Raw genomic sequence first — 56,020 nt, 5'->3', positions numbered from 1 at the left:
TCAGCTACTGGGTACCCGAAGCCGCTGCCCTGGGCCGCTGGAGCCACCTGCTGCACGAAATCACCGGCTACCTGACGTATAAGCTGCTGGGGTACTGCTAAAGAGGTAGTGGTGCAATCGGTCCATTGGAAAAAGCAACAGCCCCGGTGCCGACCTGCACCGGGGCTGTTGCTTTTTCCAATGGATGGAGTAGCGGGTTACTCGACTTTCTTTTTCGCGACCGGGGCTTCACCGGCAATCCAGACGCTTTTCTGGTTGACAAATTCGCGGATGCCAAGGTGGGACAGCTCCCGCCCGTAGCCTGACTTCTTCACGCCCCCGAACGGCATTTCCGGCGACGACTTGACCATGGCATTCACAAACACCGCCCCGGCCTCGACGCGGCGGGCCAGCTCCTCGCCCCGCCGGACATCCCTGGTCCAGATCGAGGCACCCAGGCCAAAGCGGGAGTCATTAGCGAGGCGGATAGCGTCGTCGGCATCCCGGGCCTCCAGTATCAGGGCGACGGGGCCGAACAGCTCTTCTTCGTAAGCGCGCTGCCCCCGCTTTACGTTCGACAGAATCATCGGCCGGAACAGGGCGGTGCCGGGCGTCAGCTGTCCGCCGTGCAGCTCGACCCGGGCTCCGGCCGCTACCGAATCGTCCACCTGCTGGGTGAGCTCATCGGCCAGGTCGGGGCGGGCCAGGGGGCCGAACTGGGTGGCTTCGTCGAGCGGGTCGCCGGTGCGCAGCTCCAGCAGGTGCGCTTTCAGCTGCCGGATAAACTCCCGCAGCACGGGCTTCTCCACGATAAACCGCTTGGCGGCAATGCAGCTCTGCCCGGAGTTGACCATCCGGGCCTGGGCGGCGGTTTTGGCGGCCAGGGGCAGGTCGGCGTCGGCCAGCACCACGAAGGCGTCGGACCCGCCCAGCTCCAGTACCGTCTTTTTGATGTGGGCCCCGGCCGTAGCGGCTACTTTTGAGCCGGCTTCCTCGCTGCCGGTCAGCGTCACGGCCAGCACCCGGTCGTCCTGCACCAGCTTCTCCACCAGGTCGGAGCCGATGAGCAGGGTGCGGAAGGTGGCGGGCGGGAAGCCCGCGTCGTGAAAGATCTTTTCCAGGGCCAGGGCACACTGCGGCACGTTGGAGGCATGCTTGAGCAAACCCACATTGCCGGCCATCAGCGCCGGGGCCGCAAACCGTACCACCTGCCAGAACGGGAAGTTCCAGGGCATCACGGCCAGCACCACGCCCAGGGGCTCGTGGGAGATAAAGGAGCGCCGGGCTTCCGTTTTAATAACCTCGTCCCGGAGAAATTCCTCGGCGTGGTCGGCGTAGTAGTCGCAGGTCAGGGCGCACTTCTGCACTTCGGCCCGGCCGTCGGTAACCGGCTTGCCCATCTCCAGGGCCATCAGCCGGGCCAGCTCGTCCTGCCGCTCGCGCAGCAGACCGGCGGCGCGGTGCATCAGCCGGGCGCGCCCGGCAAAGGCCGTTGCCGGCCAGGTCGTGGCTGCCTTTGCCGCCTGCGCCAGGATCCGCTCGGTTTTCGTCCAGGAGAACGGGGCGAAGCGCCGCAGCACCTTGCCCGAATAGGGATTGTATGATTCAATTGCCATTAGCCGAAGAAAAGAGAAGTCTGCGGGGAATACGGGTGCCAACGGGGAAAGATAAGCCCGGCCGCCCGGAGCGCGAGCCGGACCTGGGGCGGGAGCAGGAGATGGGTAAGCTAAACCTTGCGACAAGTTGGGTGTTTGAACCCCGGCCTGTCAGAAGCTGGCTATTTCGTGTAATTTCGCCCATCCCATCTGACCATTCCGTGGTCAGTCACTTTATTTGTGACCCGTGTCGGTAACTACTTCCGAATCCTCTGCGCCCGAACTCGAGGAACAGCTTGTGCAACGGCTGCGCGCCCGCGACGAGTCGGCCATGACGCTGTTTTACGACAAATACTCGACCGCGCTGTACGGCGTAATCCTGCGCATCGTCAAGAAAGAAGAAATTGCTGAGGATGTCCTGCAGGAAAGCCTGGTCAAGATCTGGCACTCGTTTGCCTCTTATGATGCCACCAAAGGCCGTTTATTTACCTGGGTCCTGAACATATCCCGGAATCTTGCAATCGATAAAATCCGGTCTCGACAGTACCGCGTAAGTAGTCATACCCAAACGCTGGAAGACAGCTCGGCCATGCGCCAGGCCGCTTCCTCCTCCTTCCGCCCCGAGCATATCGGGCTCGAGGAAATTACCCGCAAACTCAACCCTGAGCAAAAGCAGATTATCGACCTGCTGTATTTCGGAGGCTTCACCCAGAGTGAGGCAGCCGAAGAGCTTAATCTACCCCTTGGAACCGTGAAAACCCGGGCCCGCACCGCACTGAAAGTTTTAGCCAAATTGATTCGATAGATCGTGAACATTCAAGAATACATCGAATCCGGTATCCTGGAGCAGTATGCTCTGGGTGAGCTCACCGAAGCGCAGCGCGCCGAGGTGGAGCACCACGCGGCTCAATATCCCGAAATCCAGCAGGAGCTGGACACCATTCTCGAGGCCCTAGCCCTGTACGCATCAGCCCACACCCAAACGCCTCCTTCCGGCATGCGGGAGCGGGTGCTGGCCGGCTGGCAGCAGGCCATTCATCAGCAAAATGCCAACCCGGCCCCGGCCGAAGCGCCGGCCACCCCGGTGGTGCGCCAGCTGGTGCCCGAGCCGGCCCCGGCGCGCGTGAGCTGGCTGATGGCGGCCTCGGTTGCCTTGCTGCTGCTGAGCGCGGCCGGCAACTTCTACCTGTATTCCAAATGGCGGTCGACGGAAACCGACCTGCTGGCCATGCAAAGCGAGCAGGGACGTATGGCCTCGACCATGCAGGCCGTGGAAAAGCGCCTCGATACCCGCACCCAGGAGTTGGCCGTGCTGCGCAGTGAGCAGTTCCGGGAAGTAAACCTGGCCGGGATGCCCATTGCCCCGACTGCCAAGGCCCGGGTGCTCTACAACCCCGCTACCAAGGCCGTGTACGTGGACGTGCGCAACCTGCCGGCGGCGCCCGAGGGCAAGCAGTACCAGCTCTGGGCCCTCGATGGCGGCAAGCCCGTAGACGCCGGCATGCTGGCCCAGGCCACGGCGGTAGGCGACAGCCTGCAGCACATGAAGGATGTTGCCAGCGCCCAGGCGTTTGCCATGACCGTAGAGCCGATGGGCGGCAGCGAGAATCCGACAATGGAAACGCTGACCGTGATGGGCAAGATGTAGGCGGCCCGTGCGCGCTCCGGTGCGTACCTTTACGCCTCACGTTTCTTTCTCCCAGTGCACGGTTCGATATTCATTCTTCTCAAGCGGTTTGTTCAAACCCATTACGACTACAGTACCTGGATCAAGCTCATTGAGCTGTCGGGGCTGAGCAGCGCTGATTTTGACATCAATACGGTTTACCCCGACGAGCACATCTACCAGCTGGTGGGGCAGGCTGCAGAAATGACCGGTATTCCCGCGGAAGTCCTGCAGGAAAAGTTCGGCGAATTTCTGGTGCCTGACCTGATGCTGGTGTACAGCAAGTACGTGCAGCCGGAGTGGCGGACCCTGGAAATGATTGAGAACACCGAGCATACCATGCACGGGCAGGTGCGGCGCAACCACGCCGAGGCTTCGCCCCCGGTACTGCACGTGACGCGGGTTTCCGAGAATGAGCTACTGGTCGACTATATCTCGAAGCGGCGCATGGGCGCGCTGGCCGTCGGCATTACGCGCGGGCTGGCCAACTACTTTGATGAGGGCGACCGAATCAAAGTGACGCCTACTACGAGCGAAAACGGGGAGAAAGTCCAGATTCGCGTAGAGCGGCTGCCCCGGCAAGCCAAACAATAAACCACAGGGCCGGTTCTTGAGCCGTTCTTTCAGGCAAGCTTATTCCCCCGTTCGTGGGCCCCGGTGCCCGCTATTTCTTTTCCACAATGGACAACGCGACGTACTACAATCCGGCCGACCTGGCCAAGTTCGGCAACATCACCGCCTGGCAGCAGGAAATGGGCAGCAAGTTTTTCGCCTACTACGCTGAGGTATTCAAGGAAGGCGCGCTGAGTGAGCGGGAAAAGGCCCTGATTGCGCTGGCCGTGGCCCACGCCGTGCAGTGCCCGTACTGCATCGACGCCTACACCACCGACTCCCTGCAGAAAGGTGCCGACGAGGCACAGATGATGGAAGCCGTCCACGTGGCGGCGGCCATCAAGGGCGGCTCGGCCCTGGTTCACGGCGTGCAGATGATGAACAAAGCCAAGGAGCTGACGATGTGACCTTTTAATGGGCTAATGGGGTTGACTGTGCCGGGGAGCTGATTTTTCAATTCTACTCCTCAAAGTAGGACGGCAGAATCTGCGTCAGCACATTCCCCATCCGCACGTCAGCACCTTATCAACGCAGCAGCACCTCAGAAAAATGAAGTCTCTCCACGCCCAGCACCACGCCCTGGCCGATGCCGGCTACCAGCTGACGGTGCTTAGCCAGGCCGAGGCGGAGGGAGCCCGGCTGCCGTCGTTTGCCAGCCAGCTCAGGGAGTCGGGCCTGCTGCCCCTGCAGCCTACGGGCCTGAGCGTGATGCAGATCAACGTGGGCAAGATGTGCAACCAGACCTGCCGGCACTGCCACGTCGATGCCGGGCCGGACCGCACCGAGATTATGACCCGGGAAACGATGCAGCTCTGCCTCGATGCCCTGGCTGCCACCGATATCGAGGTGGTGGACCTGACCGGGGGCGCCCCGGAAATGAACCCTGATTTCCGCTGGCTGGTCGAGCAGATTTCGGCTTTGGGCCGGCAGACCATCGTGCGCTGCAACCTGACCATCATTGTAGCCAACCCCAAGTACCACGACCTGCCCGAGTTCTTTGCCCGGCACCGGGTGCGGGTGGTATCGTCCCTGCCGCACTTCTCGGCTACCCGCACCGATGCGCAGCGGGGCGAAGGCGTGTTTGCCCGCTCGATCCGGGCTTTGCGGATGCTGAACGAAGTCGGTTACGGCGTCGAAAACTCGGGCCTGACCCTGGATCTGGTCTACAACCCTTCGGGGGCGTTTCTGCCGGGTAGTCAGGCCGGGCTGGAGCGCGACTTCAAGCAGCGCCTGGCCCGGGAGCAGGGCGTGGCGTTCAACTCCCTGCTGGCCATTACCAACCTGCCCATCAGCCGGTTTCTGGATTACCTGCTTGAAACCGGCAACTACGCCGGCTACATGGACAAGCTGGTGGCCGCCTACAACCCCGCTGCGGCGGCCAACGTGATGTGCCGCACCACGCTGTCCATTGGCTGGGACGGCCTCCTCTACGACTGCGACTTCAACCAGATGCTGGAGCTGCCCGTGCATGCCACCGCTCCCCAGCATATCCGGGACTTTAACCTGGAGGCGCTGCTGGGCCGCAGCATTGTCATCAACCAGCACTGCTTCGGCTGCACGGCCGGGGCCGGGTCCAGCTGCGGAGGAGCCACCGTTTGAGTTTTTTCGGCTTGAATACGTCTTTGCTCAAGCGCACGGCCCTTTTGCTCAGTCTCCTTGGCTGGGGGTTGGCCCTGCCGGCCTGCAGCCAGGACAAGAGCGCGCATCCGGGCCGGGACCCGGCCTACGACCAGATGCTGCGGGTACTGTACCGCGAAACCGTGCCGCTGATGCAGCCCGCTGAGCTGGCCGCCCGGCTGCAGCGTGCCCCCCAGTCCGTTCTGCTGCTCGATGCCCGTACGCCGGCTGAGTACAAGGTTAGCCACCTGGCCGGGGCCCGGCTCGTGGACTTCGACCATTTCGAGCAGGCGGACTTCAGCGGCCTGCCCCGCGACCGGACCGTGGTGGTGTACTGCTCGGTGGGCTACCGGAGCGAGCGGGTGGGAGAGCGGCTGCAGACGCTCGGTTTTGCCACGGTCCGGAACCTCTACGGCGGTATTTTTCAGTGGGTCAACGAAGGACGGCCGGTGTTCAACGCCAAGGGCGCTACCACGAACATTCATCCCTACTCGGCCCTGTGGAGCTCCTGGCTGAGCCGCGGTAAGCCCGTGTACGAGTGATGGAGCAACTGCTGATATTTGCCCGCCACCCCGAGCCCGGGCGCGTCAAGACCCGGCTGGCAGCAGGTGTCGGGGATGAAAAGGCGCTGGAAGTGTACCGGCTCCTGCTGGACCGGACCCAGCTTGCCGTCACGAACTGTCGCGCCCAGGCTACCGTCTGGCTGGCCGCCCCGGCGCAGCTCCCGGCTGCTCCTGACACCCCGCTCTGGCCCGGCTTCGAGCATCGGCAGCAGGTCGCCGGTGACCTGGGGGAGAAGATGCGGGCCGCGTTTCAGGCCGCCTTCGACCAGAGTGCCACTGCTGTGGTGATTATCGGCACCGACTGCCCGCAGCTGACCGATGGTCATTTACGCGAGGCCTTCGGGGCATTGCTGACGCATGATGTGGTGCTGGGACCGGCTGCCGACGGGGGCTACTACCTGCTGGGCATGCGCCGGATGCAGCCCGCTTTCTTCGCCGGCAAGCGTTGGAGCACCGAATCCGTGCTGGCCGACACCCTGGCTGATGCGCAGCGGCTGCAGCTGAAAGTAAAGCTGCTGCCCGAGCTGCTCGACATCGATACGGCTGCCGATCTGGCGGCCTGGGAGCAGGCTGAAAAAGCTGCGCAACGGCAACGCCCCGGCACGGATGCCGTACGCTAGCCTCATTTCACTGTTCTGTTTTTCCGCTATGCGCCGTTGTCGAATCCTGGTTTTGCTGAGCGCGATGGGGTGGTTGGGCGCCTCCTGCTCGTCGGAGCCGGATCAAGCCGGGAGGACGGCTGCCAACGCCCCGGAAGCTGCATTGCCCCAGCTGGCCCGGCACTTCGACCAGCAGTGGGCCATGCAGAAGCTCTGGGAGGATGGCCTGGCAGAAGTGGCGGTTTATGATGCCGAGCGGGTGATTTACAACAAGCCCCGGCGCTTCGAGTACGTTCAGATTACCGTCAAAGAGGAATTCAACCAGCGCTTCAACGTCAAGACCGACGACTACCAGCGCACCGACCTGTTTCCGGTGATGAAAGTCAACCAGTTCTGCCGGATCGAAACCGACCAGTACCCGTACCACTTCCTGACCAGCCTGTTTTTCCGGCGCGACGAGCCCATCACCCTCTACAAGCTGACGACTTCCTCCCAGGAGTGGTGCGGCAACACGTTCAAGGCCATTACCGACGACGCCCTGCAGTACACGCAGTCGTACAACTCGTACTGGGACGGGCAGGGCAGCGGGGAGCGGGCCCTGCGCCGCAACGTGCTGTTTGAGGACGCGCTGCCCTACACGCTGCGTAGCCTGCGCTTCGACCAGCTGCCGCGCTTCGAGGTAGCCGTGTGCGAGCTGCAGCAAACCAGCAAAGCCCTGCCGCCGGCGTACTACGAGGCCAGCGTTGCCGTGACGGCAGCTGCCGCGGCCGAGGCTGCCGAGCCGGCCTGGCGCGTGGTCGTGCAGCTCGATCAGCAGAAGCGGAACGTGTACTGGTTTGCCCGCGCGTATCCGAACGTGCTGCTGCGCCAAACCACCTGGGACGGCCGGAGCCTCGTGCTCAAATCCCAGCGCCGCTACGCTTACTGGACGCACTAAGTTGAAGCTGTTGGCTTTTAGCTGACGGCTATTGGCTTTGGTACTGGTGAACTTCTTCGTCAGGTCTTGTCCGGGTCAGGTCGTAAGCCAGCACGGTCAGCAGGATGAGGTATTCCGCGGCGACGAGCAGCAGGTTTTCGGCGTAGACGCTGCTTTGGTAGGCCGAGTAGGAAAGCACTACCAGTGCGGACCAGATCAGGGCGAAACGGTAGCGGGTGAATACGCTCAGCGCTACCAGGGGCGTGAGGTACCACGGGTGCACCACCGTGGCCAGCAGGTAGTAGCCGGTGAGCAGCAGCAGCAGGGTAGGGGGCAGCCGGTGAAGCTCCGTCGTCCGTTCGCGCCAGCTGATCAGCAGTACCAGCGCCACCACGGCCAGCGCCAGCCCGGTTCCGATAACGGCAATCTGGTTGTAGCCGGTGTACCACTGCCCCCAGGCCCGCAGCAGATAGTACAGGCTGGCGTTGAACTCAAACGAGTGAAAGTAAAGGTTGAGGCTCCGGCCAACATTTGCCAGCATATCAGCGGATATAAACGGCGCAAACAGTACAGCCAGCGTGGCGGCGACGACCAGCCCGTACTGCACTAACCACCGCCAGCCGAGCCGGCGCACCAACAGGGGCAGCAGCAGCAAAGGCAGCAGCTTGGTTCCCACCGCCAAACCCAGTGCCACCGCCGAGCCCATCCGCCTTCCGCGCAGCAGCAGCCAGAAGGTAGCCAGCACCAGGCAGATCAGCAGGGCCTCGAAGTGCAGGTTGCCGGTGAGCTCTACAATCACCAGCGGGTTAAGCAGGTAAATCAGCGCCCGCTGCGCCGGCAGCCGCCACGCGCCCAGCAGCGCCAGCAGCAGCCAGGCCGTAAGGGCTTCGGCCCCCAGCAGCACCAGGCGCATCAGGACCACGGCAGCCTGCTCCTTATCCGGAAACCACCACCCCGCCAGCCCGAACACCGCCTGGCAGACCGGCGGATACACCGAGTAGTAGTGGGGCGAGTTGAGGCGGGCGTAAAGGGGCTCCAGCGCTAAGGAACCGTTTGCTGCGTCTTTCTCAGCCATGAGCTCATCAGGTCGGGAGAGGTAAGGGTTCTGCCCGGCGGCCAGCAGGATGCCGTCCCAGCGGAAGCGGTGGTAGTCGTCGGAAAGGGCGGGCAGCGCCGGCAGCCAGAGCAGGCGCAGCAGCAGGGCCGCTGCCAGCCCGGCCCGCAGGCTTAGGCCCAGGCGCAGCAAACCGGCGTAGGCGACGAAGGCGATTCCGAACAGCGCCAGCACCCAGCCAAAGCTTTGGCGCGGCACTGCGTAGGCCAGCCCCCAGTAGGCCGCCGCGCTCATCCCAAAGGCCAGCAGCCGGGGCAGCAGAAGCGGGCGGAGCTTTGGCACGGGCTAGTTGTTGTGGCGAACCGAATAGTAGAAGACCAGCCCGAAGCCCACGCTCAGCAGCAGATGGAAAGGCAGCAGTCCGTAGTCGCGCAGGTAAAAGCCTGCCCCGATGCCCGCCACAAAATACAGGCACAGCACGCCCTCCGCCACGGTGAGGCCGTCGAGGCCGCCGGTGCGGTAGCGGCGGCGCCAGAACGCGGGCCCGCTCACCAGTCCCTGCTTGGGCGTCCGGATGAAAGCCGAGGGGCGCCGGGCCAGCCCGGCCAGCACGGCCCGGCTGTTGTGCAAGGAAAGCCCCATCGACATGGCCAGGAACAGCAGGAACCGGGGCACAAACCGCCGGGCCGGCGCGGCGGGGTCGGCCTGCTGCCACGACAGGTAAAAGAACATGGTCAGCGGCAGAAAGCTCAGCGGAAACACCGCAGCCGCCTGAAACACTGGCTTCAGGTGGGGCGAGAACTCACGGACCAGCAGCAGGGGCACGCTCAGCACGGCCATCAGCAGCACGGCCACGAACACGGTGCTGTTGAGCAGGTGAAAGCCGGCGTGCAACTTGGTCGAGGTTTTCAGGCCGGAGCGCAGCACGGTTCCCAGGTGCTTGCGGGCCGTTTCGGCTGCCCCTTTGGTCCACCGGAACTGCTGGGACTTCAGCGCATCCATTGCTGCGGGCAGCTCGGCCGGCGCTACCACGTGGGGCAGGTACTGAAAAAGCCAGCCTTTCAGCTGGGCCCGGTAGCTCAGATCAAGGTCTTCGGTCAGCGTGTCGGAGTGCCAGCCGCCGGCATCCTCGATGCAGCTGCGCCGCCATACCCCACCGGTGCCGTTGAAGTTGATGAAGTGCCCCCCGGCGTGGCGGCCCACCTGCTCAACCAGGAAATGGGCATTCAGGCCAAAGCTCTGCAGGCGCGTCAGCAGGGAAAAATTCTCGTTGAGGTGGCCCCAGCGGGTCTGCACTACGCCCACCCCGGGAGCGGCGAAGTAGGGCACGGTGCAAAGCAGAAAGTCGGGAGCGGGTACAAAGTCGGCGTCGAAGATGGCAATAAACTCCCCAGCGGTGCGCTCCAGCCCGTAGGCCAGGGCCCCGGCTTTGTAGCCTTCCCGGGTAGGGCGGCGCACCAGCTCGATGTTGACGCCCCGGTCCCGGTGCCAGGCAATCCGGGCCTCGGACAAAGCCAGGGTTTCGTCGGTGGAGTCGTCGAGCACCTGAATGTGCAGGCGGCCGGCCGGGTAGGTGAGGGCCGCCGCCGCGTCGATGATGCGCTCCACCACGAACAGCTCGTTGAAGATGGGCAGCTGCACCGTGACCCTCGGCCAGGTGGCCGGATCGGGCGGAGCGGGCAGGGCCGGCTGCCGGTAGGCGTGGCGGCTGAGGCGGGTAAGCTGCAGCTGCGTCAGGCTGAAGCCCAGAATGAACACCAGGCACAGCCCGTAGAGCACCAGCAGCACGATTTCAAGTCCGAGCATCAGCAGGCAGCGTAGGAAAAGCCGGCCGCCTGCTCCCGGTAAGAGCCGCCGCGGCCCGCCGGTAGGTTATTTGCCCGCATACTTGAAGATCGTCCAGAGAATCTTATACCCGGCGCCGAGGGTGCCTTTCACCGTGCCCGATACCTTCGACACCCCAATGCGGCGGCGGTAGCGCACCGGCACCTCTACGCTGCGCAGCTTGAGCCGGGCGGCCTTGAGCTGCATCTCCACCGTCCACCCGTAGGTCTGGTCTTGCATGCCAATCTGTTGCAGGGCTTCGGTGCGGATAGCCCGGAACGGACCCAGGTCGGTGAACCGGGCGCCGTAGAGCATGCGCAGCAGCGACGTGGCCAGCCAGTTGCCGAACACCTGCTGGGGCAGCATCGAGCCGGCTTCGCGTTGCCCCAGGGCCCGGGACCCGATGACCATATCCGCCTCGCCCCGCAGGATGGGCGCTACCAGGTCGGGCATTTCTTCGGGGTAGTCGGAGTAGTCACCGTCGAGAAATACGATGATATGGGCCTGCTCGGATTGGGGGCGGGCAAAGCAGTGCGCTATGCCCCGCAGGCAGGCGTGGCCGTAGCCGGGCCGGAGCTCACGCAGCACCGTCGCCCCGCCCCGCCGGGCCACTTCCCCGGTGTGGTCCGAGGAGTTGTTGTCGACGACGATTACCTCCCGGACCAGACTGAACGGAATTTCGGCCAGTACGCGCCCAATGGACTGTTCCTCATTGTAGGCGGGGATGATAACATCGATAAGCGGGCGGGCGGGCAAAGGAGCAGGGGGCACGGCAGGGAAAAACACGAAACAGGAAACAAAGATGCTGGTTTTTAGCCGGGCCCGCCGATTTGCCGTTTTTACGTACTACACTGCGGCCCCGGGCCTTCACAAAACTTTTCCTCCTATGCTCAAAGCAGGCGACATAGCTCCCGTATTCACCCTCAAGACGACCACCGGCGCCACCTTCAATCTGGCCGAGCAGCGCGGCAAGCGCAGCATCGTGCTGTATTTCTACCCGAAAGACAACACCAGCGGCTGCACGGCCGAGGCCTGCTCGTTTCGCGACGAGTATGAAGACTTTCAGGACCTGGGCGCCGAAGTAGTGGGCGTGAGCCCCGACAGCGAGGAGTCGCACCAGAAGTTCAGCCAAAAGCATCGCCTGCCGTTTCCGCTGTTGGCCGACGTAGGCGGCAAGGTGGCCAAGCTTTACGAGGTACCCCGGGCCCTGCTGGGCTTTATTCCCGGGCGCGTCACCTTCGTTATCGACCAGCAAGGGGTGATTCAATACGTATTCAACTCCCTGAGCAAAGCCACCGACCACGTCGCCAATACCAAAAAGGTGCTCACCGAGCTGGCCGCTAAGAAAGGGTAGCCTTGGCTTGCATCGAACTCCTGACGCAGATGGCCGCTGACGAAGCTCTTCCCCGGCCTGCGGGAAGCTAGGCGGAAGAATTCGGCGCTGCCTATCTTCGCGGCCTTACTTTGTCGTTTGATGGGAGCTTTACTGACTGATATGCTGCAGCGCACCCAGCGCAGCCGCCGGATTGTGGCCGTGCAGGCCGGGGAAACGATGTTTCTGGGGTACGTACTCAGCCACAACCCCGAACTGCTGCTGCTGCGGACCGTGACCCGCCAGGGGCTGCTGACGGCGGTGCGCACCATCAGCATGGGCAGCGTGACCCAGGTTCACTTCGACGACCGGTACGTGCGGCTCATCGAGTTCAAGGAGCACAACCCCGAAACCGTATATGCTCGTCCGGCCGCTCCCGAAGGCCTGGATCAGGCGTACCTGAGTGTGCCGGCCCTGCTGCAGCGGGCCCAGGAAACGCGCCAGCTGGTGGAGCTGGAAACCCTGGCCGATACCACCTTCTACTGCTATATCGCCCGGCTGACCGAGGACGAACTGCTGCTGGAAGTACACACGCAGTTTGGGGAGCCCGATGGGCACACGGTGCTGGGCCTGGACGAAGTGCGCAACGTGGTGTGGAGCAGCGAGGATACCCGCACGGTCGAGATGCTGCTGAAACAACCGGGAGCATTGGGTGAGCGCGCCGGGCAGTAATCAGCACCGGTAAATGGCTTCGGCAACGAGGAGTAGCGCGGCAAAATCAGTCAGCGCGCTAACGAAATGCTGCCCCGGAATTTCGGATTTGCGTAAGCAGACCCTAATCTACCTGCTGACTATGCTACTCCGTACCCTGCTGCCTTTCCTGCTGCTGTGCCAGCTGCCGTACGCCAGCCCGGCCCAGGCACCGGCTGCCCTCAACGCTACCCTCGACGGCTACGAGTACCCGTTCCTGGTAAAGTACCTGCCGCTCCGGCTCGAAGGGCAGGCGTTGCGCATGGCCTACATGGACGTACCCGCTACAACCAAAGCCAACGGCCGGACCATGGTGCTGCTCCACGGCAAAAACTTTTTCGGTGCCTACTGGCGCGAAACGATAAAGGCGCTGACGGCCGCCGGGTTCCGGGTGGTGGTGCCCGACCAGATCGGGTTTGGCAAGTCCGACAAGCCCGACATTCACTATTCGTTTCACCAGCTGGCCCGCAACACCCGGCAGCTCCTGGACACACTGGGCGTCAAAAAGGCCATTGTGGTGGGCCATAGCATGGGTGGGATGCTGGCTACCCGCTTTGCGCTGCTGTACCCCGAGGCTACCGAAAAGCTGGTGCTCGAAAATCCAATTGGCCTGGAGGACTACCGGGTGGGCGTCCCGAACCAGACGGTGGACCAGGCCGAGGCCGGGGAGCGGAAAAGCACCGAGGAAAGCATCCGGAAGTACCACGCCACCTACTACCCCAAAGCCTATCCGAAGGCCCACGACGAGTGGCTGCTGCCCCTGGCGGCCCAGACCCGCCACCCCGATTTTTCTAAGGTTGCCCGTGCCAATGCCCTCACGTTCGACATGATCTACCAGCAGCCGGTCAGTTACGAGTACCACCTTATTTCAGTGCCCACGCTGCTCATAATCGGCCAGGAAGACCGCACCATCGTGGGCAAAGGACTGATTAAAGACCCCAAGGTGCTGGCCAGGATGGGACAGTACCCGGCCCTGGGTAAGCACACCGCCGCCCGGATCAAAAACGGCAAGCTGGTCGAGCTGTCCGGCGTAGGGCACATTCCCCACCTGGAAGCCGCCCCGAAGTTTCTGGCCGCGCTGCTGGCATTCGTGAAATAGCACCGGGGAGCCCAGGCTTTGCGCTGTTGTGGCCGGAGCAGCTGGTCAGATGCTGCCGGCAGGCGCGCGTACCCAGGCGCCCGACCAGCCGGTCGGGCGCCTTTTTGTTGCGGCCTGAACGTGTAGAGCCGACCTTACTGCCCAAATCAGCCCGTTGACAGGTTGTTGATGGTCGTTGACACTCATTGTGCAAACCAGGGCAGCTAGGTTGCTTAGGTTTGACCAGAAACCTATATTGTCTTACGGATGATAGAATTCGCCGCAAGCACTTATTCTATGAAACACGCCTACCTCTGCCTCGCAATTTCGCTGCTGGCCGGCACAGCCTCCCTGGCCCAGACCGGGGGCGTGCGCATTGGCTCAGCCGGCTCTCCGGACCCTAAAGCCGCCCTCGACATTGACGCTGCGGGCAAAGGCCTGCTGATTCCGCGCATGGACTCGGCCAGTCGCGTCAGCATCGACACTCCGCCCGATGGGCTGATGGTGTTTCAGACCAACGGCCGCAAAGGCTTCTGGTACGCCATGAGCGGCAGCTGGCTGTTTATCCCGGACAAAGCACGTTCCGGCGACAACCTGGGCAACCACACCGCCACGCAGAACTTCGACCTCAACAACAAACGCCTGAACGCGGTGGCCACCGCTGCGCTGGGCGACTCCGTAGCGCAGGTGGAAGTCCGCTCATTAGTGCCCAGTAAAAGCGCGGCCATCATCACCCGCAGCCTCTACGGCCGCAACTACACCCGCACCATGCTCTCGGGCTACGGTGCGGGTCCGGCCAACGAGGACATCGACTATGCCGTGTGGGGCAATGCCTACCGTTCCGACGGCTGGGCAGGCATCTTTACGGCCGGTCGGCCCGGTGCGCCCCTGCGCTGGGTCGGTTTGGCCGGCCACCCTGGCTACGTCAATGCCAAAGCAGCCATCCGTATCGTCGATGGTACGCAGGGCGCCGGCAAGGTGCTGACTTCTGACGCGGTGGGCCACGGCAAGTGGATGCCGATAACGACGGCCGGCGGCAACTTTAACCTGGGGCCTTACAAGCTGGTGGGCAATGGCGGCAGCCAGGGCCTTTCCATCAGCACGGGGGGTGATGTGGTACTGGGCGGTATGGCAACTCCGTCGATGATGCTGCACTCCAATGGTAACAATAGCGTGAATGGAGCCACGCTGCGCTTCCGGGAAAACGACCTCAGCTACGGCTGGAACCTGCGCCACAACACCGGCGGCAACGAAGGTGGTACCTCCGCCGACCGCCTGATTCTGGATCGGCTGAATGGTGGGGGAGCAGTGGCTGTAATGACATGGGACCAGGCGTCGGGCAACGTGGGCGTGGGCACTACTTCGCCGGGGTACAAGCTCGACGTCAACGGCATCATCCGCGGCAGTAACGTTTCGGCGTCGGATTCCCGGTTTAAAAAAGAGGTGCGCCCGCTCAGCGGCGCCCTGGCCTCCGTGCGGGCGCTACGGGGCGTACGCTACCAGTGGAACGAGCTGGGCGTACAGCACGGCGGCACGGCCGGGGCCGGGCAGGTGGGCGTGCTGGCCCAGGAAATCGAGAAAATCTACCCCGAGCTGGTCAGCACCGATGCCCACGGCTACAAGGCCGTCAACTATGCTCAGCTCACGCCCGTGCTGCTCGAAACCATCAAGGAGCTCGATGCCCAGCTCGCCGCCCAGACCCGGCGCGCCGACGAGGCCCGGGCCGCCCAGCAGGCCGACCATGCCGACCTGCAAATGCTGAAAGCCCAGCTGGCAAAGCTGCAGGAAGCCGTAGCCCCCGCCGCCGCAGCCCGGCGCTAGCTTAAGATGCGGAGCGAGTCGGCGTGGATGAGGGGCGAGGCCTGGTAGCGGCCTTCGCGCGGGCCGTTTTCAAGGTTGAGCACTCCCCGGGGACAGGCGTTGGAGCACATGCCGCACCCCACGCAGGAAGCCCGGATGATCGGCTCCCCGCGCTGGGCGTACTGCTTTACGTCGATACCCATCTCGCACACGTTCGAGCAGTTGCCGCAGCTGATGCATTGGCCGCCATTGGTGGTGATGCGGAACCGGGAGAAGTGCTTCTGCAGCAAACCCAGATACGCCGCCATCGGGCAGCCGAACCGGCACCACACCCGGTTGCCCAGAATAGGGTAGAAGCCTACACCGACTACCCCCGAAAACACGGCCCCGATCAGAAAGCCGTAGGTTTTGTACAAGCCACCCGCAACTGAGCCCAGCAGGGCGTTCTGCAGGAGCCGGTCGGCCCACATGAGCAAGGTGACGAGGATAATAAAGCCCAGGATCGGATAGATCAGGGCCACTTCCAAGCGCCAGGCCCGCCGGCTTTTGTCGGATAGCTGCCGGTAGGCGTCGCCGGCGGTTTCGGCCAGGCCCCCGCACCCGCAAACCCAGGAGCAGTACCACCGCTTGCCGTAGAAGTACGTCAGCACCGGCGTAGCCAGAAACGCCATCAGGGCGCCCCAGAACACCATGAATACGCCCAGGGCCTGCCCGTCCTTGATGAGGTAATCAACCGTGCCAGGGAACAGGTAGTCGTACTTAAGGGGCCAGAAGTACGTGAAGTAAAACTCGGGCTTTTGAAAGAACAGCAGGATGCCGGGCAGAATAAAGGCAAACCCCAGCTGAAAGAACATTACGGAGCCGGTCCGGACCAGCTGATACCGCGAGTTACGGTATTTCCACAACGCCCGCCCACCCATTACCAGCACGGCCAGCGTGTAGAAGGTACCGTACAGAAACCACTGGTCGGCGGGCCGGGCCCGCAAGGCCAGGCTGAACGGGTCGAGGGTACGAACCAGGTTCTCCAGGTAGTGCGGATACCAGTACAACACCACGTAAAAGCCGGTGAGCACAATGCCCACTACCCAGGCCACGGCGCCGCGGCTGGTGCTGCTGCGCAGCCAGAGGTTGTTTTGCTGAACGCCTTCCTCGCCCCGCCCGAACTTGTACCACGACCAGCCCAGCGTACCGCCGCAGACCAGGGCCAGCCCAGCGTAGAAGCTCAGCCGGGCCTGCTCGACATCAGCCGTGAAGGCCGCCACCAGCAGGGCCAGCAGGCCGAGTCCCACGGCCGTCAGGAGCGTGCGTTCGGTGCCGTTGGTTGCCGGCAGAGGTGAGTGGCCGAGGGCCAGGGAAGAATCAGCAGAAGACATGGGGCAGAGTCAGAAGGGAGAGGAGCGGGCCGGTTCGGCTTAGTGATGGTGATGATGGTCGCTGCCGGGCTTGCCAAACAGGTTCAGCAAGGAACCCACGATGTAGAGGGCCACCCAGCACACGTACAGCCAGCGGAAGCCGGGCAACGGCGGGCGGTCCAGCAGTTCCAGAATCAGGTGAGCGGCCCCGCTCATGATCAGGCCGGTGAGGGCAATAAACTGAAACGAGTTGAGGGCACCGGGCCGGTATAGCTTGGAGAAGTCCACGGGAAGTAGGGTTGAGGGTAGGCGAAAATGAGAGCCCGCCTAAAGGTGATGGCTATAAATTAAGTATTTTGGAAATCAGGCATTTGCCCTGTCTGAGCTGAACGGCTTGTTGAGGAAAGGCGCGGTTGAAGTGGGCAACTATTTCCGGCTCATGCTGCCGGTAAAACTCGGGGTCGAAATTGGCGGCGCCAAGGTGAGCCACCACAGTCTGCACCGGCGCCTGTTCGCGGAGCCAGGCTTCGCACACGTCGTGGCGCAGGCGCAAGCCCAAAGCGTTGAATCCCGTTACGGCAAAGCTTCGTGCCGGGTCGAAGTTGATGCGCAACGCCCGCTGCCCATTGGCGGGTTCCCAGTAAAACGACTCGCTTCCGGCCGCTGGCCTGGCCGGCACCTGCCCGTAGGTCTGGTACTCGAGGTTGAAGAACTTGGCGGAGTTAAACCAGATGCCGCGGCGGTACGGAGTGGGCTGCCCGGCCAGGGTGTGCCCTACGGTTTCGCCCTGCATCCGGCCGGTGTACCAGAGCTGCTCGATGGGCACTTCGCCGGCCCCGGCCTGCCGGTGCTGGGCGCAGTCGCCGGCGGCGTACACCCCGGGCACACTGGTTTCCAGTTGTTCGTTGACCAGGATGCCCCGGTCGGTTTCCACGGCCGTGTGCTGCACCAGGCTCAGGTTGGGCGCTACGCCCGTGGCAATGCCCAGCCACTGGGCGGGCAGCTCCTCGTCGGCCGTGGTACGCACGGCCCGTACCCGCCCGTCGGCGTCGGCCAGTACCTCGGCCAGTTCGGTCTGGTAGCGCACCGTGATGCCGTTGGCCGTAAGCTGCTGATCCACCAGGCGGGCTTCCTCGGGTGGCAGCACGCTGCCCCAGTACCGGGCCTCGCGCACCAGCATCGTCACATGAATGCCCCGGGTGTGCAGCATCTCGGCCAGCTCCACGCCAATTAACCCCCCGCCTACTACCACTGCCTGCGTGATGCCGCGGGTATCCTGCTCCATCCGGGCCAGATCGGGCAGACCGTAGAGCCCCTGCACCCCGCGCAGGTTCTGTCCGGGCCAGCCGTAGCGCTTCGTTACCGAGCCGGTGGCCAGCAGCAGCTTATCGTAGGCAAGCGTAACGCCGGTGCTAAGGTGCACCTGCTGCCGGCCGGTGTCCAGACCCGTGGCCGTGGCCTGAATCAGCTCCAGGCGGTTTTCGCTCCAGAACCAGTCTTCGTAAGGCTTGATGTCCTGGGCCCGCATGTGACCCATGTACACGTACATAAGCGCCGTGCGGGAGTAGTGGTGGGCGCTTTCGTCGGATACGAGGGTGATGCGCGCCCCGGGCTGCCGGCGGCGCACCGTAAGGGCGGCCGTGACGCCGGTGATGCCGTTGCCGATGATGACCAGGTGCATGAGGAAAGGGAAAGCGAAAGAAATCAGGACAACAACAGCGGAAAATCAAATGTAGCCCGAACCAGCACAATCCGCCGGGCCGGCTGCTACGTTTATGGCCTCAGCTTTGCTCGCCTGCCGGCGCCACCCAAACCTACTCCCAATGCCTGCTTTCGGATTTTCCCGCTTTCTGTTTTCCCTGCTCGCCGTACTGCTTTTCCGCGGGGCGGCCGCGTCCGCCGGTCCGGTACCGGATGCCTTTACCTCAGCCACCACGTCGTTTCTGCAAAAGTACGTGTCCGCCAACGGGGACGTCAACTACGCGGCCATCAAAAAGAATCCGGCCGCCCTGCAGGCGCTTCTGAAGCAGGTGCAGCAGTTCGATGCCAAAAGCGCCTCCTCCGGGGCCCGCAAGGCCTTTTACCTAAATGCCTACAACCTCGTGGTTATCGGCGCCGTGGTCGACAGCTACCCGCTAAGCTCGGTGATGAAGGTGCCGGGCTTTTTCGACAAGCAGGAGTTTCTGGTAGCGGGCGAGAAGCTCACGCTCAATAATCTGGAGACAAGCAAGCTGCGCAAGCCCTACGACGACCCGCGCATTCACTTTGCCCTGGTGTGCGCCGCCCGCAGCTGCCCCCCGCTCCGGCGCGAGGCGTATGCCACCGCCACCGTTGAGCAGCAGCTCGCGGCCCAGGCCCGGCAGGCAGTCCAGGATCCCCGCTTTATTCGCGTGGACGCCAAAGGCGGCAAGGTGCTGGTGTCGGAAATCTTTAAGTGGTATGCCGATGACTTCCAGGCGACCGGCAAGCCCCTGCTGGCGTACCTCAACCAGTTCCGGGGCCGCCAGTTGCTGCCCCTCGACTCCCGCGTCGACTACTATTCGTACGACTGGACGCTCAACGACCGGCGCTAGGGCGAGAAACCCAACTATGCCGGTTGTGGGCCGTAAGAGCAGAAACGTCTCACCATCATCACCCGACCACCATGGCTACTGATAACGAAACTGAAAATACCACCGGCAATAACCTGATTCCGAAAAACGAGCAGTTCGAAAAGGAAAAGGAGTACAAGAAGTCCCAGAGCAACGGCAAGCAGAGCGACGACCCCTCGGCCCACCGCAACATCGGCGCCAACGGCTATACCCAGCGCAAGGACCAGAAAGACCAGCTCGAGAACCTGCACATCGGCGGCGACGAAACCACGCCCCAGGGCGGCAACCAGCACTACAGCGCCGGGGAGCAGGCCCAGGGGCCGGGCTTCGAAACCGAAGGCAGCTACGAGCTCGACTATAAAGTTCGCTCGCGGGAGCAGGAGTTTGGCGAAAAGGAGCAGAGCGGCCCGGCCGCCCCGCCCCAGGACGACAGCCTGTCGAAGTAAGTAGAATTAAGAAAAAAGCTCCGTGCCGGCAGGTGCGGGGCTTTTTTTGTGCCCGCCGAATCCGTCTGCCCCGGCAGCCACGTTTGTCTTTTCACTATGGTGCTGCTGATTGTCTGCTGGATTCTGTACTACACCCTGCACAGCGTGCTGGCTACCCAAACCGTCAAGGACGCGGTGATTGGCTTCTGGCCCGCCGCCGGCCGGTTTTACCGCCTGGCCTACAATCAGCTTTCGGTCTGGCTGTTTCTGCTGATTTTCCGGTACCAGCTTGGGCTTCCGGAGCACGAGCTGCTGGTGCCCGGCCCGGTACTGACGGCGGTGGGCTCCGGGCTGATGGTAGTCGGGCTGGGGCTGGCCGTTGCGGCGCTGCGGGGCTACGATCTGGCCGAGTTTGCGGGCTGGGCCTACGTGCGCCGGGGCCCCGCTGCCGCCCTGACTCCGCTGTCGGTTTCGGGAATGAACCGCTGGGTGCGCCACCCGCTGTACCTGGGGCTGCTGGTGGGCCTGCTGGGCTTTCTGCTGACCGGACCTACCTCTACGCGGCTGGCATTCGTGGGCTGCACGCTGCTGTACCTGCTGATCGGTACAAGGCTGGAAGAGCGCAAGCTGCTGCGGCGCTTTGGCCTGGCCTACGCCCGCTACCAGCGCCGGGTGCCCATGCTGCTGCCCGCGTGGCCCCGGGCCGCGGAGTAAGCTTTGGCAGGGGAGTCATGATAGAAGCTGATGTAGTAACGCAGATGGAGTGGGGGCATACCAACCCGGCAGAAAAAAAGGCAGGTTATTAGGATATCATTAAAAAATTATATCTTTAGCAACCCTTGGTATCTTTAATTGGCTGGCAAGCCGCTTTGCCGTCAGTTCAACGCCTAAGGTATTGCATCAACCAACCCACTCTCTAACGAAAAAACTCTACGCCATGAGCTCGATCCAGTCGCCGCCCGAAACCGATAACAACGACCACCAACTGCAGGACGAAGAAGAAGCCCTTTCTTCCGGTAATACCCGGCTGGGCATTATTGTCGGGGCCGTTCTGCTGCTCGGAGGTATCGGCTACGCCCTGATTCCGGCCAAAACGACCAACTCGGTGATGGAGCGGGTGATGCCCTCTATGGTGCTGGGCGACGCGACTGTCACCGGCACCCGGATAGAGGAGGAGAAGGCCCCGGCTACCACCGAGGAAGATGAGGTAGCCGACAAGCAGGCTAATGATAAAGCAAAGACGCTGAAGGTGGCTGCGCTGCCGGCCTCCGCTGCGCGTCCGGCCGCTGCTGCCAGCTCGGCTCCGGCCGCTTCCGCTCCCCGACCGGTTGAGGAAGTGGCTGCTGCGCCGGCTCCCGAACCCGTTGCCGCCGCTCCGGAGCCCGCCGCACCCGCTACCGTAACGCTCACGGGCCGCATCCTCGACGACGAAGGCCGGCCACTGACGGGGGCTACCGTGCTGCTGAAAGGCAGCCGCAAAGGAACCAGCACCGATGCCAACGGCAACTACTCCCTGGAAGTACCCGCCGGTGAAAACACGCTCAGCTACGGCTACGGCGGCTACTACGACAAGGAAGTTCGGGTGCGCGGCGCCTCGCCGAGCGTGGTAAATCTGCAGCCCCGGGACGACTACAAGCCCCGCCGCCGCCGCTAGTTCGGTTCGCTACATTCAATAAAAAAGGGCTGCAAGTTGCTTGCAGCCCTTTTTCGTGCGTTAGCGGAAGCTTATTTGCTGCTCTCGACGCCGCGGCCAAACTGTTTGCTGAACAAAAAGAATACCGGCACCCCGAGTAGCATCAGGCCCAGGCCGCGCCAGGAGAACTCGGCGGTGTCGGGTGCGATGAGCAGGATGATGCAGAAGATCGAGGCCAGCACCACGTACAGACCGGGCACTACGGGGTAGCCCCAGGCCCGGTATGGGCGGGGAGCCTCCGGCCGGGTGCGGCGCAGCACGAAGATGCCGATGATGGTGACCACGTAGAACAGGATAACCGAGAACATCACGTAGTCGAGCAGCTGCCCGTACTTTCCGCTCAGGCAGAGCAGGCAGGCCCACAAACACTGAGCCCACAGGGCGCGGCCCGGTACGCCGGCGCCATTGAGCCGACCCAGGCTGGGAAAGAAAAGACCATCCTTGGCCATGGCGTAGTAAGCCCGGGCCCCGGAGAGAATAATGCCGTTGTTGGCCCCGAAGGTGCTGAGCATGATAAGCACGGCCAGCACGTAGGCCCCTGCCGGCCCGAGTACTGACTCGGCCACCGCGGTGGCAACCCGGTCATCGGTGGCGTACATAATGCCGCGGCCCGCCACCGTGGCGGCATCGGGGGAGCCGTTCAGGGGCAGGACCAGCAGGTACACCACGTTGATCAGAATGTAAAGGACTGTGACAATGGCCGTACCGATGGCCATACTGCGCACCAGCGTCCGCTCGGGGTTCTGAATTTCCTCACCGGCGAAGCCAATGTTGTTCCAGGAGTCAGACGAAAACAGGGAGCCTGACATGGCCATGCCAATGGCGATGAGCAGGGTCGTGCCGCTGATGGGCACGGCGGGAGCCGTTACCCCGGGAGCGGCGTGGCGCGTGGCGGTCCAGAGGTCGGCAAAGTTGGCCTGAATGGCTTCGTGGTTGAGCCCCAGGGCCACACCGAAGAGAATGAGCAGCGCCAGGGCAATAAGCTTGGTGCTGCCCAGCACGTTCTGAATCAGCTTGCCCGTCTTCACGCCCCGGGCGTTGATGGCGGTAATGCCGACGATAAGGGCAATGGCCAGCAGCTGCACGCTGCTGAACTCAAAGCCGGCCACCGTCAGCAGCACGTGCTTCACGCTAAACCAGGGGATGAGCACGCCGGTAAACTTGGCAAAGGCCACCGCGACGGCGGCAATTACGCCGGTCTGGATAACGAGGAACAGCGTCCAGCCATAGAGAAAGGCGGTGAGGCGCCCGAAGGCTTCGCGCAGGTACACGTACTGCCCGCCAACCTTGGGAAACATGGAGGCCAGCTCGCCGTAGCTGATGGCCCCGGCCATGGTGATAACGCCCGTCAGCAGCCACACTACCAGCAGCCAGCCGGCGGAGCCGACCTGCCGGGCAATGTTGGCTGACACGATGAAGATGCCCGACCCGATCATGCTGCCGGTAACCAGCATGATGGCGTCGAAAAGGGTGATTGCGCGTTTAAAATGACCTTGATGCTCCTGCGTTTCCTGGGACATGCGAACGGAAAAAGGGTGAAATAGCGGCGGGAAGATAGAAAAGAAAAGCCCGCTTGTGGAAGCAGGCTTGGCAGGCGGCGGTAATGGGAAGGGTAAGCTTAGAATTCGCTCCGGTCATACCAGCTGCGCATTCGCCACGGGTCCATGCGCGTACGGCGCACCAACGCCACGCGGGCCGTGCCGGCTCCCGAAAAGCTCTGGTCGTCGCGCTGCTCGATGGTCAGGTTAAAGGCCCGCTCCACGTACACCAGCGTATCGGAATACAGCGTGTCGGAGGTCGGCAGATACTGCGTCCACTGAAGGTTGGTGCTGCGGGCCGCCCGAAACAGCTTGTGGGTGGTGAGCATGTCCACGTCGCGGTTCCAGGTTTTGTCGGTGTTGCTGACGAAGTCGCGGTACGTGAACTGAAACCGGGGCGCCAGCAGCTGCCCGTAGAGGGCGGAGTCACGCAGCTGATAGGAAGCCCGGAACCGCTCGAAAAAGCCTTTCACCGTGGCCGGGTTGCCCAAAAGCTGATTCGGGTCGGTGGGCATGTCGTCGAGGCCGGGCGCAAACGGGTTGCAGGCCGTGTGCAGCGCAAGCAGCCCGGCCGCCGAAAGGCCGAAGCAGGTAAGGCGCAGAGCAGACGAGGACAGCGGCACGGGAAAGAAAAAGGGTTGCGGGTAAAGCTAGCAGGTAAATGCCTGTTTTGCCAGCACCTACCGGAAATTCAAAGCCTGGGAAGGGGCGGGCCTAGTGGGTGATGAAGTATTTCTTGAGGTCGGTCCAGCTCAGGCGGTCCGTGGTGGTGCGCTGGTCGCGCCAGCCGGCAATCTTCCATTCGTTGTTGCGCCGCCGGACGAGCAGGCAGATGCTGCCCTCGAGCAGCGGGGCCCGAAACGCCGTGTCGCTCTGCACCACCCGAAGCTGGTAAAGGGCCGATACCTCGGCCGAGTCGGCAGTGAAAAACTGGTCGCGGCGGTTGGAAAAGGTCAGCTGGTTGCCCGGGGTAGGAGCACTGCGCCGGCGCAGGCTGTTGAAGTAGTCGCGCTCCTCGCTGACGCTCCAGTTGGCAAACAGCGCGGCCGTGGTACCGGCGGCCGTGGGGTCGGGCACAAAGCGGTAGGAGGGGCCGCTAAAGCACCGCTCGTAGTTCGACGGGTTCAGGCGCTGCACCGAAGTTGTGAAGTTGGTCAGCAAAATGTCGATCTGGGTCGGCGGCAGCCAGTCACTGGCCGCATCGGGCAGCTCGGGCTCCCGGAGCTGGAAGCAGCCGCTCAGCCCGGCGGGCAGCAGCAGGGCCGGAAGCAGGTAGCGGGGGCGAAGCATCGGTTGAATGAGAGAAGAAAGACACCGTTTGACATTCCCAAGATACAGATAATGCCCTAATTACTGCAACGCAATCCGGGCGGACAGCCAGCGGGGATGCCAAAAGACCCTGCGAATCGTTATATTGCGGGTCCGCTCCGATTCCCATTTGACCTTTATGCAACGAAATCTACTGCTCATCTTCTTGCTTCTGCTGCCCGGGCTGGTTCTGGCCCAGAAAATGAAGCGGCCCAAACTGTCGGCCCGTAAGCTTAGCTGCACCATCCGGCCCATCACCAACCAGTACCGCGCCAACGAGCCGGTCATTTTGCGCATCAAAATTCAGAACATGGCCGACTCGGCCATTACCCTGGTCAACGCCCCCGAAGGAGCCGACCTGAGCCAGCGCTACCCGCACGCCACGTTCTACGTGAGTAAGGTGGCCGGCTCCAGCGAGGAAATCCGCAAGGCCCCGCCCAAGACCGGCAGCATCACCCGCATCGGCCCGGGCGACTTTATTCGCCTGGCTCCGGGCGAGTCGTTCGATCCGCTGGCCAAAGCCGCCAGCTTCCCCGCCAGCCTGCCGCTGACGTTCCCGGTACTGCCCGCCGGGGTGTACGACATCAGCTTTCAGTACTCCACCCTAGCCGACGACCTGCCCGACTGGCTCTCCAACGTGGACTGGTACGACGACCTGGCCGGCACCATTATGGTCAGCCGCCGCAAGGAGTACGATGCCATAGTGCCGCTGCTGAGCCGGGTGCCCCGGGTGGTGCTGAGCAGCAACACGGTGCGGGTGACGGTGGTGCCCTAAGTGGTGCCCTGATCCGGGCTGCCGCGCCGAATTCCTACCTTTGCCGCCCTTGTCCTCTGGCCGTTCCTTAATGTCGCAGAAGCTTCTGGTGTTCTTGGTAGGCCTGCTGCTGGTTTCGGCCCTCGGCTCCTACATCTACTACCGCCGCACGGTGGCCCACACCCCGGTGGATCCCTGGGCGCTGGTGCCGGCCGACGCCGTGTTCGTGGCTGCTACGCACGACCATCCTACGCTGGTCCGCCACCTCAAGGAAACCCAGCTCTGGGACAACCTGACGGCCGTGCGCTATTTCCAGGAAATGGCCGACAACGTGGCCATGGTCGACAGCCTGACCGGAGGCAAGGGCGTGGTTTTGCGCTTCCTGGGCACCAAAACGGTGCTGACGTCGGTGCACGTATCAGGGCCGGCCACCTTCGATCTGCTGTTTCAGGTCCCCATCGGCAGCGTGCGGCAGTACCGGCAGCTGCGCATGGTGCTGGAGGCCCTGCGGCGCGATTCCCACTACCAGGTCAGCACCCGGGAGTTTCACGATGAGCTGCTGACCGACATCCGCCTTGCGGGTACCGACAAGGGCATCACCCTGCTCAACTACCGCAACCACCTGCTGATGAGCGCCAACGCCAGCCTGGTGGAGGCCGTGGTGCTGCGCCTCGAGCAACCGGGCCTGCCTTCGGTCGCGGCTGATTTTCAGGATGTCGACTTTCTGAAGCTCAAGGACGTTGATGCTACCTTGCTGGTCAATTACCGCCGCCTGCCGTCGTTTCTGGGCTTGTTTTTCCGGCCTGAGGTGCGGCCGGGGCTGGAAACCGCCGCGGGCCTGGCCCGCAACGGCCTGCTGGAAATGAAGCTGGCCGGCAACAAGGTCGTGCTGAATGGCTTTGCCAATCCCGAAACCGGCCGCGACGCCCTGCACCAGCGCCTGCGCGGGCAGCCCGCCCAGCGCCTGCGGATGGCGGAGGTGCTAACGCTGCGCACGGCGCTGCTGCTGCACCTGGGGCTCGACAAAGTGGCCGTGCTGCGCCCGCGCCGTACGGCCGCCCGTGACAGTGTGCCGGTCACGGCCGCGCCGCTGGTCGACAGCCTGGCAGCCGGGCTGTCAAGTGAAGCGGCGCTGTGCTACCTGGCAACTCCCTCGGCCCGGCAGGTTCCGGTCCGGCTGGCAATTGCGTACTGTGCCAATCCTGCCCGGCTGAGCCGGGTGCTGGGCCAGCTGCGGCGGGCGGTGGGCGCCAGTCCGGCCTACGAGCAGGTGGGTGGCTACCAGATCTACCAGACCGGGGTGCCCGACCTGCCCCGGCAGGTGCTGGGCGACTTATTCCGGGACTTTGGCTCGCCGGCCGTGGTGCAGGTGGGCAACTACGTAGCTTTTGGTCCGGACGCGGCTTCCCTGCGCCAGTGGCTTACCGACGTGGCCGCCGGGCAGGTGTGGGCCCGCTCCCCGGCTCAGGTGGCGTTGCTCCAGGAAAACCAGCCCCTGGCCCGCCTGAGTTTGCTGATCGATACCCGCAACCTGTGGAACGTGCTGCTCCGCGCCCTGGTGGAAGAGCGGCGGGCGGGGCTGCTGCGCAACGAGACGCTGTTTAACCGGTTTCCGCAGTTTGCCCTGCAGATGGTACCCGCCGCCCACGAAGGCGAAGCCACCGCCCAGTACTTCACTCAGGTGCTGCTGCGCCATCCCACCGTAGGCCCCGCCGTGGCCCGGCCGCAAACGCAGGTGGGTACGGGAGCCCTGCTGTCCTTTAAAAACGTACTGGCTTCCTCACCGACCCTGGTTGGCGTAGCGGGCGTGAAGGTACCCGGCGTGCTGGTTCAGGACGGGGCTCATGTGCTGCACTACGTGACGCCCGACAACGTGGTAGCCTGGTCTGACTCACTGGAAGAGGCAGTCGTGGGCACTCCCCAGCGGCTGCCGGGCGGGGTCGGCTATCTACTGGCTACGCCAAGCCGCCTGCACCTGCTCGACGCCCGGGGCAAGTCGGCGCCCAACTTCCCGCTGAACCTGCCCGATACCGTCCGGGCCACGTCCCTGACAGTTTCGCCGGTGGATGGGCGCTCGGCTCCGCGCCTGCTGGTGGGCGGCGGGGGCAGCACCCTGTTTCTCTACGATACCAATGGCAACGCCTTTCCCGGCTGGCAGCCCAAACAGCTGGATTTCGGCCTGGCGGCGCCCCCGCAGTACCTGGTGGTGGATGGCCGCGACGTCATGGTGGTGCTGCTGGAAAACGGCTACGTGTACGCCTACGACCAGCAGGGCAGCGTCTACCCCGGCTTCCCCATCAGCATGGGCGCCCGGCTTCAGACCGGGGCGTGGGTGGAAACCGGGCCCACGCTGCGCCGCACCCGGCTCACGGTGGTAACCCAGCAGGGCATGCGCACAACGTTCACGCTCAGCGGCGACATCGTGACGCGGCAGCGGGTGGCCACCTGGAGCCGGGAGGCCGTGTTTCAGCTCCTGCCCGATCAGGCGGGAAAAGGCTACGTGGTTTTGCGGCAGGAAGGCGGAAAAGCGACGCTGTTCGAGCCCGGCGGCCGGCAGATCCTCGCCCACCGCTTTGTGACCTCGGCCCTGAAGCCGGCCCAGTACTTTGATTTTGGAGCCGGGCGCCGGGTATTTGTGCTTACCGAGCCCGGTCCGCGCAAAGCCTACGTCTACGACGCCCAGGGGCGCCTGCTGGGCGGGCAGCCGTTCGACAGCAGCGGCAGCGAAATCGGCCTCGACTACGACGCCCTCACCAACACCTACCAGCTTTACCGCACCGTGGGCAACGAGCTGCGCCGGGCAGCGCTGAAGCTGAATTAGGTATTGGGTATGCTTCCTTGAAAGCCTATTCCTCCGAACACCAACAACCAAGATCCCAAATTCTACCGATTCGTCAGCCAGCCTTTGCGGTAGAAATAGATCAGCTGGCCGGAGACGATCAGCAAAAGCAAAACCAGCAGGGCGGGGTAGCCCCAGGGCTGGTACAGCTCGGGCATGTTCAAGGGGTTGACGCGCCCGTCAGGGGTTTCGCGCTGGAAGTTCATGCCGTAAAGCCCCACCACAAAGCTGAGCGGGATAAAGATGCTGCTGATAATGGTCAGCACCTTCATCACCTCGTTCATGCGGTTGCTCTGGTCCGACAAATACAGATCCACCAGGCTGGCCACCGATTCACGGTAGCTTTCGGCCAGGTCCAGGGCCTGAATGGCGTGGTCGTAGCAGTCGCGGTAGAACACCTTGATGTCGTCGGGCAGGATTTCTTCCGGAAGCCGCAGCAGTTCCGAAATCTTGTCGCGCTCGGGGTACACCAGGCGCCGAAACCGTACAATGTCCTTTTTGACGTGCAGGATGCGGTTGAGCAGGCGCCGGTCGCTTCGGCCCGAGAAGATGCGCTCCTCCAGCTTCTCGATATAGTCGCCGATGGCGGCCATCGTGGGGTAGTAGTGGTCGAGGATAACGTCAGTGAGGGCGTAGGCCAGGTAAAGCGGGGAGCGGCGGCGCAGGGTGCTGAAACCGGAGTGGATCCGCAGCCGCACCGTGTCGAGGCAGTCCTCGTAGTCGTCCTGAAACGAGAGCACGTAGTTGTCGCCCGTAAACAGGGAAAGCTGATCGTCCTCGATTTCCAGGGACGAAGTGAAGTCCGTCATGCGCGACACCAGGAACAGGCGGTTGTCGTCGAAGACTTCGACTTTCGCCCGCTGGTAGTCGCCCAATACGTCTTCCATCTGCAGCGGATGAAGGTGGAAGTCCTCAATCAGCCGCTGCATCATGGGCAGGTCGTTGTAGCCGCGGATGTCAATCCAGTGCTTGAGCTCGGGGTGGGCCCGGAACGAAGCCATCAGTTCGTCGTAGCTGGCAAACTCCCGGTCCTCGACGCGGTGCTCGTTGTAGGAAATCAGAAACAGCCGGGGCTTGAGGGCATTGGGGTGCACCACCAGCGTGCCGGGCCGCTGCCCTACTTCCTGCTCGTGGGCCTGGCGGGTAGCGGCATGGTCGGAAACGGCCGGCGGTGGCTGCAATCCATCATCATCAGATTCTTTCTCGAGGTCGTCGCGGTCAACAGGCGGGGTTGCGTCCATATAAGCAGCAGCAGAAGGTCGGGCGGGTCGGCTGGCAAGTTACGGTGCCGGGCCTAATGGGCGCTGGTACGCAAACCGGACGGAAGTGGCTGAGGCAGGCCAGGCAGAGGCCAAATCGTCGGCACGCCGTTTTTACTCGTACTTTCGCCATCCGTGCCCCGATACCTGCCTGTGCTTTGAGTCTGATTACCGCTTCGTCTTCCCTGCTGCCCCTGCCCGGAGCCGACGACCGGTATGCGGTACGCCAGCATCAGGGCGAAGGCCCCGGGCCGGCCCCCGCGCTGCCCCCGGCGTACGAGCCGTTTCTATACCTGAAGCCCGCTCATCTGGCCCTGCAGCGTCATCCGGGCATCCGCCATACCTTTTACCTCGAAGACCAGACTGCGGGCCTCACCGTGGCCCAGCTGCAGGTCGTGGCCGAGCCCGGCACCGGGACGGGCCACAGTCCTTGGCAGGCTCCCTTCGGCGCCGTACAGCTGGCCGACGTGCCGGCCGCGGTGCTGGAAAGCTTTCTGGAAACGGTACACGCCACGCTGCGTGCCCACGGGCTTTCGCGCCTGCGCCTGCGCAGCTACCCGTTTGCCTACGACCCCGCCGGCAGTGCCCGCCTTACCCACGTACTCCGGCGCCTGGGCTACGCGGTGGAGCTGGCCGAGCTCAACAACCACCTGGCGTTGAACAGCTCGTTTGAAAGCCGCCTGCACCCATCAGAGCGGCGCCGCCTGCAGAAGTGCCGCCGCCACGGCTTTGTATTCGAGCAGGAGCCCCCGCTGCTGTTGCCCCTGGCCTACGACTTCCTGGCCCGGTGCCGGGAAGAGAAAGGGCAGCAGCTGTCCTTGCCCCTGGAGCGGCTGCAGGAGCTGTTCGTGGCTTTTCCCCGCCAGCACTTTCTGTTCTCGGTGCGCGATGCCGCCGGTCAGTGGGCCGCCCTGACCGTGGCCATTCAGGTCAGCAGCCAGGTGCTCTACAACTTCTACCCGGCCAGTCCGCTGGCTTTCAACGGCTTTAGCCCGGTGGTGATGCTCAACGAAGGCCTGCACACCTTTGGGCGGGCCAACGGCATGCAGCTGCTGGACCTGGGCACCTCGACGCTGCCAACCGGGCTCAACCACTCCCTGCTGCAGTTTAAGCGCCACCTGGGCGGGGTGCTCAGCCTCAAGCTCACGTTCGCCAAGCAGCTGTAGCGGTTTTTTAGCTGATGGCTACCAGCCGTTAGCTTTTAGCCCTGGCTCCGATTTCCTTCCTTTAGTTGATCCGCTTTCACGAGCATTCCACCCAAGCCCCCAGCATGACTGAGCCCACATCCGTCGCTGCCGACACCAGCCCCCGGGCCGGGCTGGGGCGTTTTCTGCGCGGCTCCCTGGGCTCGGGGCTGGCGGTAGGGGCGCGGACGGCCGGGGCGTTGCTGCTCAACAAGCTGCTGGCCGTTTACGGTGGCCCCGGCGGGCTGACGCTGCTGGCACACTTTCAGAACCTGATGGCGCTGTTCACGACCCTGCCCAACGATGGCGTGAACGTGGGCGTGGTCAAGTACCTGGCTCCGCTGAGTCCGCAGGCCCGGCGCTACCGGGGCTGGCTGGGGGCAGGCGTGGTCCTGACGGCCGGAGCGGTGCTGGCCGGGGCACTGGCCCTGGTTCTGGTGCCGGGGCCTCTGGTAGGCGTGTTCCGGCCTTCGGAGAGTTGGGTCGCGCTTTTTGCCTTCGGTATTGCGCTGCTTACGGCCTACACGTTTCTGGTATCGGTGCTGCTGGCGGCGGGCAAGCTGCGGGCCTACATCGGGCTTACCGTGGGGCTGAGCATCATCGGGGTGGCTGTGGTGGGGGGCGTGCTGACAGCCGGCTGGCCGGTGGAGCAGGCCCTGCTGGCCTACCTGCTGGCCCAGGGCACCATGCTGCTGCCGGCTTGGGCGCTGACCTCCCGGCACGGGCTGCTGCCCTGCCTGCCCGGCCGGATCAGCCCGGCGGCATTACGCGGCCTGGGGCGCTACCTGCTGATGGCCCTGAGTTTGCTCGTCTTCAGCAAAGGCGTCGATTTTGTGCAGCGCGACGTGCTGATGGCCCGGTTCGGACTTGCCCAGACCGACCTGTGGCAGGCCGTGGCGAAGCTGTCGGACAACTATACCATGGTGTTTTCGGCCGTGATGGGCAGCGTGTACTTTCCCCGGCTGTCGGCTTTGGCGGGGCAGGCCGGGCCGCTGCGGGCCTACGTGCGCAGCGTGTTACTGCTGCTGGCGCCCACGCTGGCCGTGGGCTTCGGGATGCTGTTTCTGCTCCGGCACGTACTGCTGACCGTATTATTCGACCAGCACTTTGCCGAAGCCCAGTCTTTGCTGGCACCCCAGTTTATCGGCGACTGGGCCAAGTTTCTGACCTGGACGCTGCTGTTTCTGCTTACGGCCCGGGCCCAGGTGGGCCGGTACGTGGCGGTGCAGGCCGGCTCGGCCGTGCTCTATGCGGGTCTGCTGATCGTACTGCTGCCCCGGCTCGGGCTAATCGGGGTGCCGGTGGCCCACGCGGTGCGGTTCGGGCTCCTGCTGCTGGGCTGCGGACTTTATTTTCGCCGCTATCTTCGCTGAGGCATGAGGAAAGCAGCCGAATCCGACGCATGGATAGCCGGAGCCGATTCCGGCCCCCGGCCGCTGGTGACCATTGTAGCCTTATGCTACAACCACGGCCCGTTTGTGACGGAAGCCCTGGACTCCATCCTGGCCCAGACCTACCCGAATCTGGAGGTTATCTTGGTTGATGATGCCAGCACCGACGGCAGCCGGGCGGTACTGGAGCAGTATGCCACCCGAAACCCCGGCTGGCAAACCATTTTCCTGCCCGAAAACCTGCGCAACTGCCGGGCCTTCAACCAGGCTTTTTTCCGGTCGAAGGGAGAGTTTCTGATTGACTTCGCCACCGACGACGTGCTGCTGCCGGACCGGGTAGAGCGGCAGGTAGCGGCCTTTCAGCGCCTCGGACCAGCGTGCGGCATGGTGTATTCGGATGCCGAGCTGATTGACGAGCAGGGCCGGCACGTGCGGTTCCACTACCGCCGCGACCGGCAGGGCCGGCCCCACCCGCGCCCGGCCTCGGGCTACGTATTTGCCGACGTGCTCAGCCGCTACTTTATCAGCACGCCCACCATGATGATGAGCCGGGCCGCGCTACAGCATCTGGGTGGCTACGACGAAACGCTCAGCTACGAGGACTTTGACTTCTGGGTCCGGGCCGCCCGCGACTATCAGTTTCATTTTCTCGACGAAGTCACCACCCGGCGCCGCATCCATCCCCGGTCGATGTCGCGCCGCGCCTACCGACCCAACGACCCCTACCTCGACTCCAACATCCGGGTGTGCCGCAAAGCCTTGGCCTTGTGCCGCACGCCGGAAGAATTGGCGGCCCTGGCCGTGCGGCTGCGCTGGGAGATGAAGCAGATTGTGCGCTGGGGCGGCTACCAGGGCCTCGATGAACTCTATGACCTGCTGCGGCAAACCACCCGCATTACTCCGCTGGACCGGGCTTTGGTGCAGGCCGGCAGGCTGATACGGCTGGTGAGGAAGTAAATCAGGCCAGAACCGGCCCTGGCGCGTAGCTAGACCTTTTAGTTTAGTGAAAAGCTTTCAGCTATAGTCTTTGGCGTAAGCCTTAACCGCCGCGTTTTCAGCTTAGAGCCTCACCTTGTACAAGGTAACCTTGCCGGCCCGGGCCGCCACCTGCCGGCGCGGAAACCACTGCAGCACGGAATCGGCGGAGTAGCGGATCAGCCGCCGGGTAAGCTCGTCGTTGGTGAGGGTGCTGTGGTTGAGCAATAGCCAGGCCTGCTCGCCCGGGTTGAGCTGGACCGAGTCGCGGGCCCAGTAACGCCGGAACTGCAGGCCGGGGGGCACGTGGTAGCCGTAGTAGAAGTCGTAGTTGCTGATCAGGTAGTCATCCACAAACACGACCCCGCGGGCCGTGCGCGGCAGATGCTGACGAATTAGCCGGTCCTGATCGAAGTGGGACGACACGCCCGGCTTGGTCATAAAGTAAACCGGCCGGATCAGCAGGCCGAGCGTGAGGCCGAGCAGCGCCAGGACCGCGAAGCGCCGTGTCCCCGGCTGGTTTCTGCTCGGGCGGCCCTGCGCCGTGGACACGCCGGCCAGCACCGTCTGCACCATCACCAGCACGGCCAGTAGCCCGTAAATCACCGACACCGAACTGCGCACCCAGCCCGCAGCCGCCAGCAGTGCCAGGGCCAGCCACCCGCCTCCTCTTCCTGTCTGCACATAGTGCTTCAGCCCAAAGCCGGCGGCCAGGCACAGAGGCGGCAGCAGGGGCGTCGTCATCCGCGGAATCAGGGTGATGGGGTTGTATTGGGTTACCGACGTGCTGCCGAACCAATAAAAGGCGAGGGTGCTGAATGCCAGCCCAACCCAGAAACCGGCATCGGACGCCGGCTCTTTCTGGAACCGAAACAGGGAGGCCAGGGCCAGAATCAGCGCGATGCCCAGGCCGATGCCGAGCAGGAAGCTCAGCGGCTGCCAGGTGACGCGGGCCAGCAGGCCGGCGCGGTTGCCCTCCAGGAAGTTGCCTTCTTTCAGAAACTCGTTGGTATTCTCAATCAGGTGAATGCGGTAGAGCGCGTCGTCGGTAGCCAGCTGGTAAAAGGCCAGGTACGCCCCGAGCAGCACCGCGCCCGACAGCAGGGCGCTCAGCCAGAACCTGCCGTTGCGCTGCCGTACCACGTCCAGCGCCAGCAGGCCCAGGTAAAAGGGGAGGTAGTACACAATGGTTTCCTTGCTAAGCAACGCCAGGAAGTTTAGCCCGGCAAAGCCCGCCCCCCAGGCCAGTTGCCCGCTGAAACCCCGTTTGCGGCCCGTTAGCAGCGCCGCGGCTGCGGCCAGGCACCAGAACATCAGGATGTTGTCGGGGTAGAGGTAATTACTGAGGTTGAGCGTGAAGTAGTGTAGCCCCAGCAGCACCATGGCCCCGGCTGCCACCACCGGCTCCCGGCGCTGGTACAGCGCCCACAGCAGTACCGCACAGCCCAGCGTGCAGAGCAGCGGCCAGAGCGTGGTGGTGATGATGTTGACGCCAAACAGCCTGTAGAGCAGCGCCACCGGCCCGAAGATCAGCCACCGCTCCTTGAGCGGGTCGTGTAGCAGCCCCTGCGGGTCGGGTACCGTGTGGAACGAGCCCGTTGCCAGCTGGTGGGCGTAGCGGGAGTAGAAGTAGTCGTCGATGGCGTACAGCCCCTCGTGGGTCAGGAAAAAGTAAGCCACGGTTACCAGCCCTACTACCAGCAGGGCTACGTCGGGCAGGCGCACGGAAAGTCGATTCACAGCGTAAAAGTGAGGAAATTCCCCACCTTTGTCTTATGTCGCCGGCCTGGTTTTTTCGCGTTGTGGTGCTGCCCGGCCTGCTGATGCTGGCGGCCGGAGGGGGGCTGGGCTGCTACTACGAAACCAACGACGACTTCGCCCTTACGCTCCTGCTGCGGGGCAGCACAGCCCCCGGCCCGGTCACCGACCTGCACCTCTACTTTCATGGGTATGCCGGTCTGTTGGCCGCCCTGTACGCTTCCTGGCCGCTGCTGCCCTGGTATGGACTGCTGCTCTACGCGCTGCTTTACGGGGCCAGCGTCCTGACCTTTGCCGTCCTTGACAGGCTGCTGATCCGGCACCTGACGCCGGGCCAGGTCGTGGTTTTGCTGACCAGTTTCTGGGTGGTGGCCTGGCTGGAGCACGTCCTGTGGTTTAATTACAGCCGGGTGCCGGTGCTGCTGGCCGGGGCCGGGTTGCTGTTCGCGGCGCAGCGCGCCGGGCGGCTGCCCGCGCTGCTGCTCGGCCTGCTGGCCTTTGGCCTGGGCTGGCTGATCCGGCCCAGTGCGGCGGTCCTGGGATTGCTGGTTGTGGTGCCCGGCTGCTGGTGGCTGGCCGGACGAAGGGCGGCCCGCCCGTTGCTCGGGGCGGCGGCCCTGGCCCTGGTGGGGGCACTCTGGCTGAGCGCAACGGCCACGCCGGCGGAACAAGCCTACCGCCGCCTCGACGTGCTCAAGTCCGGCCTCAACGACTACCAGCTCTACCAGCCCCGCCCCCGAACCGGGCCCGACAGCCTCGGCATTGCCGCCGTGCAGCACTGGCTGCTGGCCGATTCGACCATCGTAAACGAAGCCCTGTTTGCCCGGGCCGGTGGCATCAGCACGTCGTACCTGCTGCGCGAGACGTTCCCAGCCAAGCTTACAACGCTGCTTAGTTTGGTTGGCCGCGACTATTTCCCGTTGCTGCTGCTGAATCTGCTGCTGACCGGAATAGTCGTGCGGCGCCGTCCGGTCGGTAGCGGCTGGTTCTGGCTGGGGCAGCTTTGGTTTATGGGCCTGGTGCTGGGGCTGGGCATCGTGCTGAAGCTGCCGCCCCGCCTGGGCTTGCCCTTGTTTGGGCTCTGGACGGTGGGCAACCTGGCCTTTGTGCTTCCCCTGGCCCAGGCTCCCTGGCGCCGGATGCCGGTGCTGGCCGGTCTGGCTGCCGTCGTGCTGCTGGTTTATGGCCTTAAGTCCGGGCACCGCGTTCAGGTCTTGAGCCGGGAGCAGCGCGGGCGGGAGGTGCGGCTCCACCAACTGTTTCAGGCCAGCAAAGGAAATATTCTGGTCACGGACGCTGAAAGCCTGGATGGCAAGGGCTTGTCGCCTTTCCGCAGGTATTCCACCACCCGGCCGGTGCTGCTGCTCACCGGCTGGACTACGCTCGACCCTTCCCAGGCCGCATTGCGCCAGCAACTCACCGGAACCCGCGACTACGCCCGCGCCCTCATCCGGTTGCGCAGCCGCCCCGGCGTCGTATGGGTGCTGGTGCCGGAAACCCGCATCCTGCTAAAACACTACTTTCAAACCCGGACCCGATATAGTATGCATGCCGATAATAGGGGTAAAAACGGGCCATAAACCGCATTGTAAAAGGGGAGGAGAAAACGCTGACTTTTAAAAAAGCCAAAATTTTATTCACGGCGTTGCTGTCGTGTTTAGCGTATCATAGATAAGTGAATCCCTACCTTTGGGTCACATTCTCAAATTTTTTCTTCTCACGCCCGCCATGATTGCAGCAACTATGACCTCTCGCCGGGAGGTGCTACAACACCTCGAATCTTTTTTGACGGAGAATCTCGATTCTTTCCTGAAGAAGGTCGAGGACAGCTGGCAGCCCGCCGATTACTTGCCCGACGCGCGCAATGAATCGTTTCTGAATGAAGTGCGCCAGCTCCAGGAGCGGGCCCAGGGCCTGAGCTACGACCTGCTGGCCGTGCTCATCGGCGACACCATCACCGAGGAAGCCCTGCCCAACTACGAAGCCTGGCTGATTGCCATGGATGATATCAACCGCGACCCCAACAACGGCTGGGCACGCTGGATGCGGGGCTGGACCTCCGAGGAAAACCGCCACGGCGACCTGCTCAACCGCTACCTCTACCTCTGTGGCCGGGTGAACATGCGCGAATTTGAAACCAGCACCCAGTTTCTCATTGCCGACGGCTTTGACCTGGGTACCGGCCAGGACCCGTACCGTGCCTTTGTGTACACCAGCTACCAGGAAACCGCCACCAACATCTCCCACCGCCGCGTGGGCCAACTGGCCCGCAAAGCCGGCGACGACCAGCTTTCCAAGATCTGCGGCATGATTGCCGGCGACGAAGCCCGTCACGCCCGCGTGTACAAGTCGTTTGTCGAGAAAATCTTCGAAGTTGACCAGTCCGAGATGATGCTGGCCTTTGAGGACATGATGCGCAAGAAGATCGTGATGCCGGCCCACTACATGCGCGAGATGGGCGTCGACATCGGCAAGACCTTCGGGCACTTCACCGACGCAGCTCAGCGCCTGGGCGTTTACACCAGCTCCGACTACACCGACATCCTCGACGGTCTGCTCACCGACTGGAAGATTGCCAGCATCACCGGCCTGACCGATCAAGCCGAGAAAGCCCGCGACTACGTGATGGCCCTGCCCAACCGCCTGCGCCGCGTGGCCGACCGCATGCCGGTGCCCAAGCTGGAGTACAAGTTCAAGTGGATTGACTAGTCGGCTCCCCTGATACATAGCGAAAAGGCCCGGTGGAAGCGTCCACCGGGCCTTTTTTATCAACCGAGGCGTTGGGCTATTTCTCGACGCGTACGCCTTTCCAAAAGGCGACCCGCCCTTTGATCTGCCTCGCGGCGTCTTTCGGGTCGGGGTAAAACCAGGCGGCATCTTTGTTCAGCTCCCCGTTTACGCGCACCGAGTAGTAGCTGGCTCGGCCTTTCCAGGGGCAGGTCGTCTGGGCAATGCTATCCTCGAAATACTCGCGCTTAAGGGCTTCGGCGGGGAAGTAGTGGTTGTTCTCGACGACGACCGTGTCGTCGCTTTCCGCCAGTACCGTGTTGTTCCAGATGGCTTTCATGGTGGGAGTAGAGGTAAGGAGGTGGCGTAGTCTAGGTTCTCACTTCTGAGTTCTAAGCGCTAAATTTCTTCCAACTGAACATTGCCGCCGGGCCGGTTGTTTTCCGGACTTACTTCCTATTCTATGTCTGCTGGATTCCGCTTCCGTGATTTTGTGCCTGAGGAGTCGCCCGAAAAGGGCTTCGAAACTCTCTTCAAGCTTTTTATGCAGCTCGTCACCATCACCTCCGGCGACGTGGGTGAGGCGCTGTCCTGGCTGTCGGAGCTCGACAAGCAGTACGGCCTGACTGATGACCAGTACGGCATCGGCAACTTTATCGAGGATCTGAAAAAGAAGGGCTACATCGACGACGACCCCCAGAAGCAGGGCTCGTTTCAGATTACGGCCAAAAGCGAGCAGAACATCCGCAAGAGCGCCCTGGAGGAAATCTTCGGCAAGCTCAAGAAAAGCTCGTCCGGCAACCACCGCACGCCCCACACCGGGCAGGGCGACGAGATGAGCACCGACATGCGCGAATTTCGTTTCGGCGACACGCTGGAGCAGATTTCCATGACCGAAAGCATCCGTAACGCCCAGCTCAACCACGGCCTCGGCGACGACTTCATGCTGGCTGAGGGCGACCTGGAAGTGCGCGAAACCGAGCACAAGTCCCAGACGGCTACAGTGCTGATGATTGACATCTCGCACTCGATGATTCTCTATGGCGAGGACCGCATCACGCCTGCCAAGAAAGTAGCCATGGCCCTGGCAGAGCTGGTGAAGCAGAAATACCCCAAGGACTTCCTCGACGTGCTGGTGTTCGGCAACGACGCCTGGCAGATTCAGGTCAAGGACTTGCCGTACCTGGAAGTGGGGCCCTACCACACCAACACGGTAGCCGGCTTGGAGCTGGCCCTCGACCTGCTGCGCAAGCGCAAAACGCCCAACAAGCAGATCTTTATGATTACCGACGGCAAGCCTACCTGCCTCAAGGAAGCCGGCGGCTACTACAAGAACTCGTTCGGCCTCGACCGCAAAGTAGTCAACAAGACGCTGAACCTGGCCGCCGCCGCCCGCCGCCTGAAGGTGCCCATTACCACTTTCATGATTGCCCAGGACCCCTACCTGAAGCAGTTCGTGGAAGAGTTCACCGAGGTCAACCAGGGCAAGGCCTACTACAGCAGCCTCAAAGGCCTGGGTCACCTGATTTTCGAGGACTACAAGAAAAACCGCCGCAAGTCGCTTTAAGCGTTTGGTTTCAGCGAAAGCAACCGCGGAAGTCCATCGGGCTTCCGCGGTTGCGTTTATACTGTTTGGGTTGTTCGCGCTAATCAGACCGGGCAGCACCACTGCGGACGTTGGCGATAGGTGTGCCAAACGGGTACGCCAAGCATTGAGAAAGACGTAGAAACTAAGGTGCTATATTGATTAGTGTTAATATTGAGCTCGGTGTTTAATCCCAAACTCTATGAACCGAAAAAGCTTTTTCACGGCCAGTATTATTTTCACTGCCCTGGTGGCTTTGAGTATCTGGAGTGGATTGGTCTGGGCTCATTTTCATGGCGGGGTATCCAGCCACCATCTGCTGGCCGATGAGAAGCTACCGGCCCTTTCGAACTGGTGGGGTGCTTTGATTCTGCCTTTGCTAACCTGGTTTCTCCTATATCGAATCCGAGAAAATACCTTTCGGGAAGAAGGACACAGTAGCCTCCTGCGCCCGTTGTATGGGTTTATTGGAGCAGTCCTTTTTGGCGGATTAATCTCCGTTTTATTTACGCTGGGTGAGAATGACCTTGCCGGCAACGCAATGCTGCTGCTGTTCGTGGCGGCACTTGTTTATCCGGTTTATCGACCTGAATGCCTGCTCGGCTTCGTGCTCAGCATGAGCTACGTTTTCGGACCCGTACTTCCGGCCCTGATCGGAATCCTGGTGGGAGGTATAGCCCTGGTGTTGTACGCCCTGGTTCGCCCCGCAGGGCAATATGTAGCCGCAAAGCTTGCTCTGGTGATTTCATTTAGCAACGCACGGCACAAGGACTGAGACAGAGGTCTGCTACAGCTTGGCCGTAGCTCCGTCCTCTGGGGTGGCGTTTTTGATGATGGGCACCGTGCGCAGGTAGGCGAAAATGGCCTTGGCTTCCTCTTCGCTCATCAGGGAGTACTTGGGCATGGGGTAGCTCAGGGCGCCGTGGGGCGACATGCCAAAGCGCACGGCCTGCACAAACTGCCCTTCGCTCCAGTCGCCGATACCCGTTTCGCCGTCCATCGTGAGGTTGCGGGACTTCACTTCCTGCTGCTGCCGGTTGAGCAGCGTGTTGCCCCCGGCCAGGTAGCCTTCCGATTTCTCCGGCTCCATCGGGTTGTTGGTTTTGAAGTCCTTGGAGTGGCAGTCGTAGCACTTGTAGCGGCCCACGACGAGGTAGCGGCCAAACGCCTGGGCATCGGTCGGAGCAGGGGCTTCCACAACCTGGGAGGGCAGGGGCGTGGGCTTCATCACGGTGTTGGTAAGGGCCTTGGTCAGGAAGGAGGGCTCCTGGGCGGCGCTGGGCGAGGCGTCGGCCTGGACCAGGGCGTTGTCGGAGCGCAGAAACGCCACCACGCTGTTAATGTCCTCGTCCGACATGTGCACGAAGCTCGGCATCACCACCCGGAACCGGCCGTCGGGGCCGATGCCGGTGCGCAGGACGGTAATAATCTGCCCGTCGGTCCAGTTGCCCAGGCCGTGCTTTTTGTCGTTGGTGATGTTGGCGGAGTGAATTTTGCCGAACTCGGCGGGCAGGTCGGGAATCAGCTGACCGCTGAATTTACGGGTCTGCGGGTTGGTGTGGCAGTCAGCGCACGAGGCCATGACAATAGCCTGCCCGTGAGCTACCCGCTCGGGGGTAACCGCTACTTTAGCGTCCAGCTTGGGCACATCGTAGTGCGGGATGCCCCGGGCCGAAACGAAGATGGCAAAGCCGGCCACGGCCACGAACACCAGAGCGACAAAGCCAAGCAGAACACGTATGATCTTTTTCATGGATTTGAAAAGTTAAAATTATTGTTGGATAAGCGCAATATTATTCAAAACCAATGGTCGTCCAAACCACATGATCATGTGATGGGTAGTCGTACTCGTACTTAAGCCGGGCTGGGCCGCCTGAACCTCCGGGCCCCGTTGCCTGTTAACGAAGACCGCCGCTTTCGGCCTTACCTCTCCCGATCCATGAATCACGAATCTATCCGCACGCTGGGCCAGCTGCGCGCCAGCGGCTACCAGCCCCGCACTGTGAAAGAAGAGCTGCGCGAAAACCTGATCCGCAAGCTGCGCAGCAAAGAAGAAGTATTCCCGGGCATCTATGGCTACGAGGAAACCGTTATTCCCGACCTGCAGCGCGCTATCCTGGCCGGGCACCACATCAACCTGCTGGGCCTCCGCGGCCAGGCCAAAACCCGCATTGCCCGCCTGCTGGTAGGTTTGCTCGACGCGTTTATTCCGGTGGTGGAAGGATCAGAGCTCAACGACGATCCCCTGCAGCCGCTGTCGGTATTCGCCAAGAACCTGATTGCGGAGAAAGGCGACGACACGCCCGTTGCGTGGATGGCCCGCGACGAGCGGTACACCGAAAAGCTGGCCACGCCCGACGTTACCGTAGCCGACCTCATCGGCGACGCCGACCCGATCAAGGCGGCCACCCTGAAGCTGCCCTACTCCGACGAGCGGGTGATTCACTTCGGCCTGATTCCGCGGGCCCACCGCGGCATTTTTGTCATCAACGAGCTGCCCGACCTGCAGGCCCGCATCCAGGTATCACTGTTCAACATTCTGCAGGAAGGCGATATTCAGATCCGGGGCTTCAAGGTGCGCCTGCCGCTGGATCTGCAGTTCGTATTCACGGCCAACCCCGAGGACTACACCAACCGCGGCTCCATCGTGACCCCGCTCAAGGACCGCATCGACTCCCAGATCATCACGCACTACCCCAAGAGCATCGAAATCGGCAAGCGCATCACCAAGCAGGAAGCCCGCATCAAGGAAGCGCAGCACGGCTTGGTGACCAGCAACGAAATCGTGCACGACCTGGTGGAGCAGGTGGCCGTGGAGGCCCGGGCTTCGGAGTATGTGGATGCCAAGAGCGGCGTGTCGGCCCGCCTTACCATTGCCGCCTACGAGAGCCTGATCAGCGCGGCCGAGCGGCGGGCCCTGATCAACGGCGAAAAGCAGACCTACGTGCGCGTGGGCGACTTTATTGCCGCCGTGCCGGCCATCACCGGCAAGGTGGAGCTGGTGTACGAGGGCGAGCAGGAGGGAGCCGGCCACGTCGCTGAGAAGCTGATGGGCAAGGCCATCCGCACGCTGTTTCTGAAGTATTTCCCCGACCCCGACAAGGCCAAGAAGCTTAAAAACCGCCCTTCGCCCTACAAGACGGTGCAGGAATGGTTCGGCAGCGGCAATACGGTGGATCTGCTCTCCGATGCCTCGGACAAGGACTACCACAAAGCCCTGGATCAGGTGCCCGGCCTGCGCGACATCGTAACCGAGCTGCATCCCAATGAGAGCAAGGAGCAGACCTGGTTTCTGATGGAATTCCTGCTACACGGCCTGGCCGAATACAGCCTGATTTCCCGCAACCGCGTCACGGCCGGCTCCCAGTTCAAGGACCTGCTGTCGTCAATGTTCACCATGCCCAGCTTCGGAGAGGACGACGACGAGGAAGAGGACACCAAGCCGCGCAAGCGGCGGTAAGCTTACCCCGGCTTTTTCCTTAGGAAGAGCGTGAGCCGGACGATTACCAGGCCATACACACCGAAATACGAAAACGCCCCGCTTACCGCAAGGTAGGTGGGGCGTTTGCTGTGCGGCCAGGGTAACAGGTTGGGAATCTGGGCTGGACCGTGTGTAGGGGCAGTTGTATAATTCATTCGGAAAGAAGAACGGGTCGTTGGCACAGCGAACGAGAGGGCTCACCCAAAATCCCGGTTTGGCTTTGGAGGCTGCCGTTGCTTTGCATCATCCAACCGGGATAATCAACTGATCAACAACGCTTCCAGCCTTCCTTTTTGCTATGACTGCTTCTGCTACTGCCCGCTTCGCTTCGTTCCTGCTGATTCTGGCCCTGCTTGGTTCGGGTCTGAGCGCTTCCGCCGCGGCAGCCAGCACTACGGACCTGATCTTCGGCAAAGGCAAAAAGTCCGGCCGTACGATTCACCGTCCCAACTACAAACGCTACAAGCCCGGCTGCAAGTGGATTTTCCAGAAGTAGTCAGTCCGGTCCCTCGGGCCACGGCGGCTTAGTTCCTGACGTATAGCAGCAAGGCTGCCCTTTGCGACCGGGAGTCTTGCCGGCGAAGCTACCGGGTTCACCGTCGCGAACGAAGGTCATTCGCTACATTGGAAGCGGAAATAGCGGCCTTGACCGAGAAATCAGGCTGGTTAAACTAAATTCCGGGCCCCGCACCGGGTAGAAGTGTTTCTTTGCATCCCTCGTCTTCATACAACCCTTACTTGTCAACGCCTTATGGCTGCTTTTGTCACCACCCGATTTGCTTGCCTGCTGCTATTTCTGGTGCTGCTGACTGCCGGCCTGAGCGCTACGGCCGCCGTACCCACGAAGCGGCCCATCTTTTTGTTCAGCAGCAAAACCAAGCGCATGCTGCACCGCCCGCATCATAAGCCGGCGCAAGCGGGCATCCGCTGGATCTTTCAGCAGAAGTAGCTCCCGGCTGCCGGAAGCTACTGGTGTATACAGAAAAAGGCCTTCCTGCTACCAGGAAGGCCTTTTCATTGGTTGGCAGGAAACAGGCTTACGCCTCTTCGCTCACGACAATCTTCTGAATCTCGTCGTTGGCCCGGATCTGGTCGATAATATCGAGGCCCTCCACCACTTTGCCGAACACGGTGTGGTTGCGGTCGAGGTGGGCGGTGTTCTGGCGGCTGTGCACGATAAAGAACTGGGAGCCACCGGTGTTGCGGCCGGCGTGGGCCATGCTCAGCACGCCGCGGTCGTGGTACTGGTTGCCGCCTTTCAGCTCGCAGTCAATCTTGTAGCCGGGGCCGCCGGTGCCGGGCGCGCCCTTGGCACCGTCGCGGGAGTTGGGGCAGCCGCCCTGCACCACGAAGTTCGGGATGACGCGGTGAAACTTCAGGCCGTCGTAGAAGCCTTTCTTGGCCAGGTCGGTAAAATTCTTGACGGTGTTGGGCGCGTCCTGCTCAAAGAACTCAACTTTCATTACGCCGTGCGTGGTGTGGATTTCGGCAGTTTTCATGGGAAGGGTGGGTAGTGGTAGTAAATGAAGGCACGATGCCGGCAAAGCGGCGGGCCAAAGGTAGCCAATCGGCCCGGGCCATAAACATCCAGCCGGTCCCTGAGGTTCGTAAACAAACCCGGCCGCCGGCCAAGCCGTTGGTTATGACGCCGGCGCCCGTATTTTTCGCCCACTTTCAACACCCAACCCTTTTCGCATGAAGCAGAATTTCCGAACCGCCGCCCTGGCTTTCTCGACCACCTGCCTGCTGGCCGCCGGCCTGAGCAGCTGCGGCTCCGACCGGGGCAGCGAAACCCAGACGGCCGCCGAAATAAAGGCGGTGCAGGACTCGGCCGCCATGCCCATCGACTCGGCCCGGATGGCGAAGCCCGACGGCGTGATGGTAGACGGCGTCGCCATGACTGGCGACAAAACCATTGTGGCGAATGCCAGCAACGCGCCGAGCGTGAGCACCCTGGTAGCCGCCGTCAAGCAGGCCGGCCTGGTGGAAACGCTCAGTGGCGAAGGCCCCTATACCGTATTCGGCCCCACCAACGCCGCTTTCGATCAGCTGCCCAAGGGAGCAGTGGCCGGCCTGATGAAGCCCGAAAGCAAGGACAAGCTGAAAGGGGTGCTCACCTACCACGTCATTCCCGGCCGACTGCTGGCTGCCGACCTGCGCGACGGGCAGGAGTTGACCACCGTGCAGGGCGAAAAGCTCAAGGTGTCGGTAAAAGATGGCAAGGTGATGGTCAACAACGCCACCGTGCAGATTCCCGACGTGATTTCCAGCAACGGCGTTACCCACGTCATCGACCAGGTATTGCTGCCCCCGGCGCCGGCCCAGTAGGCGCTTTGTTTACTCGGTTTGAAAAGCCCGGCCCCGCATGGCCGGGCTTTTTTGTGCGTACAAAATCAAAAGGCGGTCATGCAGAGCCAAAGGCGAAGCAGCTCGCGTGCTGATGATGAATTACGAATCCAACGAAGCGAGCGAGATTCCTCGACTGCGCTCGGAATGACGTTCTTGTTCAACAGCATCTGCCGCTTTATGCCGCATCCGGGGACTCTTTCCCAGAGGCATTTTTTTAAGGTTGATCTTTCCTGTAAAATCCTGTTTCCCAACCCCGAAGCCGGCTCGGGAAACCAGCTGCGTAAATGCATCCCGCATATACGAAGCGAAATGAGTATCTTGCCTATAACCTGAAGTACTATTGCCTTGATACAATTCATCCTCAACAACCGGGAAGTAAGCACTGATTTGCCGGCCGGCGCCCTGTTGCTCGACTACATCCGCTACGACCAGCGCCTGACGGGCACCAAGATCGGCTGCCGCGAAGGCGACTGCGGGGCCTGCACCGTCCTGATCGGCGAGCCCCAGCAGGATCAGCTCCGCTACCGCTCGTTTACGTCCTGCCTCACGCCCCTGGCCAACGTGCAGGGCAAGCACGTGGTCACCATCGAAGGCATCAACCAGGAAGGGCTGAACCCGATTCAGCAGGCCATGGTGGACGAGTCGGCTACGCAGTGCGGGTTCTGCACGCCGGGCTTCGTGATGTCGCTGGCCGGGCTGTGCCTGAGCCACCACGCGCCCACGCCCCAGCACGCCCTGGCCGCCATCGACGGCAACATCTGCCGCTGCACCGGCTACAAGAGCATCGAGCGGGCCGCTCTGCGCGTGGCCGGCCTGCTGGCCGACCGTCAGGACACCGATCCGGCCGAGTTTGTGGCCCAACAGCAGATCCTGCCTGAGTATTTCGCCGGCATCAAGGCCCGCCTGCAAAACCTGCCCGCCCCGAACGGTCATTCCAACGGTCAGGCCGCGGCCCAGGCTATCCAGACCGTGGGTGGGGGCACCGACCTCTACGTGCAGAAGCACGCCGAAATGGTGGAGTCGGCCAACCGCTTCCTGCTCAACAACACCGGCCTGAAGGGCATCACGCTGGAAGGCACCCGCTGCGTTATCGGTGGGGCCGCCACGGTAACCGACATGGCCGAGTCGGACGTGTTCAAAAGCCACTTCCCGGCGTTCCGCCCGTTCCTGAAGCTGGTCTCGTCGACGCCCATCCGAAACATGGCCACGGTAGCCGGCAACTTCGTGAATGCCTCACCCATCGGCGACCTGACCATCATCTTCCTGGCCCTCGACGCCACACTCACCCTTAATGATGGCGTGAGCAGCCGCACGCTGCCCCTGCGGCAGCTTTACCAGGGCTATAAGACCCTGGCCAAGACGGCCGACGAAACCATTGCCCGCATCAGCTTCGAGCTGCCCGCCCCGGCAACCCGGTTTAACTTCGAGAAAGTCAGCAAGCGCACCCACCTCGACATTGCCAGCGTGAACTCCGCCTGCGTGCTGGCGGCCGACGGCCACGTGGTTACCGCCGCCAGCTTTTCGGCCGGCGGGGTAGGGCCGGTGCCGATGTACCTGCCCAAAACCTCGGCCTTCGTGGTCGGCAAACCGTTGACGGAAGCCCTTATTCAGCAGGCCGTAGCCGTGGCCCAGACGGAAATTTCACCCATCAGCGACGCCCGCGGCACCGAGACCTACAAGCGCCTGCTGCTGGGCCAGCTGCTGAAAGGCCATTTCCTCGCCCTGTTTCCCCACCTCAACGCCCTGGAGCTGGTCAGTTAAAGAGCTGTAGGCTTCAAGCTTCAAGCCGCAAGCTTTTCTTCCAGTTGTCCTTCATCTGTCGTCCAGCGCCAGCCGAGGAACCTTATTACTGAACAACGATTCGTTGTTACGTCAATCGTTCAAACCTGATAAGGTCCTTCGCGGGGCTCAGGACGACAGGTCAAGAATGAGAGGACGACAAAAGCTTGCCGCTTGAAGCTTACAGCTCAAAAAAACACCCATGAAAAACATAGACTCAGGCAATCACACTACCGGCAGGTCGATTTACGTCGACGATATTCCGCTGGTGGCCGGCACGCTGTTCGGAGCCGCTTTTGGCTCCCCGGTAGCGCACGGGCATATCGAGCACCTGCACCTGGCCGATGCCGCCGCCCACCCGGGCGTAGTGCGCATCTTCACCTACCAGGATATTACCGGCGAAAACCAGATTGGCGGCATCATTCCCGATGAGCCGCTGCTGGCCGAGCACGTGGTGGATTTCTGCGGAATGCCCATTGCCTTCGTGGTGGCTACGTCGGAGGCGGCGGCCCACGCAGCGGTTCGTAAAATCAAGGTTGACATCACCCCGCTGCCGGTCATCACCGACCCGCGTGAAGCCCACGCCCAGGGCGAGCTGATTGTGCCCCCGCGCACCTTCCGCCTCGGCGACCCCGACGCGGCCTGGAGCCAGTGCGCCCACATCATAGAAGGCCGCGCCGACTCGAACGGGCAGGAGCACCTCTACATCGAAACTCAGGCCGCCTACGCCATTCCGGAGGAAAACGAGGGGCTGAAGATCTACTCCTCAACTCAGAGTCCCACGGCCAGCCAGCGGGCTGCCTCCCGGGTGCTGGGCGTACCGATGCACCAGCTCGAAGTCGACGTAATCCGCCTCGGCGGGGGCTTTGGCGGCAAGGAAGACCAGGCCAATGCCTGGGTGGCCCTGGTGGCTTTGGCGGCCCACATCCTGCGCAAGCCGGTCAAGTACGTGCTGCACCGCATGGAGGACATGGCCATGACCGGCAAGCGCCACCCGTACTCCACCGACTTCCGCCTGGGCCTGGACAAGGACCTGAAGTTCGTCGCCTTTGAAGCCGACTACTACCAGAACGCGGGGGCTGCCGCCGACCTTTCGCCGGCCATTATGGAGCGCACGCTATTTCATGCTACCAGCACCTACTTCGTGCCCAACGTGCGGGCCACGGCCTACAGCTGCCGCACCCACCTGCCGCCCAACACCGCCTTCCGCGGCTTTGGCGGACCCCAGGCCAAGTTTGTGATGGAGTCGGCCATCAACCAGGCAGCCGAGCAGCTGGGCGTGGAGGCGGAGGTAATTCAGAAAAAGAACCTCAACAAAACCGGGGACGAGTTTCCGTACGGACAGAAGGCCGTGAGCGAGGCTCGGGCCTGCTGGACCCGCGCCGAGGAGCTTTACAACCTGGAAACGCTGAAAAAGGAAGTGGCTTCCTTTAACGCGCAGAGCCCGATGGTGAAAAAGGGACTGGCGCTGATGCCCATCTGCTTCGGCATCTCCTTTACTAACACCTCGATGAACCAGGCCCGGGCCCTCGTGCACGTCTACTACGACGGCAGCGTGAAGGTCAGCACCGGGGCCGTGGAAATGGGGCAGGGAGTCAACACGAAGATGCTGCAGGTCGCGGCCCGGGTGCTCAGCATCAGCCCCGACAAGGTGCGCCTGCAAACCACCAGCACCAACCGCATTGCTAATACCTCGCCCACCGCGGCCAGCGCCGCCGCCGACCTCAACGGCAAGGCCGTGCAGCTGGCCTGCGAGGCCATTGCCGGCCGCCTACGGGAGGTAGCCGCCCTGGAGCTGAACGCTACGGTTGACGCCATCGAGCTGAAAAACGAGCAGGTGCTGCTGCACGGCAAGCCTACCGAGCTGGACTGGAAGAAGCTCGTCACGGCCACGTTCCTGCGCCGGGTCAGCCTCTCCGAGCACGCCCACTACGCCACGCCCGACGTGCACTTCGACAAGCGCACCGAGAAGGGCCACCCGTTTGCCTACCACGTCTACGGCACGTCCATCAACACCGTCACGGTCGACTGCCTGCGCGGCACCTATACCGTGGACGCGGTGCGGGCCGTGCACGACTACGGCCAGAGCATGAACCCGGCCGTGGACCGTGGGCAGATCGAGGGCGGCATCGTGCAGGGCATTGGCTGGATGACGATGGAGGAGCTGCTCTACGACAAAACCGGCCGCCTGCGCTCCAATACGCTGTCGACCTACAAGGTGCCCGACCTCTACTCGGTGCCCGCCGAAATTGCCATCGAGCCCCTGCAAACCGATACCGACAACTTGGCCATCTTCCGGTCCAAGGCTGTGGGAGAGCCCCCGCTGATGTACGGCATCGGCACCTACTTTGCGCTCCGCAACGCCATCAAGGCCTTCAACCCGACCTCTCCGGTGGGCTTCGATGCGCCGATGACGCCTGAAAAAGTGCTGCTGGCGCTGTATCCCCAGCCAACTCCGGCCGTGACCGAACCGCATGAACCGAGCCTTAGCCGTCTGGCAACTCATTAGCGCGAGTCTGGCCGATGAAGTGCCCGTGATGCTGCTGCAAGTTGTCGGCAGCCAGGGTAGCAGCCCCGGCCGCCAGGGCTTTCGGATGGCGGTGAATGCCCGGGGCGAAATGCAGGGCTCGATCGGGGGCGGCATTATGGAGCATAAGTTTGTGCAGCTGGCCCGGGAACGACTAACGCAGTCGGCCGCGGAGCCGGTGGTACGGCGGCAGGTGCACAACAAAACCGCGCCCCAGGACCAGAGCGGCATGATCTGTTCCGGCGAGCAGACCATTGCCCTGTACCCCATGCAGGTCGCAGACGCGGCCGCCGTGGCCGTTATTCTCCGGTGTTTGGAGCAGGAGGGAAGCGGTACGCTTACCCTGTCGGCGGACGGCCTCGGATTTTCGGCGGAGGTCCGGTCCGGTTCTAAATTTCAGTTTGAGCAGGCTCCCGATGGAACGTGGCAGTACGCGGAAACGCTGGGCTTGCGGCACCATCTGCACATTATCGGCGGGGGCCACTGCTCCCTGGCATTATCGGGGATGATGCGGCAGCTGAATTTCCGGGTGCACCTCTACGAGGACCGCGCGGAGCTGAATACCTTTCTCGAAAACGGCTTCGCCCACCAGAAAACTGCGGTCGGGACCTATGCTGAGCTGGCGAAGCTGATTCCGGCCGGCCCTGGGCAGTACGTGGTCATCATGACCTTTGGCTACCGCACCGACGACGTAGCGCTGCGGGCTTTGCTGACCAAAGAGCTGCGCTTTCTGGGGGTGCTGGGTAGTGGCAAGAAGATTGAAAAGATGCTGGCCGACTACCGGGCCGAGGGCATCGACGAGGCGCTGCTCACCCGCCTGCACGCCCCGGTCGGTCTGCCCATCCACAGCCAGACGCCCGAGGAAATTGCCGTCAGCATTGCCGCGCAGCTGATTGCCGTGCGCAACGCCCCTAAAAGCTGAGCTAACGGCCCAGGTTGTTTTGCTACATTGCAAGGCAGGAATCGGGACCGGGCGCCGAAAAAGCCGGTTTACCCCGGTCCTCCGCTGCTCGGCCGGCAGGCACCGGCCGTTGACCTATTTCACTATTTCAGTGCGCCAGCGCCTGAAAAACTACCCCTTCCCGTGCTGAATCTGGTGCAGTCCTATCATTCCGGCCGTCTTTCCCAGGTGCTGCTGTGGGTGGCCTGCATCGGGTCGGTGGCCGGGCTGCTGGCGGCCCGCTCATTTGTGGCAATTGGTCCGCTGGTAGGCATTCTGGCGGTGCTGACGAATCCGAACCTGCGGCGCGACCTGCCCGGCTACTACCGCAACGGCGCGGCCATGCGGGCCCTGGCCCTGGTGGCTTTTCTGCTGCTGACCAGCCTGTATACCAGCGACTGGGCGGCGTGGCGGCACGAGGTCTTCCGCTACCTGCCCTGGATTGCCGTGCCTCTGGCCTTTACCCTGGCCGTGCCGCTCTCAGCTTCGCAGCGGCTTTTCGTAGGCGCCTTCTTTGTTTTTGGAACCGCCGTGGTTGGGCTGGCTACGATGGCCAAGTATTTAATTGACCCGGCGGCGGCCAACGAGGCCATTCGGGTGGGGCAGAACATGCAGGCCGTTACCCGCATCTTTCACATTTCCTTTGGGCTGATGCTGGCGCTCAGCTTTTTCTGGGGGCTGCTGCTGCGCCGTCACCCCCTGGCGAACCGGGGCCTGCGGGGGCTTATGCTCGGGGCGGCGCTAACCTGCGCGCTCACCGTGCATGTGCTGGCATACCGGACCGGGCTGGTGCTACTTTACACCGGTCTGCTGGCCTACGCTCTGCCGCTGCTGGGCCGCCGCCGGCAGGCGCTGGTAGGAATCGGCTTGCTGCTGCTAGTAGCCGCGGGGCCCTGGCTGGCCTACCGTACGCTCAACTCGGTGCGGGAGCGGGTGGATTCCACCATCTGGGACGTGCAGCAGTACACGCTCGGGCACGACATCAATGACTACTCCCTGGCCCGGCGGCTGGCCGCGCTGGAAACGGCGGGCAACGTGATTCGCAAAAACTGGCTGCTGGGCGTGGGCCCCGCCGACACCCACGCGGCCCTGATGGACCAGTACAGCTGGGAGGATTTCGGCCTGCGGGTCGAAAACCGGGTCGACGTGCACAACCAGTACATCGAAGCCCTGCTGGGCGGCGGCATCGTGGGGCTGCTGGTGTGGCTGGCGGTGCTGCTCTGGCCGCTGACCCGAAGCTGGGCGCGGCGCAACGCCTACATCGGCTTTTTCATCCTGCTCCAGGCCACCGTCATGCTCTGGGCCGACGTGCTCAGCCTGCAGATCAGCCTCAATCTGTTCATTTTCGGCTATGGGTTTCTGGTAGTAGCGGGCGAAGCCGACAGGAATCGGGAGCGGTCCGGAGTGGTAGTTCCGGACGAAGCCTGAGCCCTGTAGTCCGCAGTTCCCCTCCTCAGAAGAGGAGGGGTTAGGGGTGGTTGACGTCGTTGCTGATGTTGGGGTGCTAAATGTCATCCTGAGCATTCCGCGCATCAAGCGGCGACGAAGGACCTTAGCACCGAAGAACGACTAGCGGCTGAACGATACTCATAACAACGACACGGCCAACCCTGAGAAGGTCCTTGACTACGTCGACCTTCGGTTCGCAGAGCTCAGGATGACCGCCTTTATAACCACCCCGGCCTGCGGCCACCCCTCCTTGAAAATAAGGAGGGGAACATTACCGCCTGATCCGAAAACCAGAAGCTATTTGTTCTGCGCTCCCTGGTTAATCCAGCACGCAATCAGGTCCCGCTCTTCCTGGGTCATCTCGGTTTTGTTGTTCTGGGGCATCGTCTTGGTCACGACCACGCGCTGCATGATCTTGTCCTTGAGGCGGATGATGTCCTCGGGCGTATCGTACACCACCCCGTTCGGCGGGGACTTGAATACGTCGTCGGTGGGGCGGGCCGAGTGGCACTGCACGCAGCGCCGTTGAATGATGCCCTGCACCTCCGCGATGCTGACTTCCTTGGCGCAGGAGGCGGTGCCGTTGCCGGCGGCCTTGGGCGGGGCCGTGTAGAAGGCCACGGCCAGCAGCACCAGCACCGAAGCCGGCAGAATCCAGACGTTGAGCTGCTTTTTCTCCTTCAGGTTCAGCCAGTGTTTTACGCCCGCCGTGCCCAGGGCAATGACGGCCAGAATAGCCCAGGGGTAGGCGTGCCCGAACGTACTCGGGAAGTGGTTGCTGACCATCACGAACAGCACCGGCAAGGTGAAGTAGTTGTTGTGCAACGACCGGAGGCCGGCGTTCTTGCCGAGCGTCGGGTCGAGGGGCTCACCCAGGGTGGCGGCCTTGACCATGGCTTTCTGGGCCGGGATGATGATGTAGAACACGTTGGCCACCATCAGCGTGCCCAGCATGGCGCCGAAGTGAATGTAGGCAGCGCGGGCGCTGAACACCTGGCAGTAGCCCCAGGCAAAGGCCGCCGCAATCAGAAAGCCCAGGGCCGCAAACCAGGGGCCTTTCTTCACCAGCTCGGTTTTGCAGAGCAGGTCGTACACGAGCCAGGCCACCAGGAAAGAGCCCACGCCAATGCCAACGCCTGCCAGGGGGCTCAGCGCCATCACCTTGGGGTCGATGAGCATGGAGCTGGCGTTGAAATAGTATACCACGAACAGCAGGCTGAAGCCCGACAGCCAGGTGAAGTAGGCTTCGTACTTAAACCAGTGCAGGTCGCGGGGAATTTCCTTGGGGGCGAGCTTGTACTTTTCGAGGTAGTAGAAGCCCCCGCCGTGCACGGCCCAGAGGTTGCCGGCCAGCTCGTCGCGCACGTTTTCGGTGCGGTTCAGCGCGTTTTCGAGGAAGACAAAGTAGAACGAGGCCCCAATCCAGGCAATGCCAAAGGTGATGTGCATCAGGCGCACTACGATGTTCATCCACTCCATCAGGTGGCCTTCCCAGGGCGTGCCCTGCACGAACACGTACACCAGGGCCAGCAGGTAAATCACGGCTACCACGATGAGCGTGTAGGCGAAGCCTTGCATCGTGAGGCCATTTTCGCCTAGCTTACCGCCCCGTTTGTGGGTTTTAGCCACCCGCTGCAACGTGTAGATGACGCCGACCAGGAAAAAGAAAACCAGCAGGGCGACGGAAAGAATCAGGTAACGAGTCATGAACAAAACGGGCGAAGGCAGGCAGCCGGCCGGCGCCTGCGGAACAGGGGAGGAATGAGGTTCTGCCGCAAATTATCCACCTTACCGCCCGGCTGATGGTCCGCCTGACCTGCGGAGCCGCCACCTGCTTTGCCCGGCAAGCTCGCGGCAACGAGCTTCCGTTGAGGAATGGCACGGGCCGAAGCAGCCCGGAATAAGCCCCCAATTTAAAGAGAAACTTCTTCTATGTCCGATTTTGCCCTCAAAAGTCAGCGCGTTGTCACGCCCGAAGGAGTGCGGCCCGCCCTGATTCTTATCCGCGAAGGCCGCATTGCCGACCTGCTCCCCATCGACGCGGCCGTGGACTGCCCCGTCACCGACGTTGGCCACCGGGCCGTGCTGCCCGGCGTCATCGACCCGCACGTGCACATCAACGAGCCGGGCCGCACCGACTGGGAAGGCTTCAATACTGCTACACGCGCGGCCCTGGCCGGGGGCCTTACCACGCTGGTCGACATGCCCTTGAACTCGTCCCCAGTCACCACGACGGTCACGAATTTCGAGCTTAAGCTAGCAGCCACCGAAGGGCAGCTGCACACCAACTGCGGGTTCTGGGGCGGCATCGTGCCTGGCAACGCTGGTGAGGTGGAAGGCCTGATTGCCCGGGGCGTGCTCGGTTTCAAGGCGTTTCTGACTCACTCCGGCATCGACGAGTTTCCCAACGCCACCGAGGCCGACCTGCGCGCAGTGATGCCCATCCTGGCCCGCTACAATCTGCCCCTGCTGGTGCACTGCGAGCTGACCACGGAAGACGACACCTGGAAGCAGGGCGACAAACGCTCGTACCCGAACTACCTGGCCTCGCGGCCCAAGGAGTGGGAAGATGAGGCCGTGGCGCTGATGATCCGGCTGTGCCGGGAAACGGGCTGCCCCACCCACATTGTGCACCTCTCGTCGGCCAGCTCCATTGCGCCCCTGGCGGCGGCCAAGGCCGAAGGACTGCCGATTACCGTGGAAACCGGGCAGCACTACCTGTTCTTCAACGCCGAGGACATCCGGGATGAGCAGACCCAGTTCAAGTGCGCCCCGCCCATCCGCGAAAAAGCCAACAACGACCAGCTCTGGGCTGCTTTGCAGGCCGGCATCATCGACTTCGTAGCCACCGACCATTCCCCGGCCCCGCCGGACCTGAAGCAGATTGAGACGGGTGACTTCACCACAGCCTGGGGCGGCATTGCGTCGCTACAGCTGGCTTTGCCGGTGCTCTGGACGGCCGCTGCGCAGCGCGGTGCTACGCTGCCGGACCTGGTCCGGTGGCTGTGCGAAAACCCGGCAAAGCTGGCCGGGCAGTCCCACCACAAGGGCCGCATTGCCAACGGCTACGATGCCGACCTGCTGGTGCTGGATCCGGATGCCGAGTTCACGGTGACCGAAAAGCTGATTCTGCACAAACACAAAGTGTCGCCTTATCTTGGGCGCCCGTTACGGGGCGTGGTAGAGCAGACCTACCTGCGCGGGCAGCTGGTTTACAACCGTCCGGACCTGGTGTTGCCGAATTCCGGGCAGCTGCTGGCCCGTCGGTAGCCGGACCTGAAGTGGCGATTGGCACGACTGGTTCAGCAATCCGCCCCGGCCGCAGCCTCCGAGGAACTAAATTTTAAGTAGAGCACCCTGTGAAAGATACCTTTGCCCGCGCCGAGAACCTGCTGGCGCGCATTGACCAGCTGGCCGCCATCAGTGAAGACGAAACCGGCGTGACGCGGACGTTCGGGACTCCGGCTTTTCTGCGGGGCAGCGCCCTGGTGCGCAGCTGGTTCGAGCAGGCCGGCCTGGCTACCCGCGTCGACAGCATCGGCAACGTGCGGGGCCGGCTGGAAAGCCGGCATCCCGTGGCGAAAACCCTGGTCATTGCTTCCCACATCGACACGGTGGTGAATGCCGGCAAGTACGACGGACCGCTGGGCGTGCTGCTGGGGCTGGATCTGCTGGAAAACCTGCTGGCCGCCAAAACCGGGCTGCCGTTTCACGTCGAGCTGATTGCCTTCTCCGATGAGGAGGGCGTGCGGTTTCACACCACCTACCTGGGCAGTAAAGTCGTGGCCGGCTCGTTCGACCAAACCCTGCTGACCAAAGCCGACGCCCAGGGCGTTACGCTCACGGAAGCCCTCCGGACGATGGGCGGCGACCCGGCTGCATTGGCGCAGGACGCTATTCCCGCCGACCAGTGGCTGGGTTACTTCGAGGCGCACATCGAGCAGGGTCCGGTGCTCTGGGAAAACAGGATTCCCGTGGCGTTGGTCACCGCCATTGCCGGGCAGCAGCGCGTGGAGCTGACGTGGCGGGGTATGGCCGGTCACGCCGGTACCGTGCCGATGGATATGCGCCAGGATGCCCTGGCCGGCGCCGCCGAGTTTGTGCTGGCCGTCGAGCAGTTCGGGCTTCGCCACAAAGCCGAGCTGGTAGCTACCGTAGGCAAGCTGGACGTACGCGGCGCGGCCAGCAACGTGATTCCCGGCGACGTCGTCTGCAGCCTCGACCTGCGCAGCGCCGACGCCGCCTGCCTCGGCACCGCTTATGAGGAGCTGCGCAGCCTTGCCAGTCAGATTGCCGAGAGCCGCCGCCTCACGCTTCACTGGAACCCGATTCAGCAGACGGCTCCGGCCGTGTGCGATGCGCACTTAAACGAACTGCTGGCCCAGGCCATCGGCGAAGCCGGGCACGCGGTAGTGCCGCTCGTGAGCGGGGCCGGCCACGATGCCGTACCCGTGTCGGCCGTGGCGCCGGCCACCATGCTGTTCGTGCGCTGCTATAAAGGCATCAGCCATAATCCGCTGGAAAACGTGGAGCTGGCCGACGTCGCTGCCGCCATCGACGTATCCGACCGTTTCCTGCACCTGCTTTCAACCCACTACCAAACCCACCACTCCGCTTAAATGGAATTACCTGCTCTCACCCGCTCGGTTGTCAAGCGCAACCACGCCATCATTGCCCCCGACGGCTACATCAACAGCAACGTGCCCGGCTGGACCGGCTGCACCGTCAATGTCATCATCAACGAGCAGATG

At 62.8% G+C, this 56,020-nt stretch carries 53 protein-coding genes (2 of these 53 only partly in view); 37 read left to right on the top strand and 16 right to left on the bottom strand.

The annotated features are described in order from the left end of the window. Nucleotides 1-101: the final stretch of a YdcF family protein gene (locus tag LJY25_RS01705; protein ID WP_227606492.1), read on the top strand. 664 nt of this gene lie to the left of the window's left edge; the window shows 101 of its 765 coding nt (coding positions 665-765); the start codon falls outside the window, past its left edge; it ends in the stop codon at nt 99-101. Between the two features lie 96 nt (nt 102-197). On the opposite strand, the gene LJY25_RS01700 is transcribed toward LJY25_RS01705, so the two are convergent. Beyond that, nucleotides 198-1,595 (bottom strand): NAD-dependent succinate-semialdehyde dehydrogenase, encoded by a 1,398-nt coding sequence (locus LJY25_RS01700; RefSeq protein WP_227606491.1) that lies wholly within the window; start codon nt 1,593-1,595, stop codon nt 198-200. Nucleotides 1,596-1,821: 226 nt separating this feature from the next. Between LJY25_RS01700 and LJY25_RS01695 the strand changes: the two genes are divergently transcribed. The 8 genes from LJY25_RS01695 to LJY25_RS01660 all read left to right on the top strand — a co-directional run bounded on the left by LJY25_RS01695 (nt 1,822) and on the right by LJY25_RS01660 (nt 7,568). Continuing rightward, on the top strand, nt 1,822-2,379 hold the full coding sequence (locus tag LJY25_RS01695; RefSeq protein WP_227606490.1) for an RNA polymerase sigma factor: 558 nt from the start codon (nt 1,822-1,824) through the stop codon (nt 2,377-2,379). Nucleotides 2,380-2,382: 3 nt separating this feature from the next. Then, nucleotides 2,383-3,222 carry an anti-sigma factor gene (locus LJY25_RS01690; RefSeq protein ID WP_227606489.1) on the top strand — a complete coding sequence of 280 codons (840 nt, stop codon included), beginning with the start codon at nt 2,383-2,385 and terminating at the stop codon, nt 3,220-3,222. Nucleotides 3,223-3,276: 54 nt separating this feature from the next. Then, nucleotides 3,277-3,834: a heme NO-binding domain-containing protein gene (locus LJY25_RS01685; RefSeq protein WP_227606488.1), complete on the top strand. Its 558-nt coding sequence runs from the start codon at nt 3,277-3,279 to the stop codon at nt 3,832-3,834. Nucleotides 3,835-3,920: 86 nt separating this feature from the next. Continuing rightward, a complete protein-coding gene (locus tag LJY25_RS01680; RefSeq protein WP_227606487.1) occupies nt 3,921-4,259 on the top strand; it encodes an arsenosugar biosynthesis-associated peroxidase-like protein in 339 nt (112 codons plus the stop codon). A gap of 142 nt (nt 4,260-4,401) precedes the next feature. After that, nucleotides 4,402-5,451, top strand: a complete 1,050-nt coding sequence (gene arsS / locus LJY25_RS01675) for an arsenosugar biosynthesis radical SAM (seleno)protein ArsS (RefSeq protein WP_227606486.1) — start codon at nt 4,402-4,404, stop codon at nt 5,449-5,451. 11 nt (nt 5,452-5,462) lie between these two features. Continuing rightward, the gene (locus LJY25_RS01670) at nt 5,463-6,011 is read left to right on the top strand and encodes a rhodanese-like domain-containing protein (protein ID WP_227606485.1); all 549 of its coding nucleotides are present in this window, start codon (nt 5,463-5,465) and stop codon (nt 6,009-6,011) included. Then, complete coding sequence (locus tag LJY25_RS01665) at nt 6,011-6,652, top strand: TIGR04282 family arsenosugar biosynthesis glycosyltransferase (protein WP_227606890.1); 642 nt, start codon at nt 6,011-6,013, stop codon at nt 6,650-6,652. The genes LJY25_RS01670 and LJY25_RS01665 overlap by 1 nt, the downstream gene beginning before the upstream one ends. Before the next feature lie 28 nt (nt 6,653-6,680). Then, on the top strand, nt 6,681-7,568 hold the full coding sequence (locus tag LJY25_RS01660) for a hypothetical protein (protein ID WP_227606484.1): 888 nt from the start codon (nt 6,681-6,683) through the stop codon (nt 7,566-7,568). 28 nt (nt 7,569-7,596) lie between these two features. Here LJY25_RS01660 and LJY25_RS01655 read toward each other — a convergent pair whose 3' ends face one another. The 3 genes from LJY25_RS01655 to LJY25_RS01645 all read right to left on the bottom strand — a co-directional run bounded on the left by LJY25_RS01655 (nt 7,597) and on the right by LJY25_RS01645 (nt 11,211). Further along, on the bottom strand, nt 7,597-8,943 hold the full coding sequence (locus LJY25_RS01655) for a glycosyltransferase 87 family protein (protein WP_227606483.1): 1,347 nt from the start codon (nt 8,941-8,943) through the stop codon (nt 7,597-7,599). A gap of 3 nt (nt 8,944-8,946) precedes the next feature. Continuing rightward, a complete protein-coding gene (locus LJY25_RS01650; RefSeq protein ID WP_227606482.1) occupies nt 8,947-10,407 on the bottom strand; it encodes a cellulose synthase family protein in 1,461 nt (486 codons plus the stop codon). Between the two features lie 66 nt (nt 10,408-10,473). Continuing rightward, nucleotides 10,474-11,211, bottom strand: coding sequence for a glycosyltransferase family 2 protein (locus tag LJY25_RS01645; RefSeq protein ID WP_227606481.1), 738 nt, complete (start codon nt 11,209-11,211; stop codon nt 10,474-10,476). 100 nt (nt 11,212-11,311) lie between these two features. Between LJY25_RS01645 and LJY25_RS01640 the strand changes: the two genes are divergently transcribed. The 4 genes from LJY25_RS01640 to LJY25_RS01625 all read left to right on the top strand — a co-directional run bounded on the left by LJY25_RS01640 (nt 11,312) and on the right by LJY25_RS01625 (nt 15,386). Then, nucleotides 11,312-11,779 (top strand): peroxiredoxin, encoded by a 468-nt coding sequence (locus tag LJY25_RS01640; RefSeq protein ID WP_227606480.1) that lies wholly within the window; start codon nt 11,312-11,314, stop codon nt 11,777-11,779. 141 nt (nt 11,780-11,920) lie between these two features. Beyond that, nucleotides 11,921-12,469 (top strand): hypothetical protein, encoded by a 549-nt coding sequence (locus tag LJY25_RS01635; protein ID WP_227606479.1) that lies wholly within the window; start codon nt 11,921-11,923, stop codon nt 12,467-12,469. Between the two features lie 121 nt (nt 12,470-12,590). Further along, nucleotides 12,591-13,586: an alpha/beta fold hydrolase gene (locus tag LJY25_RS01630; protein ID WP_227606478.1), complete on the top strand. Its 996-nt coding sequence runs from the start codon at nt 12,591-12,593 to the stop codon at nt 13,584-13,586. Between the two features lie 276 nt (nt 13,587-13,862). Beyond that, nucleotides 13,863-15,386, top strand: a complete 1,524-nt coding sequence (locus LJY25_RS01625) for a tail fiber domain-containing protein (RefSeq protein ID WP_227606477.1) — start codon at nt 13,863-13,865, stop codon at nt 15,384-15,386. On the opposite strand, the gene LJY25_RS01620 is transcribed toward LJY25_RS01625, so the two are convergent. From LJY25_RS01620 to LJY25_RS01610, 3 genes are read right to left on the bottom strand one after another with little or no spacing between them, the layout of a single operon-like run. After that, on the bottom strand, nt 15,383-16,738 hold the full coding sequence (locus LJY25_RS01620; protein ID WP_227606476.1) for a 4Fe-4S binding protein: 1,356 nt from the start codon (nt 16,736-16,738) through the stop codon (nt 15,383-15,385). The genes LJY25_RS01625 and LJY25_RS01620 overlap by 4 nt on opposite strands. 39 nt (nt 16,739-16,777) lie before the next feature. Continuing rightward, nucleotides 16,778-17,005 (bottom strand): hypothetical protein, encoded by a 228-nt coding sequence (locus LJY25_RS01615; protein ID WP_227606475.1) that lies wholly within the window; start codon nt 17,003-17,005, stop codon nt 16,778-16,780. A 52-nt stretch (nt 17,006-17,057) separates the two neighbouring features. Further along, nucleotides 17,058-18,398: an NAD(P)/FAD-dependent oxidoreductase gene (locus LJY25_RS01610; RefSeq protein ID WP_227606474.1), complete on the bottom strand. Its 1,341-nt coding sequence runs from the start codon at nt 18,396-18,398 to the stop codon at nt 17,058-17,060. Between the two features lie 142 nt (nt 18,399-18,540). Between LJY25_RS01610 and LJY25_RS01605 the strand changes: the two genes are divergently transcribed. The 4 genes from LJY25_RS01605 to LJY25_RS01590 all read left to right on the top strand — a co-directional run bounded on the left by LJY25_RS01605 (nt 18,541) and on the right by LJY25_RS01590 (nt 21,387). Then, nucleotides 18,541-19,290: a DUF547 domain-containing protein gene (locus tag LJY25_RS01605; protein ID WP_227606473.1), complete on the top strand. Its 750-nt coding sequence runs from the start codon at nt 18,541-18,543 to the stop codon at nt 19,288-19,290. A 71-nt stretch (nt 19,291-19,361) separates the two neighbouring features. Then, entirely contained in the window at nt 19,362-19,754 is a 393-nt protein-coding gene (locus tag LJY25_RS01600; RefSeq protein ID WP_227606472.1) for a hypothetical protein, read from the top strand. A gap of 48 nt (nt 19,755-19,802) precedes the next feature. Further along, the gene (locus tag LJY25_RS01595) at nt 19,803-20,447 is read left to right on the top strand and encodes a methyltransferase family protein (protein WP_227606471.1); all 645 of its coding nucleotides are present in this window, start codon (nt 19,803-19,805) and stop codon (nt 20,445-20,447) included. A gap of 223 nt (nt 20,448-20,670) precedes the next feature. Beyond that, complete coding sequence (locus tag LJY25_RS01590; RefSeq protein ID WP_227606470.1) at nt 20,671-21,387, top strand: carboxypeptidase-like regulatory domain-containing protein; 717 nt, start codon at nt 20,671-20,673, stop codon at nt 21,385-21,387. Nucleotides 21,388-21,458: 71 nt separating this feature from the next. On the opposite strand, the gene LJY25_RS01585 is transcribed toward LJY25_RS01590, so the two are convergent. The 3 genes from LJY25_RS01585 to LJY25_RS01575 form a co-directional block, all read right to left on the bottom strand. After that, the gene (locus tag LJY25_RS01585; RefSeq protein ID WP_227606469.1) at nt 21,459-22,946 is read right to left on the bottom strand and encodes an APC family permease; all 1,488 of its coding nucleotides are present in this window, start codon (nt 22,944-22,946) and stop codon (nt 21,459-21,461) included. A 98-nt stretch (nt 22,947-23,044) separates the two neighbouring features. After that, nucleotides 23,045-23,587: a hypothetical protein gene (locus LJY25_RS01580; protein WP_227606468.1), complete on the bottom strand. Its 543-nt coding sequence runs from the start codon at nt 23,585-23,587 to the stop codon at nt 23,045-23,047. A 91-nt stretch (nt 23,588-23,678) separates the two neighbouring features. Then, on the bottom strand, nt 23,679-24,254 hold the full coding sequence (locus tag LJY25_RS01575) for a hypothetical protein (protein ID WP_227606467.1): 576 nt from the start codon (nt 24,252-24,254) through the stop codon (nt 23,679-23,681). A gap of 157 nt (nt 24,255-24,411) precedes the next feature. On the opposite strand from LJY25_RS01575, the gene LJY25_RS01570 reads away from it, so the two are divergent. Then, nucleotides 24,412-25,047, top strand: coding sequence for a hypothetical protein (locus tag LJY25_RS01570; RefSeq protein ID WP_227606466.1), 636 nt, complete (start codon nt 24,412-24,414; stop codon nt 25,045-25,047). Between the two features lie 70 nt (nt 25,048-25,117). Beyond that, nucleotides 25,118-27,847, top strand: a complete 2,730-nt coding sequence (locus tag LJY25_RS01565; protein ID WP_227606465.1) for a hypothetical protein — start codon at nt 25,118-25,120, stop codon at nt 27,845-27,847. Between the two features lie 62 nt (nt 27,848-27,909). On the opposite strand, the gene corA is transcribed toward LJY25_RS01565, so the two are convergent. Further along, the gene (gene corA, locus LJY25_RS01560; RefSeq protein WP_227606464.1) at nt 27,910-29,106 is read right to left on the bottom strand and encodes a magnesium/cobalt transporter CorA; all 1,197 of its coding nucleotides are present in this window, start codon (nt 29,104-29,106) and stop codon (nt 27,910-27,912) included. A gap of 176 nt (nt 29,107-29,282) precedes the next feature. Here corA and LJY25_RS01555 point away from each other — a divergent pair, with 176 nt between their 5' ends. From LJY25_RS01555 to LJY25_RS01545, 3 genes are all read left to right on the top strand, one after another. Next, nucleotides 29,283-30,290 carry a GNAT family N-acetyltransferase gene (locus LJY25_RS01555; RefSeq protein ID WP_227606463.1) on the top strand — a complete coding sequence of 336 codons (1,008 nt, stop codon included), beginning with the start codon at nt 29,283-29,285 and terminating at the stop codon, nt 30,288-30,290. A gap of 104 nt (nt 30,291-30,394) precedes the next feature. Further along, the gene (locus tag LJY25_RS01550; protein ID WP_227606462.1) at nt 30,395-31,681 is read left to right on the top strand and encodes an MATE family efflux transporter; all 1,287 of its coding nucleotides are present in this window, start codon (nt 30,395-30,397) and stop codon (nt 31,679-31,681) included. Between the two features lie 3 nt (nt 31,682-31,684). Next, nucleotides 31,685-32,656, top strand: a complete 972-nt coding sequence (locus LJY25_RS01545; protein WP_227606461.1) for a glycosyltransferase — start codon at nt 31,685-31,687, stop codon at nt 32,654-32,656. 102 nt (nt 32,657-32,758) lie between these two features. On the opposite strand, the gene LJY25_RS01540 is transcribed toward LJY25_RS01545, so the two are convergent. Next, on the bottom strand, nt 32,759-34,414 hold the full coding sequence (locus LJY25_RS01540) for an ArnT family glycosyltransferase (RefSeq protein WP_227606460.1): 1,656 nt from the start codon (nt 34,412-34,414) through the stop codon (nt 32,759-32,761). A gap of 35 nt (nt 34,415-34,449) precedes the next feature. Between LJY25_RS01540 and LJY25_RS01535 the strand changes: the two genes are divergently transcribed. Next, on the top strand, nt 34,450-36,012 hold the full coding sequence (locus LJY25_RS01535) for a hypothetical protein (protein ID WP_227606459.1): 1,563 nt from the start codon (nt 34,450-34,452) through the stop codon (nt 36,010-36,012). A gap of 163 nt (nt 36,013-36,175) precedes the next feature. After that, nucleotides 36,176-37,141 (top strand): acyl-ACP desaturase, encoded by a 966-nt coding sequence (locus LJY25_RS01530; RefSeq protein ID WP_394799946.1) that lies wholly within the window; start codon nt 36,176-36,178, stop codon nt 37,139-37,141. A 76-nt stretch (nt 37,142-37,217) separates the two neighbouring features. On the opposite strand, the gene LJY25_RS01525 is transcribed toward LJY25_RS01530, so the two are convergent. Further along, nucleotides 37,218-37,499 (bottom strand): DUF427 domain-containing protein, encoded by a 282-nt coding sequence (locus LJY25_RS01525; protein WP_227606457.1) that lies wholly within the window; start codon nt 37,497-37,499, stop codon nt 37,218-37,220. A gap of 123 nt (nt 37,500-37,622) precedes the next feature. Between LJY25_RS01525 and LJY25_RS01520 the strand changes: the two genes are divergently transcribed. Further along, the gene (locus tag LJY25_RS01520; protein ID WP_227606456.1) at nt 37,623-38,726 is read left to right on the top strand and encodes a vWA domain-containing protein; all 1,104 of its coding nucleotides are present in this window, start codon (nt 37,623-37,625) and stop codon (nt 38,724-38,726) included. A 220-nt stretch (nt 38,727-38,946) separates the two neighbouring features. After that, a complete protein-coding gene (locus tag LJY25_RS01515) occupies nt 38,947-39,519 on the top strand; it encodes a hypothetical protein (RefSeq protein WP_227606455.1) in 573 nt (190 codons plus the stop codon). Nucleotides 39,520-39,531: 12 nt separating this feature from the next. Here the strand turns inward: LJY25_RS01515 and LJY25_RS01510 are convergent, their stop codons facing one another. Beyond that, nucleotides 39,532-40,497: a c-type cytochrome gene (locus LJY25_RS01510; protein WP_227606454.1), complete on the bottom strand. Its 966-nt coding sequence runs from the start codon at nt 40,495-40,497 to the stop codon at nt 39,532-39,534. A 186-nt stretch (nt 40,498-40,683) separates the two neighbouring features. Between LJY25_RS01510 and LJY25_RS01505 the strand changes: the two genes are divergently transcribed. The 3 genes from LJY25_RS01505 to LJY25_RS01495 all read left to right on the top strand — a co-directional run bounded on the left by LJY25_RS01505 (nt 40,684) and on the right by LJY25_RS01495 (nt 43,174). Next, entirely contained in the window at nt 40,684-42,204 is a 1,521-nt protein-coding gene (locus LJY25_RS01505; protein WP_227606453.1) for a sigma 54-interacting transcriptional regulator, read from the top strand. A 319-nt stretch (nt 42,205-42,523) separates the two neighbouring features. Next, nucleotides 42,524-42,721, top strand: a complete 198-nt coding sequence (locus LJY25_RS01500; protein WP_227606452.1) for a hypothetical protein — start codon at nt 42,524-42,526, stop codon at nt 42,719-42,721. A gap of 255 nt (nt 42,722-42,976) precedes the next feature. Then, nucleotides 42,977-43,174, top strand: coding sequence for a hypothetical protein (locus tag LJY25_RS01495; protein ID WP_227606451.1), 198 nt, complete (start codon nt 42,977-42,979; stop codon nt 43,172-43,174). 88 nt (nt 43,175-43,262) lie between these two features. On the opposite strand, the gene LJY25_RS01490 is transcribed toward LJY25_RS01495, so the two are convergent. Continuing rightward, nucleotides 43,263-43,724, bottom strand: a complete 462-nt coding sequence (locus LJY25_RS01490) for a peptidylprolyl isomerase (RefSeq protein ID WP_227606450.1) — start codon at nt 43,722-43,724, stop codon at nt 43,263-43,265. 196 nt (nt 43,725-43,920) lie between these two features. On the opposite strand from LJY25_RS01490, the gene LJY25_RS01485 reads away from it, so the two are divergent. From LJY25_RS01485 to LJY25_RS01465, 5 genes are all read left to right on the top strand, one after another. Beyond that, the gene (locus tag LJY25_RS01485) at nt 43,921-44,553 is read left to right on the top strand and encodes a fasciclin domain-containing protein (protein ID WP_227606449.1); all 633 of its coding nucleotides are present in this window, start codon (nt 43,921-43,923) and stop codon (nt 44,551-44,553) included. A 366-nt stretch (nt 44,554-44,919) separates the two neighbouring features. Further along, nucleotides 44,920-46,335 carry an FAD binding domain-containing protein gene (locus LJY25_RS01480; RefSeq protein ID WP_227606448.1) on the top strand — a complete coding sequence of 472 codons (1,416 nt, stop codon included), beginning with the start codon at nt 44,920-44,922 and terminating at the stop codon, nt 46,333-46,335. Between the two features lie 220 nt (nt 46,336-46,555). Then, nucleotides 46,556-48,862: a xanthine dehydrogenase molybdopterin binding subunit gene (locus tag LJY25_RS01475; RefSeq protein ID WP_227606447.1), complete on the top strand. Its 2,307-nt coding sequence runs from the start codon at nt 46,556-46,558 to the stop codon at nt 48,860-48,862. After that, complete coding sequence (locus tag LJY25_RS01470) at nt 48,828-49,802, top strand: XdhC family protein (RefSeq protein WP_227606446.1); 975 nt, start codon at nt 48,828-48,830, stop codon at nt 49,800-49,802. Before LJY25_RS01475 ends, LJY25_RS01470 begins: the two co-directional genes overlap by 35 nt. Nucleotides 49,803-49,964: 162 nt before the next feature. Next, the gene (locus LJY25_RS01465) at nt 49,965-51,248 is read left to right on the top strand and encodes an O-antigen ligase family protein (protein ID WP_227606445.1); all 1,284 of its coding nucleotides are present in this window, start codon (nt 49,965-49,967) and stop codon (nt 51,246-51,248) included. A gap of 318 nt (nt 51,249-51,566) precedes the next feature. Here the strand turns inward: LJY25_RS01465 and LJY25_RS01460 are convergent, their stop codons facing one another. Then, complete coding sequence (locus LJY25_RS01460) at nt 51,567-52,976, bottom strand: urate hydroxylase PuuD (RefSeq protein ID WP_227606444.1); 1,410 nt, start codon at nt 52,974-52,976, stop codon at nt 51,567-51,569. A 225-nt stretch (nt 52,977-53,201) separates the two neighbouring features. On the opposite strand from LJY25_RS01460, the gene allB reads away from it, so the two are divergent. The 3 genes from allB to allE form a co-directional block, all read left to right on the top strand. Next, a complete protein-coding gene (gene allB, locus LJY25_RS01455; protein WP_227606443.1) occupies nt 53,202-54,539 on the top strand; it encodes an allantoinase AllB in 1,338 nt (445 codons plus the stop codon). Between the two features lie 89 nt (nt 54,540-54,628). Then, nucleotides 54,629-55,888 carry an allantoate amidohydrolase gene (locus LJY25_RS01450; RefSeq protein ID WP_227606442.1) on the top strand — a complete coding sequence of 420 codons (1,260 nt, stop codon included), beginning with the start codon at nt 54,629-54,631 and terminating at the stop codon, nt 55,886-55,888. Beyond that, on the top strand, nt 55,889-56,020 hold the 5' end (the start) of the coding sequence (allE, locus tag LJY25_RS01445) for a (S)-ureidoglycine aminohydrolase (protein WP_227606441.1). Its footprint extends 615 nt past the window's final position; the window shows 132 of its 747 coding nt (coding positions 1-132); the start codon lies at nt 55,889-55,891; the stop codon falls past the right edge of the window.

Source organism: Hymenobacter translucens, assembly GCF_020685205.1.
Taxonomy (GTDB): domain Bacteria; phylum Bacteroidota; class Bacteroidia; order Cytophagales; family Hymenobacteraceae; genus Hymenobacter; species Hymenobacter translucens.
The sequence above is the reverse complement of the archived record's forward strand: the minus strand, read 5'-3'. Positions and strand labels throughout refer to the sequence as shown.

What these genes read in the sequence shown, in the direction of transcription:
- LJY25_RS01700 (WP_227606491.1), bottom strand. Translation starts at nt 1,595, where the DNA reads ATGGCAATTGAATCATACAATCCCTATTCGGGCAAGGTGCTGCGGCGC.
- LJY25_RS01680 (WP_227606487.1), top strand. Translation starts at nt 3,921, where the DNA reads ATGGACAACGCGACGTACTACAATCCGGCCGACCTGGCCAAGTTCGGC.
- arsS (WP_227606486.1), top strand. Translation starts at nt 4,402, where the DNA reads ATGAAGTCTCTCCACGCCCAGCACCACGCCCTGGCCGATGCCGGCTAC.
- LJY25_RS01665 (WP_227606890.1), top strand. Translation starts at nt 6,011, where the DNA reads ATGGAGCAACTGCTGATATTTGCCCGCCACCCCGAGCCCGGGCGCGTC.
- LJY25_RS01660 (WP_227606484.1), top strand. Translation starts at nt 6,681, where the DNA reads ATGCGCCGTTGTCGAATCCTGGTTTTGCTGAGCGCGATGGGGTGGTTG.
- LJY25_RS01650 (WP_227606482.1), bottom strand. Translation starts at nt 10,407, where the DNA reads ATGCTCGGACTTGAAATCGTGCTGCTGGTGCTCTACGGGCTGTGCCTG.
- LJY25_RS01640 (WP_227606480.1), top strand. Translation starts at nt 11,312, where the DNA reads ATGCTCAAAGCAGGCGACATAGCTCCCGTATTCACCCTCAAGACGACC.
- LJY25_RS01635 (WP_227606479.1), top strand. Translation starts at nt 11,921, where the DNA reads ATGCTGCAGCGCACCCAGCGCAGCCGCCGGATTGTGGCCGTGCAGGCC.
- LJY25_RS01630 (WP_227606478.1), top strand. Translation starts at nt 12,591, where the DNA reads ATGCTACTCCGTACCCTGCTGCCTTTCCTGCTGCTGTGCCAGCTGCCG.
- LJY25_RS01625 (WP_227606477.1), top strand. Translation starts at nt 13,863, where the DNA reads ATGAAACACGCCTACCTCTGCCTCGCAATTTCGCTGCTGGCCGGCACA.
- LJY25_RS01620 (WP_227606476.1), bottom strand. Translation starts at nt 16,738, where the DNA reads ATGTCTTCTGCTGATTCTTCCCTGGCCCTCGGCCACTCACCTCTGCCG.
- LJY25_RS01610 (WP_227606474.1), bottom strand. Translation starts at nt 18,398, where the DNA reads ATGCACCTGGTCATCATCGGCAACGGCATCACCGGCGTCACGGCCGCC.
- LJY25_RS01605 (WP_227606473.1), top strand. Translation starts at nt 18,541, where the DNA reads ATGCCTGCTTTCGGATTTTCCCGCTTTCTGTTTTCCCTGCTCGCCGTA.
- LJY25_RS01600 (WP_227606472.1), top strand. Translation starts at nt 19,362, where the DNA reads ATGGCTACTGATAACGAAACTGAAAATACCACCGGCAATAACCTGATT.
- LJY25_RS01590 (WP_227606470.1), top strand. Translation starts at nt 20,671, where the DNA reads ATGAGCTCGATCCAGTCGCCGCCCGAAACCGATAACAACGACCACCAA.
- LJY25_RS01585 (WP_227606469.1), bottom strand. Translation starts at nt 22,946, where the DNA reads ATGTCCCAGGAAACGCAGGAGCATCAAGGTCATTTTAAACGCGCAATC.
- LJY25_RS01575 (WP_227606467.1), bottom strand. Translation starts at nt 24,254, where the DNA reads ATGCTTCGCCCCCGCTACCTGCTTCCGGCCCTGCTGCTGCCCGCCGGG.
- LJY25_RS01570 (WP_227606466.1), top strand. Translation starts at nt 24,412, where the DNA reads ATGCAACGAAATCTACTGCTCATCTTCTTGCTTCTGCTGCCCGGGCTG.
- LJY25_RS01565 (WP_227606465.1), top strand. Translation starts at nt 25,118, where the DNA reads ATGTCGCAGAAGCTTCTGGTGTTCTTGGTAGGCCTGCTGCTGGTTTCG.
- corA (WP_227606464.1), bottom strand. Translation starts at nt 29,106, where the DNA reads ATGGACGCAACCCCGCCTGTTGACCGCGACGACCTCGAGAAAGAATCT.
- LJY25_RS01550 (WP_227606462.1), top strand. Translation starts at nt 30,395, where the DNA reads ATGACTGAGCCCACATCCGTCGCTGCCGACACCAGCCCCCGGGCCGGG.
- LJY25_RS01545 (WP_227606461.1), top strand. Translation starts at nt 31,685, where the DNA reads ATGAGGAAAGCAGCCGAATCCGACGCATGGATAGCCGGAGCCGATTCC.
- LJY25_RS01535 (WP_227606459.1), top strand. Translation starts at nt 34,450, where the DNA reads ATGTCGCCGGCCTGGTTTTTTCGCGTTGTGGTGCTGCCCGGCCTGCTG.
- LJY25_RS01530 (WP_394799946.1), top strand. Translation starts at nt 36,176, where the DNA reads ATGACCTCTCGCCGGGAGGTGCTACAACACCTCGAATCTTTTTTGACG.
- LJY25_RS01525 (WP_227606457.1), bottom strand. Translation starts at nt 37,499, where the DNA reads ATGAAAGCCATCTGGAACAACACGGTACTGGCGGAAAGCGACGACACG.
- LJY25_RS01520 (WP_227606456.1), top strand. Translation starts at nt 37,623, where the DNA reads ATGTCTGCTGGATTCCGCTTCCGTGATTTTGTGCCTGAGGAGTCGCCC.
- LJY25_RS01515 (WP_227606455.1), top strand. Translation starts at nt 38,947, where the DNA reads ATGAACCGAAAAAGCTTTTTCACGGCCAGTATTATTTTCACTGCCCTG.
- LJY25_RS01510 (WP_227606454.1), bottom strand. Translation starts at nt 40,497, where the DNA reads ATGAAAAAGATCATACGTGTTCTGCTTGGCTTTGTCGCTCTGGTGTTC.
- LJY25_RS01505 (WP_227606453.1), top strand. Translation starts at nt 40,684, where the DNA reads ATGAATCACGAATCTATCCGCACGCTGGGCCAGCTGCGCGCCAGCGGC.
- LJY25_RS01500 (WP_227606452.1), top strand. Translation starts at nt 42,524, where the DNA reads ATGACTGCTTCTGCTACTGCCCGCTTCGCTTCGTTCCTGCTGATTCTG.
- LJY25_RS01495 (WP_227606451.1), top strand. Translation starts at nt 42,977, where the DNA reads ATGGCTGCTTTTGTCACCACCCGATTTGCTTGCCTGCTGCTATTTCTG.
- LJY25_RS01490 (WP_227606450.1), bottom strand. Translation starts at nt 43,724, where the DNA reads ATGAAAACTGCCGAAATCCACACCACGCACGGCGTAATGAAAGTTGAG.
- LJY25_RS01485 (WP_227606449.1), top strand. Translation starts at nt 43,921, where the DNA reads ATGAAGCAGAATTTCCGAACCGCCGCCCTGGCTTTCTCGACCACCTGC.
- LJY25_RS01475 (WP_227606447.1), top strand. Translation starts at nt 46,556, where the DNA reads ATGAAAAACATAGACTCAGGCAATCACACTACCGGCAGGTCGATTTAC.
- LJY25_RS01470 (WP_227606446.1), top strand. Translation starts at nt 48,828, where the DNA reads ATGAACCGAGCCTTAGCCGTCTGGCAACTCATTAGCGCGAGTCTGGCC.
- LJY25_RS01460 (WP_227606444.1), bottom strand. Translation starts at nt 52,976, where the DNA reads ATGACTCGTTACCTGATTCTTTCCGTCGCCCTGCTGGTTTTCTTTTTC.
- allB (WP_227606443.1), top strand. Translation starts at nt 53,202, where the DNA reads ATGTCCGATTTTGCCCTCAAAAGTCAGCGCGTTGTCACGCCCGAAGGA.